We start from the raw sequence: 57,671 nt of genomic DNA on the forward strand, positions 1-57,671 counted from the left end.
CGAGCTTCGTCGTGCGGGACGCCCAGGGCAGGGACAGCGCGGGCGAACGCAACGGCTCCGTCACGGTCGACCTGCACGGCTTCCCCAAGGCCCCGAACTCGGTCACCCAGGCCGACTACAAGGACCGTTCGATCACCCTCGTCGTGTCCCCGGGCGCGGCCGCGGTCGCCTACCCGCCGCTCACGGGCTTCACCATCACGCAGAACGGCCAAACGGTCGGCAGCTGCGACGCCTCCGGGCGCTGTGGCCCGATCGCGACGGCCGCGAACGGCGCGCGGCTCGGTTACGAGGCCCGTTCGGTCAATGCCGAGGGCACGTCGACCGGGAGCGTGTCCGTCACGGCCTGGTCGTACGCGAACCCCGGCCTCGGGGATGTCACGGCCGCAACCGTCTACGACCGGGGGATCACCTCCGACACCGCCGGCGCCGTGAATGTCACGATCGGCAACTCGGACGAGTCGACCAACCGCTACGACGTCAACGGCCACCAGTACCCGCGGGGCGCCGGAGCGACCACCGCCCTGACCCTGACCCTTCCGGTCGGCGATCAGTCGGTCGTGGTGACCCCGTTGAGCGCGTACACGCCGCCGCTGACCAACGGGCCGGCCACGGCAGCCATCTCGACGCCCGTGAGTGTCGCGGGCAAGCCGCTCGTCACGAGCGTCGGCACCGTCACCGCCACCAAGACGACGCTCACGGTCTCCGGCTACGCCGTGGACCCGAACTCGAGCACGAAACCACTGAAGTACCTCTTCCTTCCCTACGACCACGGGCAGCCGCCCGCTTGCCCCGCGGCCGCCGGGGACCTCGGCTACGAGGGTTCGGCAACGATGACCGGGCTGACGGAGAACGCCACGTACGACGTCGAACTCTGCGCCTCCAACGGTTTCGGTGTGGTCTCTGCCATCGTCACAGCCGACAGCGGCCCCGTGCTGACCTGGTCGGAGCCCAAGGCGCCCGGCGACGGCACATACACCTACGCCGTGACGACCGCCAAGGGTGGCGGGAAGTACACGATCACCAGCGAACCCACCTCCGCGGTCGCCCCTCCGGCCAAGTTCGTGCCGGTGTTCTCCCGGATTCCCGACACCTGGGGCGCCGACCCGGTGATCACCGTCAAGTACTGCCTCGAGACCCGCGCGGACCGCTGCGGCCCGGAATCCGCCGTGACCGCGTTCGCCCCCACGCGCGCCTGGCAGGCAAGCATCGAGGACCTCACGGTCGCGAGCTGCACCGCCAACGGCGCCCTCACGCTCACGGTCGCTGGACCGGGCACCGCGACCGCAGTGGGCACGGCGACGGTCTTCTGGTTCTACACCCCGCCGGCGCCGGACCCCGTTCCCGCGACGGGCCCGTCCGCCGCGCTGACGACGCCGAAGGAAGGCACCTGGGCCAAGGCCACCGGCGCCCAGGTCCCTGCGGGCGCGACCAAGGTGCGGAACGTGACCGGGACCGTCACCTGGACCGGTGCCTCGACCTCGGGGCTCGACCCCTTCACTCTCAGCACCGGAACCGACGCACGACCCGGCACCGAGACACCGTGCAACTAGGCACCCTGCAATCAGATCGAGGAAACGAACACCCATGACAGTCACCCCTGAGCAGTCCGCCTGGTTCTCCGGCATGTTCACCGCCATGGTCGACAACGTCGAACAGGTGGTGCTCGGCAAGTGCCACGCCATCGAGCTCGCCTTCACGGCGATGGTCAGCGAGGGCCACCTGCTGCTCGAGGACTTCCCCGGCACCGGCAAGACCTCCCTCGCCCGCGCCATGTCGCAGACCGTGCAGGGCGTGAGCACCCGCATCCAGTTCACCCCGGACCTGCTGCCCGGCGACGTGACCGGCATCACCGTGTACGACCAGAAGTCGGGCACCTTCGAGTTCCACAGCGGGCCGATCTTCGCGAACGTCGTGCTCGCCGACGAGATCAACCGGGCGAGCCCGAAGACCCAGTCGGCGCTGCTCGAGGCCATGGAGGAGGGCAACGTCACGGTCGACGGCGTCACCCGCTCGACCGGGGTGCCCTTCCTCGTGATCGCCACGCAGAACCCCATCGAGCAGGCCGGAACGTACCGTCTGCCCGAGGCCCAGCTCGACCGGTTCATGATGAAGACGTCCCTCGGCTACCCCGACCTCGCCGCGACGATCCGCATCCTCGAGGGCACGAGCGAGGTTCGCCACGAACTCGCGCCCGTGCTCACCCCGCAGGCTCTCGTCGAGATGTCCGCGATCGCGCGGGCCGTGTTCGTCAACCCGCTCGTCTACGACTACGTCGGGCGTCTCGTCGAGGCCACCCGCAGCGCCCGTCAGGTGCGGATGGGCGTGAGCGTGCGCGGCGCCCGCTCCCTGATGAAGGCCGCCAAGACCTGGGCGGCCGCCCACGGCCGGGCATATGTCACCCCCGACGACGTCAAGGCCCTCGCCGAGCAGGTGCTCGCCCACCGGATGGTGCTCGACCCCGAAGCCGAATTCGACGGCGTCACCGCCGGGGCCGTCATCGGCCAGATCCTGCTCGACACGGTACCCCCGAGTCGAAGTGACATGGCGTGACCCCCCGGCCTGAGGCGAAGCTCACGCATACCGGGTCGCGGCTGACCCACACGGACTCCCGGTTCACCCACACGGAGTCCCGTCTGACGCGCACCGGGACGGGTTTCGGGTCCACGACGCACACCCGCTACACCTCCACGCGAGCCGGCGCCCTGATCGACGCCGTCGTCTGGTCCGTGCGCGCCCGCCGCGCCGTCGTCGCCGGCACGACAGCATCCGTGCGCTGGGCATCGGAGACCGTCACGCCCGCCGGCTGGCTCGTCGTGACCTGCGCCCTCGTGCTCCTCCCGCTCGGCCTCCTCCTCGGCTGGGCCGAGCTCATCCTCGCCGGCCTCGTCGGCCTCGTGCTGCTCGTCATCTCGCTGCCCTTCCTTGCCGGCGGTCGCGCGTACAGCGTCGCATTCACCCTGCCCGTCGAGCGGGTCGTCGCCGGCTCCGAGGTGACCGGAACGCTCCGCATCGAGAACGTGTCGAAGCGGCTCGAGTTACCCGGCCGGGTCGACGTGCCGATCGGCGCCGGGCTGACGGATGTCCACGTGCCGCTCCTGCGCCCCGGCCACGTGCACGAGGAGTCGGTTTCGGTGCCCGCGTACCGCCGTGGCGTCATCGACGTCGGCCCGGTCACGACCGTGCGCTCCGACCCGCTCGGCGTCCTGAAGCGGGAGCTCGCCTGGGCCGAGGTGCACCGGCTGTTCGTGCACCCGGTGACCGTGTCGATCCCGAGCACGAGCGCGGGCTTCGTGCGCGACCTCGAGGGCAACCCGACGGCGGATGTCGTCGATTCCGACATCTCCTTCCACGCGATCCGCGCGTACGCACCCGGCGACGGCCAGCGGCACATCCACTGGAAGTCCACCGCCAAGACCGGCCAGTTGATGGTGCGCCAGTTCGAGGAGACCCGCCGGTCCCGGCTGGCGATCCTGCTGAGCCTCAACACCGCCGAATACGGCTCCGACGACGAATTCGAACTCGCCGTGAGCGCTGCCGGCTCGCTCGGGGTCCGCGCCATTCGCGACGGCAGGGACCTCGCCGTCGTCGCGAGCGAGGAGATCCCCGAGATCGCGCGCGCCGCCATCCGCTCGATTCGCGTTCTCAACGTCCTCTCCACCCGCGGCCTGCTCGACGACCTGACCGCGATCGAGTCGAGCCCCCGGGCGATGTCCCTCGAACAGGTCGCCGCGCTCGCCGCCCAGGTGATCCCGGACATGTCGATCGCTTTCGTCGTCTGCGGCTCGGCCGTCACGACCAGGCGGCTGCAGGCCCTCTCCCTCTCGTTCCCACCTGGAGTGTCCGTCGTCGTCGTGCTCTGTGACCCGCTCGGTACGCCGAGCTTCAGGATCCTGGCCGGAACCCCCGTGCTCACCATCGAGATCCTTGACGACTTCCGGTCGCTGCTGAGCAGGCGGGTCGCATGAGCGGCGACGAGGCCAGGGACCGCCCAGGCGACCCGGCCGACCGGCGCGTTCGCGCCCGTGCCCGTGACCGTGACCGCGGCGGGGCAGGCATCCGCCGCTCCGCCCGGCCGCGTTCCGCAGCGCGGTCGCCGCGCCCAGGGCCGGGCACCCCCGTGCTCATCGCCTCCGGGGTGTTCGTGCTCGCCCTGTTCCTGGTCGCCGGGTGGGCGGCCTGGCCGATCTACCAGTCCGGGTCCTACGTCGTGATGCTCGCCGGAGCATTCGGCGCCGCGGCCGCGATCGCCTGGCTCGGCCTGCTCCGGTCCTGGGCCTGGCCGAGGGTGCTCGGGGTCACCGCCTGCGCCTACCTCCTGCTCGGTGTGCCGTTCGCGGTCCCGTCCGCCCTCGCGAGCCTGCCGACGGCGGCCGCCGGCTGGCTCGAACTCGTGACCGCGCCCGTGCTCGGCTGGAAGGAATTGCTCACCATCCGCATCCCGGTCGGCGACTACCAGTCGCTGCTCGCACCGGCCTTCTTCCTCTTCCTCGGCGGCGTCACCGCCGCTCTCTCGCTCGTCTGGCGCGCGAAACGGCTCGACGTGCTGATGCCGCCGATCATGTTCGTGCTGATCGTGTTCGGGATCGTCTTCGGGTCCCGCGACGGCAGCCCGGCCGTTCAGGTCTCCGGCCTGAGCCTGCCCGCGCCACGCGAGGCCCTCGTCGGCCTTGCCGGCTTCCTCGCGGGATTCAGCTTCCTCGTCTGGCGCACCCGCGAGGCCAGGCGAGCGGCCCTCCGCCTCGCGGCGCGGGCGAGCGGCGTGCGCCGGGCATCCGCCGGCCGGCCCCGCCGGGTGCGTCGCGTCGTGCTCGCGGGCACCGTGCTCCTGGTCGCGGTCGCCGTCGCACTGCCCGCACTGTCGACGATCGCCCGGCCGGACGAGCGGAGCGTGCTGCGCGCCGCGATCGACCCCGCCGTGGAACTGCGCGGGTACGTCAGCCCACTCAGCCAGTACCGGAGCTACTTCGCCGCCGACCGGTACGACTCCGAACTGTTCCGGGTGACGACCACCGGACCGGCGCTCTCGCGGGTGCGGCTCGCGGTGCTGAGCTACTACGACGGCCAGGTGTTCCGGGTCATCGACCCCGCGACCGGCTCCGCCAACCAGGACACCGCCTTCGCCCGCCTGCCCCCGACCCCGGCCGCCGACGGGTCCAGCACAGCGACGTTCACCCTCGGCGACTATGCCGCCGCGTGGCTTCCGGGGAGCGGGGCGCTCAGCAGCATCCGCTTCGCGGGGGAGCGCGGCCAGACCCTGACCGCCGGGTACTTCTACAACCGGGCGACCGCCACCGGGGTCGAGCTGGCCCCGCTCGCCGCCGGCGACAGCTACACGGTGGAGACCCGGGCAGACGACGTGGGCACCGCGCTCACCGCGCTCGCGAAGCCGGCGGCCGGCAGCACCCCGGCCGACGAAGCCGTGATCCCGCAGAGCCTCGTCGACTGGGTGCACGCCCAGAAGCTCGGTTCCGATGGGCCGGCTCTCGCCGAACTCGTGACCAGGCTGCGGGCCCGCGGCTACCTCAGCCACGCCCTGCAGGCCCCGGCCGCCGAGCAGGCAGCCTCCTGGACGAGTGACCTGTCCGGCTACGCCTTCGAGCCGAGTCTCGCCGGGCACTCCACCGGGCGGATCGGCGCGCTCTTCACGGCACTGCTCGACAAGCAGAACAGCACCGTGTCGACCGAGAACGCCGACCTCGTCGCGGGCGTCGGCGACGACGAGCAGTTCGCCGTCGCGACCGCGCTCCTCGCCAGGCAACTCGGGTTCGGCTCGCGGATCGTGCTCGGCTTCGCCCTCGACGGCGGTGCCGCGGCCACCACGTCGGGGGATCCCTCGACCGGCCCTGCCTGCCTCGACGGCGTCTGCCTCGGCAAGGACCTCGCCGCCTGGGCCGAGGTGCAGGGCGCGGACGGCGCCTGGGTGACCGTCGACTCGACTCCGCAGTACACGCATCCGCTCGCCAAAACGGATGTGTCGACCCGCGACCCGCAGATCAGCACCGAGGTCATCGAGCAGCATGCCCAGGAGCAATTGCCCGGGAATGCGAACCCGACAACGGGCGATGAGCGCGCCGTCGACGACGCCGCGACCGGGCCGAACCTGGCCTGGCTCTGGGCTGCGCTCAAGGCCGTCGGCCTCGGGCTGCTCGCCGTGATCGTGGTGGCGACTCCGTTCGTCGCCATCCTGGGCGCCAAGGTGCTGCGCCGCCGGGAACGCCGGGGCGCCGCCGACCAGACGGCTCGTTTCGCGGGCGGCTGGGACGAGTACGTCGACACCGCCGTCGACCGGGGGCTGCCCGACCAGGGCGTGCTCACCCGGGTCGAGATCGCCTCGGCGTATGCGAGCGTCAGTCCCGGTTCAGTGACGATCGCCGACCTCGCCGACCGCGCGGTCTTCGGCGAGTTCGCACCGGAGAACCGCGACGGCGACCGGTTCTGGCAGCTCATCGACACCGAACGTGAACTGCTGCGGTCCGGTCAGACCCGGAGGGGCCGCGTGCGCGCAGCACTTTCCCTGAAATCCTTCGCCCGGCTGCTCGGACCGCGGGGAACCCGTTCCCGGCGATTCGAACCGCGGCGAGTCGCCGACACCTACCTGCGCCTCTTCCGGCGCGACGAGAACAGACTGGAGGAGCGTTCGCCGACCCGCGGGCGCACAACTCACAATGGTTGATCACAGCGCGTTTGATGCGTTTGCCTCGCGGGTGCCCACGGCCTCGTCCGCCGCGGATTCCGGTGCCGCCCTCGGTGTGGTGATCGGCCTGCTCATCGTTCTGCTGGTCACCGTCGGCCTGTACGTTCTCGTGTCGATCGCGCTGGGCAAGGTGTTCCGGGGGCTCGGCGAACAGGCCTGGAAGGCCTGGGTCCCGGTCGTCAACGCGATGACGCTGCTCGAGCTCGGCGGCTATTCCGGGCTCTGGGCCTTCGCCGCCTTCGTTCCGGGTCTCAACCTCGTCGCCGCGGTCTTCGAGGTCCTTGCGATCAACAACGTGAACCGACGACTCGGCAAGGGCGGTGGCTACACGCTGCTCGCCGTGCTCCTCTACCCGGTCTGGGCCTGTGTGCTCGGCTTCGGTGCGACCGGGCGGAGTGCCTCGGAAACGACCGGCCTGCCCGCCGTGCTCGCTCCCACCGCCACCGTTCCGGGCGGTCCGCAGCAGGCCGTGTACTCCCCGCAGCAATCGGTGTTCCCCCTGCAGCAGTCCGCGTTCGCGGCCCAGGCGCCGTCGCGCGCGTTGTTCTCCGACCGGTTGACCGCGGCCGGGGCGTCGCAGCAGTCCGTCTTCGCGCCGGCTCCTCCGGTGCCGACGGCCCCTCCGGCACCGTTCACGGAAACGTACGGCGCCCCGCTGATGCCCCCGGCCCAGCAGGCGGCCCCGGCCGAACTGCCGGCTCCGCCGACGGCCCATCGACTCCCGAACCCGCCGGCACCCTTCTGGGAACCGGTACGCCCCGTAGCGGCCCCGCAGCGGCCGGTCGTGACACCCGCTCCGGTTCCGCCCGTCGCGGTGTCCGCCCAGCTCGCGCTGGTCGAGCCGGTCGCGGAGTCTGACCAGCTCCCGCACGTCGAGCCGGTGCACGTGCCCGCCCAGGTCGCGATTGGCGCGGAACCCGGCTCCGACCTGAACCCGCCATCGATTCCCGTGGCTGCAACGTCTGCGACCGCCATCCTCGACCCGTGGGCGCCCCCGCCCGAAGTCCTGCCGGCGAACACCGCGCGGGTTCCGCAGGTTCTGCCGATTCCTCCCGCAACGCCGGCTCCGGCGCCGGCTCCGGCTCCGGTTCAGGTTCCGCAGGACGTCGTGGTATCTCAGGCACCGCAGCCCGCGCACATCCCAGTCGGCCCAGTTGCCCCAACCGAGGCGCCGCTGTCCCGGGCCGACCTCATCGGCGTCTCCGGCCACGCGGGGCTCAGCGACACGCCTGCCGATGACGATGACGCCGACACCGACGTCGACGACGACGGCGTCGGAGCCGTCGTCGACGTCACCGACATGGAGGCCACCCGGATTTCTGCGCGCCGCGCCAGGCCATGGATCCTCGAGACGGGGGACGGCGTGCCGGTGTCGCTCACGAGTCCGGTCGTGTTCCTCGGCCGCAACCCGGCCGGCTCGGGCGAGTACCCGGAAGCCCAGCTGGTCGCCGTCGCCGACACCGGCAAGACCGTATCCAAGTCGCACGCCCGGATCGAACTGTCCAACGGCGTCTGGACGATCACCGACCTGCGCTCGACGAACGGGATCGTGCTGATCGACGGCGCCGGCGACGAGCGCGAACTCGTCGCCGGGGCATCCGCTCTCTTGACCGAGCGGTTCCTCCTGGGCGAGCTCGCCGCCCGGATCTTCCTGGAGTCCTGATGACGAATGCAGGGGAAGCCGTCACCGGCAATGCGGTGCGGGTGCGGTTCGGTTTCCGCACCGACGTCGGGTTGAAGCGACCCATCAATGAGGATTCGGTGCTTGCGGAGTCGCCCGTCTTCCTCGTCGCCGACGGGATGGGCGGCCACGAGGCCGGCGATCAGGCGAGTGCGGCCGTGATCGCCGAGTTCCGGGCGCTGCTCGGCACGAATCCCGGCCCCGACGACGTCGTGCAGGCGGTCGACCGGGCCCACCGTGCCGTGCGCGCGGTCGCAGAGGGCACCACGCGCGGCGCCGGAAGCACCCTCACCGGCGTCGTCCTGGTCACCCATGAAGGCCGCCCGCACTGGCTCCTGGTCAACGTCGGTGATTCCCGGGTCTACCGGTTGCTCGGCGCCGACCTCTCCCAGCTCACGATCGACCACTCGCTCGTCCAGGAACTCCTCGACAACGGAACCCTCGACCGGGCCGGTGCGGCCACCTTCGCCAAGCGCAACGTGATCACCCGGGCGATGGGCGCCGACGACAGCCCGGCCGACTTCTGGTTGCGACCCGTCGTGACGGGGGAACGGCTGCTCGTCTGCTCCGACGGGCTCACCGGGGAGCTCTCGCCGGAGGCCCTGCGTGCCGCGATGACGCTGAACGGCGACACCCAGCAGACAGCGGATGTCCTCCTCGGCCATGCGCTCGGGTCCGGTGGGCGCGACAACATTTCGGTGATCATCGTCGATGTCGTGTCCGGCGGCGATGACCCGCGGGAGAGCTCGACGACGACCGGCTTCGCGGCAACGGGGACCGGGACGGACCTCACGAGCGACCGGGCGAGCGACGACACCGCGGAGCTGCCGGGCCGGGGTGGACGATGACCCGTCCAGAGGACACCGGCGACACCGGCGACACCGAAGACACCCGGATCGTGCGCCGGCACATCGACGGAGGTTCCGACGCGGCAGACGACACCCGGATCGTGCGCCGGCACGTTGGCACCGACCTCGACGCGGAACCGGAGTCGGATGCGGAGCACGACACCCGAATCATGCGCCGGGCCGCCGCGGACCTCGCACAGGACGCGGAGCATGACACCCGAATCGTGCGCCGAAGCACTGCCGGACTCGACGCCGAGTCGAACCCGGAGTCGTACATGGAGCACGACGCTGAGCATGACACCCGAATCGTGCGCCGAAGCGTCGTCCCCTCTGCGGTCCCCGCAGGCGAGGACACCGGTGCGGGGCCCGACGTCGACGACGACCACACCCGCATCTCGATGCGACGCGCGCGCGTCGACGACGACGACCATACCGTCGTGGTCGGCCGCGAAGCCCGGTCGGCCCGCGGCCGGGGAGCCGGGAACCCGGAATCCGCTTCGACAGCAAGCGCCTACCGCCCGCCAGAGGTCGAGAGCGGACACACGAGTGCCTACAGCGTTCGCGGCGTCGAACCCGTGCGGCTCGAGCCGTCCTTCTCCCCGGGCCCCGCGGTCGTGCCGGTCGCCCTGCCCGGCACCGCGGGTGAGATCCGCGCGGCGGCGGCCGCCCGACTGCGCACCCGTCGCCGTACGCTCCTCCTCGTGATGGCCCTGGGCACAACCCTGGTCGTCGCCGTGGCGATCGTCATCGCCGTCGCTGTCCTCGGCCTCTGACCCCGCCTGCGGTCGCGCCCGCGCCGGTTTCGGCAGGCCGCGCCCGCCGTTTCAGGAGCGGTGCCGAAACGGGAGCGGTGGCGCCCGCTTGCGGTGGTGCTCGCGCCGGTTTCGGCAGGCAGCGCCCGCTTGCGGTGGTGCTCGCGCCGGTTTCGGCAGGCAGCGCCCGCCGTTTCGGGAGCGGTGTGCCGAAACGGGAGCGGTGGCGTCCGCGAACGGACGTGGCCCGGCCTGGTCCGAGCGCCGCGGGCCCAACCCAACCTGAGAGCCGCAGAATTCGGTCGCCCGCTCCCGTTGCCCCCGAACGTCGCTTCCGGAGCTGGCGAATATGCCCCTCGCCTGCGTATCCAGAATGCAGTGTGCGACAACAATCCCCGGTCAGGCGCGCACGATGCACAGATGCCCCGGGCGCGAAGCTGGCAATGTCGACCAGTTTCCTAGACTCCGGCGTCCTGTGCACCTACGGTCGGGACTGCACACAATCACCAGCGGAGGTGAACGAGATGGACGAGAGCCAGGCAGTTCACACTCCCCGCGCCCTGTGGCTCGCCCTCGTCGCGATCGCCCTCGGCATCGCCTGGTTCCTTTGCGGCGGCGCGAGTTCAGCGTCGGCGACGAATCTGCTTCCCGACACCCCTCCGGTCGCCGCGGTCGCCGATGCCTCCGTGCCGGTGTCGACGGCTCCCGTGCCGGTTGCGCCCGCGCTCGAGGCGGTCGAGGCGTTGCTCCCGGCCGTACCTGCCGCTGCGGTCCTCCCCGAAATCGCCGCCGTTCCCGAGGCACGCACGCAGTCTCTTCCGGTGCCCATCATCGTCGGTGAGACGGTTTCCATTGCGGCAGAGGTCGTCGTGGCGGGCCTCGATGCTCGTGTTACCGCCGGTGCAACGGCCGGTGCACCGATCGTTGCGACCCTGGTCGCCCTGGCTCCGGCCGTCGCCCTTCCGGCCGTCGCCCTTCCGGCCATGACGATTTCGGCCGTCGCCCTTCCGGCCGTGAGCGTTCCTGCCGCCACCGTGCCGACCGAGTCGCTCGTCTCCGGCCCGCCGACGTCGCCCGCGCGTGCGAACGCGGATGCGACCCCGGTCGACCCGGCCCACGGCGCCCCGTTCGCGACCACCGACTTCGCAAGCCTCACGCCCGCGGATGCCGCGGCATCCGCTGCCGGGACCCCGCTCGGCGTGCCGGGGCAGCCCGTCAACCTGCCGCAACCGACGCCCGTGACCGCCTCGTCCGGCGGCACCGGTGCGGTGTCCGTGCTCCCGCACCACGCGTCGGCCCGCGCCGCGTCCATCGCGGCGGCCCGACTCGCGTCAGAGGACGACGCCCTGCCGTCCTCACCCGCCACAGACCCCGGTTCTTCTCCCGCCTGAGTAGGTCGCTGCCGTGCTCTCCCGACGGCATGCCGACCATCGCCACGCGTCCCTCGCGCGGCCCATACTCACACTTTCAAGGAGAATCATCATGAACATCACTCTGTCCCGGGCGCTCTACGGCACCCTGTTCGTCGGGGCGCTCTCGCTCCTCGGCACGACCGCGGCGCACGCCGCAGACACCAGCGGCGACTCCGGAACCCTCTCGGGATCCCAGGTCGTCACCGACACAGCGGCCCCCGTCCAGGTCTCCGGCAATGCGATCAGCGTGGTCGGCGACTCCAACTCCGCGGACTTCCCGGCTGTTGCTCCTGCACCGGCTCACGAACCGGCTCCCGCTTCCGCCACGACGTCGGGTACCGACGGCACCGGCTCCGGCACCCAGGTCGTCGCCCCGGTCGCGGCCCCGGTGAGCGCGTCCGGCAACGCCGTCTCCGGCGTCGGCGACTCGAACTCGAGCTCCACGGACACCCCGGCGGCAGCGCCCACCGTGCCGGTCGAACCGGCCGTGCACCCAGCCACAACCACCGGCACCGACTCGCTCGTGGGCGGCACACAGGGCCTCACCAGCGTTGACGTGCCGATCACGGCATCCGGCAACGCGGTCTCGGTCGTCGGTGACTCGTCATCGACGGGCTCCCCGTCGAACTCGACGACGGATGCTTCCGCACCCGCTGTCGGCTCGGCTCCGGTGACGTCGGGTGCGAACGGAACGGCGTCGGGCACGCAGGTTGTTCCCGATGTCGTGGCTCCGGTGACTGTCGGCGGTAACGCGGTCTCGGTCGTCGGTGACTCGTCATCGACGGGCTCCCCGTCGAACTCGACGACGGATGCTTCCGCACCCGCTGTCGGCTCGGCTCCGGTGACGTCGGGTGCGAACGGAACGGCGTCGGGCACGCAGGTTGTTCCCGATGTCGTGGCTCCGGTGACTGTCGGCGGTAACGCGGTGTCGGTCGTCGGTGACTCAACCGGCAGCCCGGTCGAGCCTGCAATACCGGTCGGCCCGGCCGAGACGGTCACCGCGATCGCGTCGACCGACTCATCTGACCCGGCCGACTCGCCTGACCAGACCGACGTCGCCGTGTCGCCCGCGTCGCTCAACATCACCCCGACGGCACCTGCGGCAACGGCTGCAACGACTGCAACGGCTGCCACTCCGGTGGGGGGTCAGGCCTCGCAGACGGCCGCCCTGTCCGTCACGTCGCTGCCGGCCACGGGCGCAGGCAACATCGGGTTCGGCGGCCTCGCCGGGATCCTGCTGCTCCTCGCGGGAACCGCCCTGCTGTTCGCTCGACGGACCCTTCTCCCGACGGTGAGCGCCCGAGCGTAAACGCTAGACCCTACGCACGGATGCCGTCGGCTCGACCGGGCCGGCGGCATCCGTTCGCGCCCGCGCCGGTTTCGGCAGGCCGCGCCCGCTTGTGCTGGCGCCCGCGCCGGTTTGCGCAAGCCGCGCCCGCCGTTTCGGGTGCCGCCTGCCGAAACGGTAGCGGCCGCGATCCATGCTCGGCGGCATCGGGCGCAGACGCGACCCGACGCGACCCGACGCGCTCAGCCGACGGGCACCTGCAGGTTGAGCAGTTCGCCGCCGCTGAGGTTCACGAGCGTGCGACCGAGCTGAACCGGGCCCCCGACGGCGCTCCGCGGCAGGCGGATGCCGATCAGTTCACCGTCGCTCGTGGCCTGCGGGCTGAGCAGCGCGCCTCGGCGGCCGCGCTTCATCTCGATCTGCCACCCGGTGATGCCCGACGCGACCTCGCCGATGCCGCCGCCGAGGATGATCGCCTGCCCGCGATCGGCGCACGACTTGACGAACTGCAGGAACCACGATTTCGCGGCGGTGTCGCGGAGGAGCTCTCCGTCGTCGATCACGAGCACCCGGCGGGGCCGGTCGGCGGGCATAAGCCCCTCGAGGGTCTCGGCGCTGACCTCTGCGTCGTTGATCACGGCGAGCACCCCGGGTGTCCCTTCCAGCTCGCGCAGGGGAGAGAGCCGGGGCGTGAGCAGCACGACCTCTGCGCCCTGGGCGAGGAGGGAACGCACCATCGTCACGAGCACCGTGCTCTTGCCCGACTTGGGGGCCCCGGCCACGATGAAGGAGCCCATGCCGTCGTCGAGGGTCGGGCCCACCGCGAGCAGGTCGTCGCCGCCGACGCCGACCATCGCCCACAGCCCGGTCCGCTCCGGCGCGCGCAACGCCCACGCCTCGTCGAAGCTCAGGGTCGTCGGCAGCACGTCGAGGTGGAACGGCCGGCGCGAGCGCGGCACCCAGGCATCCCGCGCAGCGGTCAGCCGGCCGAGCGAGACGAGCGCGGCCGACTGGGCTTGTCCGGTCGCATCCGGGGCGAGCAGCGCGACCTGGGTCTCGATCGCGCTCTCGGCCACGAAGCCGCGGCCTTCTCCGATCACGTCGGGCAGCTTCTTCGCGTTCAGCCCCGCGTAGCTGTAGTCGCCGCGGTCGGAAAGCCGCAGCACGAGCTTGTCCTCGACGAGGGTGCCGATCCGGCTCGAGAGCAGCTGCCGGTCGCCCGCGATGATCACATGGATGCCGAGGCTCGCGCCTTCCCGCAGCAGCATCGTGACCTGGTCGACGAGGGCACCGCCGTCGAGTTCACCGAGACTTCCGAGGAAACCCTCCCACCGGTCGATCATCAGCACGATGTGGGGGAGCCGCTTCGCTGCGTCGACGTTCTGCCGTTGTTCGGTGATGCCCGCAAACCCGTCGCTCGCGAGGATCTCCTGGCGGCGGTGGGTCTCGAGAACGAGCTTGGCGAGGAGGCGCTGGGCGCGCTCGGTCTGGGTGCGCATCACGACGGCGCCGGTGTGCACCATGTCGCCGAGTGGGATCAGGGCGCCGTTGCCGCAGTCGAGGGCGTAGAGGTGCACGTCGGCGGCCGAGGTGTTGCGGGCGATCGCACCGGCGATGGTGCGCAGCACCTGGGAGCGGCCGCTGCGGGGCGCCCCGGCGATGAACAGGTGGCCGGCCGAGTCGAGGTCGAAGAACGCAACGCCCTGCTCCTGCAGGGCGGGCAGGTCCTGCAGCCCATACGGCAACGGGCTGATCGACCAGCCGGTGTCGTGGCTGTCGTCGAGCGCGAAATCGTTGATGTCGTCGAGGTCGATCGACGACGACAGGGCGGGCAACCAGGGCTTGTGCTGCGCCGGGATGCCCATGCTCTCGCTCGCGAGGCAGATCGCCTGCACGAGGGCCTGTAGATCGGTCTCCTTCTCGCTGCCCTGCTCGACCTTCGGCGGCTCGGCCGCGGGGCGACCGAGGCCCTCCCAACGGGTCTCGCTGCTCCAGAGCGCGCGGCTCGGTGCGGCGGCCGCACTGCGCCGCTTGCCCCCGACGCGTCCGGACTGGAACGGCAACAAAGCGGATGCCCCGAGCCGGATATACCCGCGACCCGGGTTGTGCTTCGAGATCTGCGCCGAGTCCGGCGCGTCGATGACATCGGAGCTTTCCGAGGCATCCGTCACCCGCAGCGCGATGCGGAGGTTCGTATTGGCGCGGATCTCGGGGGAGATCACGCCGCTCGGCCGCTGCGTCGCGAGGATCAGGTGGATGCCGAGCGACCGGCCCCGCTGGGCCACGTTCACCAGGCCGGTGACGAAGTCGGGCAGTTCGCGGGCGAGGGACGCGAACTCGTCGATGACGATGAGCAGGCGCGGGAACGAGACGATCGAACTGTCCGCGTCGGAGAGCTCGGTGTAGTCCTCGATGTCCTTCGCCCCGGCGACGGCGAGCAGGTGCTCCCGCCGGCGCAGTTCGGCCCCGAGCGATTCGAGCGCACGTTCGACGAGGTGCGTGTCGAGGTCGGTGACCATGCCGACGGTGTGCGGCAGGTCGACGCAGTCCTTGAATGCCGCGCCGCCCTTGTAGTCGATGAGCACGAAGGTCATCGCATCGGGGCGGTTCGAGACCGCGAGCGAGGCGACGATGGTCTGCAGCAGCTCGGACTTGCCCGAGCCGGTCGTGCCGGCCACCAGACCATGCGGCCCGTCGCGGCGCAGGTCGAAACTGAAGGCGCCGTCGAGGCTCTCGCCCACGACCACCTCGGTGGTACGGCCGCCGGCCCGCCACCTGGCCACGATCGCATTCTCGGTGGGAGGGTCGAGCTGCAGCACATCGAGCAGCCGGCTCGACCCGCCGTTGCCAAGGTCACCTCGAAACTCACGGTGTCAATTTCTCACTCCGCCGGTTACTTTGCAAAGGCTGCCGGAGGCAACTACAGCACGGCCTACCAGGCGACGAAAGCGGCGGCGACCCACGTGGGCCTGATCACCAGAACCTTCGACGCGCTCGTCGGCGGTGGTCTCGGCGAGCTTGCGAGCGTGCGCCTGGCGGGTGCCTCCCAGAAGGCCAACGGCATATTTTTCAGTGGCCTTCTGGCAGGCGCGCACCCTGCGTTGATCGCGAGCGGAGGAACCTACTTTGTGGGCCGTGACGTGTCCGATGACGTGGGCAAGATCGGCGCTGCCGTCGCCGGAAACTATGTGCGCGACCTGACCCGCGTCCATGTCGGCTCACTGTGATCCGACCCGAACGGATGCCGTCGTGACCGCTCTCGAGACCGTCTCCGGATACCGCGTCAACGTTCCGGCGGGCTGGCAGCGGGTCACCACGGGAGACGGCTCGGCCGAGTCCATCGACCGGTTCATCCACTGGCAACTACGGAAGCGCGGAGGCCGTGACCACGTGCTGACCGAGCGGGCGCTGCGCGAGCAGGTGCCGCGGCTGATCAGTGAGGCCGAGGCCGCCGGAGCCCTCGACCTGTACGTGTTCTCCGAGACCATCCACGATGTTCCCGTGACCATGAGTTTCGTCGTGTCGATGACCTACCTTGGTGCGACCGCGGGGGATCTCGACGAGAAGGATCTCGCCGACGTCGCCGGATTCGGAGCCGCCGAAGCGGAATTCGTCGATTTCGGGGCCGGCCGATGGTTCCGCGCCCTGGAACACCGCGCACCCACGGCCGGCCAGTTTCGGGGACTCGTCGAGGCCCAGCTCGGGGCGAGCCTCGACCTGGACTCCGCGGATCCGGTCCCTCCCGACGCGGCCGAGGCGATCGAGTTCATCCGGCACGAGGAGGCGACCGGACGCATACTCCCGGACACCCGTGTGAGCTACCTTCTCGCGTTGCCGGCCTCACCGGGGGCGTTCCTGTTCGCGGTGTTCACCGTCGACGACAGCGCCTTCTCCGAAGCTCAGGTGCTGATGTTCGATGCCATCATGTCGACGCTGGAGTGGGTGTCCTCGTGACCGTCCCCCTGAATTTCCGATTCCCCGACGCCTGGGTCGAGCTCGCGTTCGACGACGTGCACGCCGGCGCAGTGATGGCGGCCCAACTGGTGCTGAGTCGCTTCGACACCCCGGTCGAGCGCGAGCTGGCCGCCGACCTGGAGGCGCGGCTCGAGGCGACAGCGAATCTCCTGATCTCCGCGGACGCCGACGCGGGCTTCGCCCTCGTTCCCGACCCGCCGAACGTTGGCCTGCTCGGAGCGCTGATCGTGCGCTGGCGCCTCGCCGCCGGCGACAACGCCGTCGCCGACGCGATCACCGAGTCGACCACGGTCGCCGAGGGCCAGTTCCTGGTCGACGACCCGGACGTGTCGACGCGGGAGACTCCGCTCGGCCAGGCGACGGTGTGCATCCACCGTTACGCGCGCGAAGCGGTGGCCATCGGGAGCGCCCGGCGTTGGGGCCGCGCCCGCAAGAGTTCGTCGGTGATCACCGAGCACATCTGCTGGTACTGGTTGCTCGAAGACCATGCCGGGCCCGACATGCTGCTCACGGTGACCTCAGTCACGGAGGACCTCACGCTCACTCCCGCTCTCCGCAGGCTCACCGAGGATTTCGCGACGGGAGTCACGCGTGCCGATTGAGACATCCGCTGCTACCGCAACCGTGGTGCTGCGGCCCCGACGCTGGCGATTCTGGTTCGGGACCGGGTTCGCGGTGCTGTGCACGGTGGCGACCCTGGTGTTCGTCGCGGCGAACGCGGCGCACAGCGGCTTCGCCTGGCTCGCGCTGTTCTTCCTCGTGCCCGGGATCGTCGTGATGCTCAAGGGTGGGGTGCGCAGCCGGGCGCTGACGATCGTGCCGGGCAGCCACCTCGAGTACCGGGATCGGCTGTTGCGCCGCCAGCGGGTGGAGTCGGACGCGACGACCGAGATCCTGCAGTTCGCGACGGTGGAGGAGTCGAACTTCGTTCCGATTCGCTCGCTGCGCACGCCGATCGGCGTGATGGACGAGCGTTGGGCGGTGCTGCGCACCGGCAACGCGACCGTGCTGCGGCTGAGCATGTGGGTGTGGACGACGCCGGACCTGCTCGCGATCGCCGAGGCGCTGCCCGCGAAGCTGCGGATCCACAACGAATCGATCGCCCCCTGGACGATCGACCGGGAACACCCCGACTATTACACCTGGCTCGAGAAGCACCCGCGCACTTATCTCGCCGTCTTCTACGGCATCATCCTCGGGGTCGTGCTGTCGGTGCTGGCGGGCCTGGCCGGCCTCATCCTGGTCCGGATGACGCAGTGAGCGAGGCATCCGCCGGTGCCGCCGTCGTGAAGGCACCCCGCGTGAAGGCCGCACGAGCGTCCCGCCGCCGGGTCGTCGACGTCGTTCCCGCGCTGCCGCTCATCACGGCGGTCGAGGTGAGCGCCCGGTTGCAGGCCGGCCAGCTCGGCCGGGTCGAGGTGTACCCGATCCCGGATTCAGTGCTGCCGGGGACCCCGAGCGTGCTGGTACGTCCGGTACGCGCGCCGCTGCCCGTCGCGGCGTCACTGCGACCGCGTGGGGGCGCCCGGTCGGGCACTGCAGCGCCCTACCGCTTCGTCATCGACGGCCACGCAACCCTGGTGCACGCCGCCTTCGGCGTGATCGGGCGCAGCCCTGACCCCACGGTCGATTCCCAGGCCATCGCGGTGACCGACCCGGGGCGTTCGCTGTCGCGCAATCACCTGGGCTTCGAGGTGGATGCCCGCGGCCGGCTTCTCGTCGTCGACCTGCGCTCCGCGAACGGTTCGGAGATCCTTGCGGCCAGCGGCGAACGCACCGAATGCGTGCCCGGCCGCCGCTACGTGGTGGGCAACGGGGACGCACTCCTGCTCGGCAACTTCGACGTCACGGTCGCCCGCGGCTGACCACCCGTGGCGATTGAGACATCCGCTGCCCCCGGGGCCGTTGTCCTGCGGCCCCGGCGCTGGCGCTTCTGGGCGTCTGTCGTGCTCGTCGAGTATCGTGACCTGCTCTTTCGCCGCCGACGGATCGAGTGCGGCAGCACGACGGAGATCCTGTATTTTTCGGATGTTGCGGGATCGGGTCCGATTCCGATTCGACGGATGTCCTCCTCACTTCGGTGAGGGGGCATCCGTCGTTTAATCCCGCGGGCGTGCCTCGGGTATAGGAGCTAACTCAGGAGATGTGCGCTGCTGCGGCGGACCGGCCGCACTGGTCCGGCAGGCTGCAGCGGCCGGCCGCGCGATTCTCCTGAGTTAGCCACCGCCGGGCACGGAGTCAGGGGGTCGGCAGGGTGGGGACGACGCCTGGACATGCGCCCAGATAGGCGGGGCCGTCAAGGTGCACGCTATCCAGGAGCGGGAACGCCGGCTCGTCGACTCCGACGATCAGGTTCGCCTGCGACTGGAGGTCTAGTCGAGTGCCGTGCTTCCAGACCGTGAGGCTGAGCTGTGAAGGCTTCTGCGCAGGCCGCGCCCGCTTGACGTCGCGGCCGCGCCGGTTATGGCAGGCCGAGCCGGTCTGGCATGGCGCCTGCTTCGGTTTGCGCAGGCCGCGCCCGCCGTTTCGGGAGCGGCCTGCGCAAACGGTAGCGGCGGCGGTAGGCCGGGCCGCTTGGTCGGGCCTCAGGAACGGATGCCGTCGGGCCGACCGGTCCGGCGGCATCCGTCGTGCCCGCGCCGGTTTCGGCAGGCCGTGCCCACCTGGTGTCGCACCCGCGCCGGTTTCGGCAGGCCGCGCCCACCGTTTTGGGTGCGGCCTGCCGAAACGGTAGCGGCGGGGAGCGCGGATGGCTCGAAGCAGCCCTGTGCTAGCCGGCCTGTGCCAGCCGCCCGGTGTCTGCCGTCCTGTGTCGGCAGGAGAGGCGTCGGCAGGCAGGCCCCGCGTCAGCCGGCGAGCTGGCCGGCGGCAATGCGCGAGCAGGCCGAGGCGACGTCGGCGGATGCGACCGGTCGCGAGAACAGGAATCCCTGCCCGTATTCGCAGCCGTGCGCCCGCAGCCACTCCGCCTGCACCTCGGTCTCGATGCCCTCGGCGATGACGCTGCTGCCGAGGCCCCGCGCGAGCCCGAGGATCGACTGCACGAGCGGCGCATCCGCTTCGCGCAACCCGATCGCCGAGATGAACCGGCGGTCGATCTTGAGCACGTTCGCGCGCACCTCGCTGAGCCGGGCCAGGTTCGAGAACCCGGTACCGAAGTCGTCGATGGCGATCGGCACCCCGGCCGCCTGCAGCTCGGCCATGTTGTCGTTCACCGCAGCGAACTCGGCGACGTAGTCGCTCTCGGTCAGCTCGATCTTGAGCGCACCGCGCGCGAGCCCCGAGCTGGACTGGATCGCAAGCACCCGGGCGGCGTACTGGGGGTCGCCGAGCTCGATGCCCGAGGCGTTGATGCTGACGAAGAAGGGCGGATGCCCCGGCGGGGCCTGGATCGTCCAGCCGGCGGCCGTCGTCATGGCGGTTTCGAGTACCCAGTCCCCGAGGCGGGGCATCGCGCCGCTCGTCTCGCAGAGCGGAATGAATTCCTCGGGGGAGATTGCGCCCCGCGTCGGGTGCGTCCAGCGCAGCAGCGCCTCGACGCCCGCCGCGCGCATCGTGTCGAGGTCGATGATCGGCTGGTACACGACGGTGAACTCGCCGTTCGCGATCGCCAGTCCCACGGCGGCGGGGGAGGCATACTGCCCGCCGTGCACCCGGGTGGTTCCCCGGCCGGAGCGCTTCGCGGTCGAGAGCGCCTCACTCGCGCGGGTGGTCAGCTGCGACTGCGTCTCGCCCACGTCGCGTACGGCGATCCCGGCGGAGAACCCGTGGACATCCGCCCGCAGCGCTTCGAGCGATAGCTGCACGGCCGTCGCATCGCGGTCGGGCACGAGGAAGGCGAATTCGTCGCCGCCGATGCGCGACAGGCCCACGCAGGCCGGGAACGCCTGGGCGATCCGGTCGGCGAAGTTCACCAGAATCTGGTCGCCGTAGGACCGCTGCCGTGTCTCGTTGGTGAGCGAGAAATGGTCGAGGTCGATCAGCACGACCGTCGTCCCGGTGGAGGGCGTCTGTTCGCGCAGGTGTATCGCGAGCAGGCGGTCGAACGAGAGCCGGTTGCCGAGCCGGGTGAGGTCATCCGTTTCGGAGCGGAGCGCGCTCATCACGAGCCAGTGCAGCCCGAGCATCGCGGCGACCGCCGACGCCAGCACGACGATCGAGTCGCTCGTGAGCATGCCATCGTGCCGGGAGAGCGCGACGCTGATCGACACCGCGAAACCGAGGGAGTAATACACGGAGTGCGTCACAGGCAGGAGAACGTACGTGACGATGAGCGCGAAGATGATCGACGTGCTGAACGAGAGGGCGGCGGCCGGGGTGTCCGCGAATGCGACGCAGAAGGTGATGGTGCCCGCGGCGACGCAGAGCGCGATGCTGCGCACCAGCAGGGTGAAGTACCGGCGGAGCAGCAGACAGGCGGCACCGAACACGAGTGCGCCGATGGCCACGGCCTGGAAGAAGGGCCCGTGCGGCGCCGCCAGCTGGTCCGGCTGGATGGCGTAGAGCCCGACGATCAGACCGGCGAAGAAGATCAGGGCACCGAACGCGGCCCCGGCGGGCCGGGGACTCTCGAACATCCCCGGGTAGAACGCGGCGGTCAGCTCGGCCCGGAGGAAACGCCGCAGCTTGCCCGAGCGCGCGCGTCCGCGGTTGCCGTGGCCGGTGTCGCTACCGATCGGCATGAGAGGACCGCCCCGGGCGCCGCCGTGGTGCTGTCCTGCTGTGAAGTCCGTGCGGCAGCATTTCGCGCCGCCCGGTCGAACGGGCGCCCATTCTGTGAGCCTACCAAGCGCGGGCTGAGCAACCCACCAAGCGCAGCCGAATTGTGTACACCCGGACGGCCACCGTCAGCCCGCGGCGTCAAACGTGACGGATGCCTCGAGCCCGCCCTCCCGACGCCGCTCGAGCCGCACGGCAGCCCGGCTCGCCCGCGCCAGCTGGGCGACGATGGCGAGGCCGAGCCCGTTGCCGGAAGCGGCGCCGGGAGCGTCGGAGTCCGCCCGCCAGAACCGGTCGAACGCCCGCGCACAGTCCTCGTCCGAAAGCCCCGGCCCGTCGTCGAGCACCGAGACCCGCCAGCCAGGGGACAGTGAAGCGACCCGCACGACGATCTCCCGCTCCGGGCCCGCGTCGATGCTCCTGCTCGTACTTGCCGAGAGCGCATTGTCCACATAGTTGTCGATGATCTGCTCCGGGGCGGTCGCGATTGCGCACACGGTGGCGTGATCGGGTCCCTCGTAGCGGATGCCGAGACCGAGCTCCTGGGCGAGCGGCTGCCAGTGCTCCACGCGTTCCCGTGCCACGCGAGCGACATCGCACTCGACCACGGGCGCGGTGGAGGACTCCGTGCGGCTCAGCACGAGCAGCCCCTCGATGATGGAGCCGAGCCGGTCCGCTTCCGCTTCGGCGGCCGCGAGTCGTTCGATGGCAGCAGCCCCGGCAGCCCCGGCAGCCCCAACGGATCCGGGCCCCGGTCCCGTATCGGGCGCAGACCCGACGACCCCCGTTCCCGCGTCGTCCTCGAGCAGCTCCCTGGCCCGTTCGAGCCGCAGCCGCAGGGCCGTGAGGGGCGTGCGCAGCTGGTGCGAGGCATCCGCTGCGAAGGTGCGCTGCTGCTCGATCAGGGTCTCCAGGCGCGTCGCCATCCGGTTGAACGACACCGACAGCGACCGGATCTCCGGCGCCCCGGCCCGCTCGTCGGCCCGGGCGTCGAGGTCGCCGTCGGCGAGACGTTCGGTCGTGAGCTGCAGGAGTTTCAGCCGGCGGGTGACCGTCGCCGAGAAGATGAAGCCGACGATGCCGGCCAGTACCACCGTGGTGAGCGCGACGAGGCCGAGCACGCTGATCTGCCGGGTGACGGCATCCGTCACGACCTGTTCGGGAAAGGTCAGGCGCACGGCGCCGACGATGTCCTGCCCGTTGACGATCGGCACCGTCACGTAGAGCAGGTCGATCTGCAGGGTGTCGGAGTACCGATGCCCCGACGTGATCTGTCCGCCGAGGGCGCCCATGATCTCGGGCCGGGAGGCGTACGAGTCGCCGACGATCGACTGGTCATCGTCGCTCGTGACGACGGCGATGCCGTCCGCGTTCACGATCACGACGCGCGCCCCGCCGGAATCCCGGTATCCGCGTGCCGCCGCGGTGAGGGCCGCGGCCTCCGCGGCCGAACTCGCCGCAGCCGCGCTCGACGCGGGCGTCTCCAGGGTCTCCTCGCTGCGTCCGGCGAGTACGAAGGCATCCCGCTCGAGCGAGGTCACGAGCCGGTCCGTCTCGACCTGGCGCAGGTAGTTGCTGAGCGGAATGTCCTGCACGAGCAGCACGAGCAGCGCGATCCCCATCAGCGCGGCCATGAACTGCCACCTCATTCCGGCACGCCGAACCGGAAGCCCACCCCCCGCACCGATTCGATCCAACCGGGATTGCCGAGTTTCTTGCGGATGGCGGCGACGTGAGCGTCGAGGGTCTTCGTGGTGCCGTGCCAGGTCGTCTCCCAGACGTCGTGCAGAATATCCGCGCGCCGGTGCACCGCGCCCGCGTCGCGCGACAGGTAGACGAGCAGGTCGAATTCGGTCGGGGTGAAATAGACCTCGGTGCCGGCGAGCGACACCCTCTGGGTGCGCGTGTCGATGACCAGGGACCCGAGCACCCGATCGGTCCGACCCGCGGACCCATCCGCTCCACCGACAGCGGCATCGCCTGCGCCCGAACCCGCGGCACTGCCCGCGGACGTACGCCGCGACACCGCACGGATGCGCGCGATCAGCTCGCGCATCCCGAACGGCTTCACCACGTAGTCGTCCGCACCCATCTCGAGCGCGACCACCCGGTCGATCTCCTCGTCGCGCGCGCTCACCACGATGATCGGAGTCTGCGACGACGAACGGATGCTGCGGCACACCTCGCTGCCGTCCATGTCGGGCAGTCCGAGGTCGAGGAGCACGAGGTCGGGCGCGAAGCTGGTCATTGCAGCGAGCGCCGCCCGGCCGGTCTCGACGTGGAGGGACTCGAACGCCGCCATGGTGAGGCCGTCGATGATCCCGGACGCCACGGGACCGTCGTCTTCGACCACCAGAACTCGCATGACACCATTGTGCCGTCGCCGGTGCGCGCTCGTCCCCTTATCCCGGGAGCGGCCGCGGAATCTTTGACAAGTCTTGGATGTTCGGGGGCCCCATCTTTTCTCGCGTGTCCCTAGCGTGGGAGACATGAAATCGCAGGCAATCACGATCCTGTCCATCGTCGGAGTGCTCGGAACGGGCGTCGCCGCCATGGCCGTCAACGCCGATGTGCTGTCCTCCTCCGTCCAGGCGCCGATCGGGCAGTCCTCCGAGGCGTTGCTCGTGACGCCGTCGGCCGCCCCGTCCGAGACCGCACTGCCCGACCCGACCGCGACCGGGGTCGCCGTCCCGACCGACCGTCCTGACGCCGACGGCTCCGACGACGGTGCGGTCGGGCCGGGCAGCATCCAGCCGCCTCCCGCTTCGACCGGTTCGACCGGTTCCGGAACCCGGTCCGAGCCCAGCGCCGAATCCGGTACGGAGAAATCGTCCGGGAGCGACGACGCACCGCGCCCGGTGCCCGTCACGGTCGCCCCCGCACCTGCCCCCGCCCCGGCACCTGCCCCGGCGCCCACGCCGGCGCAGACGAAGGCCCCGCACCTCGAGGACGATGACTCGAAGGCCCCCGGCACCGGAGAGCAGAATGAAAAGGACGACTAAGCGCCGCCACCCGGCCCGTGGCGCGAAGGCGGTCACGGGTGCCGTCTCCGCCCTCGCCCTCGTCGGCATGGTGACCGGCTTCCAGATCTCCGCCCATGCCGAGGAGGCCGCCGCACGCAAGGCGGCCCCTGCGCCGGACCCCACGAGCACGGCCGGCGCGGTCGACCCCTCGGCGGCTCCCGGCCCGTCGGCGACCCCGCCGACCGCGACTGCTGCGCCGACCGCCCCGGGCGCAACGGATGCCGCCGGAACCGTTCCTGCCCCGGCCCCGCCCGCCGGAGCCGCGGCCCCGCCCGCCGGAGCCGCGGCACCGGCCCCGGCTGCGAAGGCCGCTCCGGCCCCCGCTCCGGCCCCCGCACCGGCGGCCGCTCCGGCTCCGGCACCTGCCGCAGCACCGGCACCTGCCCCCGCGCCAGCTCCAGCTCCTGCTCCTGCACCAGCTCCTGCACCTGCACCTGCTCCCGCTCCCGCTCCCGCCCCGGTCGCCGCGACCTCCGCCGGATCCGGAGGCTAAGCGTTGGCGGTCGACCCCATCGCCCGCACCGCCATCCGGGCCGTGTTCACGGAGACCGGAACGCGGCCCGAGGTCGTCACCCGGGCCGTGACGCTCATGGGCGGGCGGGCCTCGTTCGCGCTCGTCGGCGCATCCGCTGGCCTGATGGACGACGTCGTCGATCTCGCGAACCGGCTCGAACGGCTCTGGAGCAGGTTCCTGCCCGACAGCGACGTCTCCCGCCTGAATGTCGCAGAAGGCGCACCCGTCGCGGTCGACCCGCTCACGGTCCGGCTCATCGCCGCCATGCTCGACGGCGCCCGGCTGACCGGGGGCGACTACGACGCGACCCTGTTGCCGGACGTGCTCGCGGCCGGGTACCGGGCATCCGCCCTCGACGCCGGCCGGGTCACCGTGCTCCCGGCGTCCGCGGTCTCGCCCGGCAACCTCTCCGGCCTCACGATCGAGCACGGGGACCCGCACCTCGAACGAACCGTGACGCTGCCCCTCGGCACCACGATCGACCCCGGCGGTGTCGGCAAGGGCCTCGCCGCCGACCTCCTCTGCGCCTTCGCACTCGAAGCCGGGGCCTGGGGCGCCCTCGCGGAAATCGGCGGGGACATCGTCGTCGCCGGCCATGCCCCCGACTCGGTCGCCTGGCGACTCGGCGTCGAGAACCCCTTCGCCCCTGCCGAGCACTCCGCCGTCGTGCGGCTCGCGTCAGGTGCGCTCGTCACCTCGAGCCAGCGCAAGCGGCGCTTCCTGGTCGCCGTGCCCAGGCCGACCGACTCGGCGGCCCCGCCCACCCGCCACCACCTCGTCGACCCCCGCACCCATGCCAGTGCGGCCACCCGGGTGCAGACCGTCTCCGTCATCGCCGCCACCGGGGCCCGCGCCGAGGTACTCACCAAGCCGGGATTCCTCCGCCCGCCCGCAGAATTCCTCGCCTGGCTGCCCACCGTCGGCGCCGCAGGTCTCATCATCGACGACACCGGACTCGTCTCGACCTCCACGAACTGGGAGCAGTACGCATGAACGATCCGCATATCTGGTGGTACATCTCCCGGGCGAGCGCCGTGATCGGCTGGGCGCTCATGACGCTCTCCGTGGTGTGGGGCATCCTGCTCTCCACCCGGGTGATGCGCCAGATCGACAACCCCGCCTGGCTCCAGGACCTGCACCGCTACTTCGGTGGCGCGGCGATCGTGATGGTGGCCGTGCACATGGTCACCCTGATGCTCGACGGGTGGCTGCACCTCACCATCGCCGAGGTGCTGGTGCCGTTCACGAGCCACTTCAAGGCGCTCCCGGTGGCCCTCGGCGTCACCGCGTTCTACCTGCTCATCGCCGTGCAGGGCACCTCGCTGCTGATGCGCTTCCTGCCGCGCCGGTTCTGGAAAGTCGTGCACTACTCGAGCTACGCGACCCTCATCCTCGTCTCCTTCCACGCCGCATTCTCCGGAACCGACGTCGGCACGAGCTGGTACCGCGTCGTCTCGATCGCGCTGATCCTGCTCGCGATGCTCGCCGTCGTGCTGCGCCTCGTCGCGACGAAACGCGGGTCGGGTGCGGTCGCCGGCCGTGCAACGGATGCCGCGCGCGGCATCCGCCCCGCGCCCGCCCTGCCCGAGACGCGCACCATGCGGGTCGCGGCAGTGACCCGCGTCGCCGAAGGAGTCCTCGGCATCCGCCTGGTCCCGGTGCCGCCTGCCGGATCTGCACCCGAGCTGCTGCCGGCCTGGCACCCGGGCGCGCACATCACCCTGCACCTGCCGAACGGCCTCGAGCGGCAGTACTCGCTCTGCGGCGATCCCGCCGAGCGGTCGCACCTCGACATCGCCGTGCTGCAGACCGAAACCTCGCGGGGCGGAAGCGCCTGGATCCACGCGAACGTCGCACCCGGTCTCGTGCTCGAGGTGTCCGGGCCGCTCAACCATTTCGACCTCGAACCCGCCGCGGCGTACCTCTTCATCGCGGGTGGGATCGGGATCACCCCGATCATGGGGATGATCGAGTCCCTGCCCGCTCGCCGCGACTGGAAGCTCGTCTACCTCGGCCGGAGCCGCAGCACGATGGCCTTCCTCGACGCATTGCTCAAACGCTACCCCGACCGGGTCGAGGTCTTCGCCCGCGACGAGCAGCTCGTGCAGCCCGAGGCGAGCGAACTCCTGATCAACGCCTTCGGGGGCCTCGGCGGTCTTGGTATCGTCAGCGGCCTCGACGCCGCCCCTGCGCCGGACACCTTCGCGAGCCGTGCCGACGTGTACTGCTGCGGCCCCGAATCCCTGATGCAGGCCGTCGCGGCGCTCGTGCCCCGGGAGCGGATGCACTTCGAACGCTTCATCGCCGTCGACCGGGAATCCGCCCAGGAACCCCAGGCCGTCACCGTGACCTGCGCCCGCAGCGACGTCACCTTCGCTGTGGCAGCCGGCGAAAGCATCCTCGATGCCCTCGAGAACAATGGGATGCCGATTCTGGGTTCGTGCCGCACGGGCGTCTGCGGTACCTGCGAGGTGCGTGTCGTCACCGGCACCCCCGACCACCTCGACTCGGTGATGGACGACGAGGAAAAGGACTCCCTGCGGGTGATGTACCCCTGCGTGTCCCGGGCGACCTCCGCCGAGCTCGTCCTCGACATCTAGCGGTCTGACCAGCAGGCAACTCCCCCCTGAATGGGTGCCAATAAAGGGGTAACGTAAAGATGCGCCGTGGCCATCAAGAACGTCCGACAGCGTGCGACACCGTCTGGAGGGCCCGATCACAACAGCACCCCCTCCCGACTGGCGCCGCATGTACGCGAGCCGTCTCGCCATCACCGACCTGCTCGTACTGATCTGGGTCGTGTTCGGCGTGCAGATCGCGTGGTTCGGCCTCGACAGCGCCGACGCCACCGTGCGCGCGAGCCGCTCCGACCTCGCCGTGAGCTACACGCTCATCTCGCTGATCATCATCGCCGCATGGATGCTGCTCCTCGCCGTCTACGGCACCCGCGGACCCCGGCTGCTCGGCACGGGGGCCGAGGAGTACAAGATGATTGTCCGCGCCTCGCTGCGGCTCTTCGGCTCGCTCGCGATCGTGGCCTACCTCTTCCAGATCCGGTTCGCCCGCGGGTACTTCCTGATCGCCCTCCCGGCCGGCATCCTCGTGCTCCTCTTCTCCCGCTGGATGTGGCGCCAGTGGCTCGGCGCCAACCGCAGCGCAGGCCAGCACTCGGCGACCGTGCTCCTCGTCGGCACCGCCACGTCCGTCACCCAGATCGGCCTCGAGCTGGCCCGGGTCCCCTCCGCGGGTTACCGCGTGGTTGCGGCGTGCGTGCCCGCCGGGCGAGCGGGCGCGATCCTGCCGGGCACCGGCATCCGCGTGCACGGCCCCCTCGACACGGTCATGGCGGCGCTCGCCGCAACCGGCGCGGACACCGTCGTGCTCACCGGTTCGAGCGGCCTGACGCCGATGCAGATCCGCGAGCTGAGCTGGGGCCTCGAACCGGGCCGGCACCACCTCGTCGTCGCCCCCGGCCTGACCGATCTCGGCGGCCCCCGCATCAACACCCGGCCGGTCGCGGGCCTGCCGCTCATCCACGTTGAGACGCCACGGTTCGAGGGCGGCAAGCGTTTCGCTAAGCGCGCCTTCGACCTGATCATCGGCGGGCTGCTGCTACTCGTGCTGTCGCCCGTGATGGCCGTCACCGCGCTGTCGATCCGCCTGGTCACCGCCGGGCCGGTGCTCACCCGCGAACCGCGGGTCGGCAGCGGTGGCCGCCCGTTTACCCTGCTCGGTTTCCGGTCGGCGGATGCCCGGCGCGCTGGCGCGCGCCGACGCCGCTTCGGTCTTGACGAGTTCCCGCAATTGTTCAGCGTGCTCGCCGGCACGATGTCGCTCGTCGGTCCGCGTGCGCCGCTCGAAGACGAGGTCGCGGGCTTCGCGAGCCTCGAGCACCGCCGGTTCCTGATGAAGCCGGGCATGACCGGCCTCGGCGAGCTCTATGAGCAGTCCGCCCTGCCCTGGGAGGAACGGCTGCGCCTGGACATGTACTACATCGAGAACTGGTCGATCATGGGCGACGTGATCATCCTCTGGCGCACCGCCCGCGCCGCCGGCGGCCGCTCGCGCGGGCGCACGCGCCGCCGCTGAGCCCTGAGGTGTCTTGTCGATATGCGACACCTCACTGGCCCCCGCGGCACTGCTACGGCAGGATTGCGCTGTTCACCGAGTTCTCGCCGCCGAGCACCACGATCTTGCCCGGCCGCAACCGGGTCAGCTCCGCCTGGATCACGGCGGGGATGCTGTCGGCCGCGACGAGCAGGATCGGCACGTCGGTGTCGCCCGCGACCGCGGCCCCGGAGAGGGCATCCGGGAAGTTGGTCCCGTTCGCCAGGTAGACCACCGGCACCCCGGGCGCAAAGCTTGCCGCCGAGATTGCCGCCGACGTCGCAAAGCGATCGGCCCCGGCAATCCGGCTCACATTGCCCGCCGCACCCGCGCCGCCGCCCACTCCGGCGCCCGTGGTAAAGGCCGCCAGCTGCGACGCCACGGGCGTACCGACCGAGGTCTCCCCGCCCAGCACCACGATCCGTCCCGGCTTCAGCCGCGAGAGCTCGCTCGCGATCGCTACCGGGATCCCGTCGGCCGGAACGAGCAGCACCGGAGCGCCCTGGCTGCCCGCGACCGGCGCCGCAGAGAGCGCGTCCGGGAAGTTCGCCCCGTTCGCCACATACACAACCGGGCGTGCGGGCGCGAAGCCGCTCGCCGAGATCGCCGCGGACGTCTCGTAACGGTCGGCACCCGCGACCCGCGAGACCGCGGCCGTGCTCCCGCCCGCGGTGAAGGCCCCGAGCGCTGTGGCGACGGATGCCCCGACCGAGGTCTCCCCGCCGAGCACCACGATCCGTCCCGGCTTCAGCCGCGTCAGCTCGGTTGCGATCGAAGCAGGGATCCCGTCCGCCGTGACGAGCAGTACCGGTGATCCCTGGCTGCCGGCGAGGGCGGCCCCGGAGAGCGCATCCGGAAAATTCAGTCCGTTGGCGACGTACACGATGGCGGCTCCCGGCGCGAACCGCGACGCCGAGATAGCCGCGGACGTCTCGAACCGGTCCGTACCGCTCAATCGCGCCCGGAGGTGGCTCCACCGGCTGTTCCGGTCGAGGGTCCCGGCGTTCGCGATGGCGTCGTCGCCCACGTTGGTCACCGGCTGGATCCCTCCGACCGCGGCCCAGTCCGTCACGGGGCTCGGTGCACCTCCGGTGATCTGGTACACCCGCTGACTCGGTTGCGCCGACACGAACGTGCCGTCAGACGGGTGGAAGCGCAGATGGTTCCACGGGCTCGCTGCATCCGCTGCCCCGGCGTTCTGAATATTGTCGTCACCGATGGATACCGTCGGCTTTCCGCCGCCCACGATCGACCAGTTCGAGATATAGAGCGGAGCGCCTCCGACGATGGTGAACACCTGCTGGCTCGGTTGCGCCGCCACGAGTGTGCCGTCGGCCGGGTAGGTGCGCAGGCCCGCCCACAGCGCGTCGGAGAGTGCGATCGTCGGTTTGGCTCCGCCGAACGTCGCCCAGTTGGACACGTAGATCGGCGCCCCGCCGGCGATGCGGTACACGTCACCCCGGTAGCTCACGAAGTCTCCCGAGTGCACGCCCGAGCCTGAGTCCTTGAAGTGGATGTACCCCGAGGGTGCGCTCACCGAGTAGGTGCTCTCGTGGTACGCGCCGTCATGGGCGCCGGTGGCCGTGCGCCAGTTGTACGCCTCGACCGTGACCGTGCCGCCGGCGTTGACCGACTCGACCCAGGCGAGGTGCCCGTAGGCCCACCAGGCGACCGAGCCGACGGTCGGGTTCATGTCCACGGTGTAGCCGCGGGCGCGGGCGTCGTCGGCCCAGCCGGTCGCGTCGTTGTAGAACGGCATCTCGAACCCGTTCCGGGAGTGCAGCCGCCACGCGACGAACGAGGTGCACTCGCGGTTGTACTCGCGCCAGGTGTCGAACGTCGAGTCGATCGGCACGTTCTTCCACTGGGCCGGGTAGTCGTCGGTGCCCGCGTTCGCGGCAGGGGCGAACACGAGGGCGGATGCCGCGAGCACGACGACCGTGACGAGTCCAGCCAGCCCACGGGTCAGCCCGAGACCCAGCCGATGGACGAGGCGCTCACGACGCCGGATCGCCTTGCGCGTGCGCGTGTCCTGGATCATGGGCCCCCGTCGGATCGCTGTCGCGTCCCGACCTGTCTAACAGATCCGAGTTCCGGAGCCGTCCCCCCATAGTAGGTGCCCCACCCCTCCCGTGAGGTGTCGCATATCGAGGTTCATTGGGCGCGGGAAGGTCGATTCGCGACACTTCACGGAGGCCCCCTAGCCGAGAAGCGCGGGCACCACCACGAGGCCATTGAACACCACGTGCGCGATCATTGCCCCGCCGAGCCGTCCGGTGACTGCGGTGACGGATGCCGCGGCGAGCCCGAACACGAACGTCCCGGCCCCGATCACCCAGAGGGCGGTCGGCGAACCGGCGTCGACCACGTGCAGCAGCGCGAACACGAGCGCGCTCACCACACACGCGAGGCCCAGGGCCACCGGGCGGCGGGCATCCGTTGCCGCGGCGACCGCGCGCAGCAGCAGCCCGCGGAAGAACAGCTCCTCGATCAAGGGGGCGAGAAGCACCGGAGCGACGAGGGACAGCACGATCCACCAGGCGTCGTGCGCCGGGGCGTCGAGCGTGGCGCCCCCGGTGCCCATCTGCCCATAGCCAGCGATCTCGAACAGGCTCGCGACCACCCGGGTCAGCAGCCCGATCGTGAGCCCCCAGAGCAGGTCGAGCGGGTGGAAGCGCAGCCCGAAGTCGCGGGCGAGCGAACGAGAGCCGCGCAGGTAGCACGCCACGAGCACGCTGCCGAGCAGCGGCACCCACACCACCAGATAACTGAGCACCTCGACGAGTCGCGGGTCGGTGAGGTAGCCGCGGCTGAGCGCCCAGTCAGCCGCGAGCACGAGCAGGATCGCCCCGACCGCGCCGACGGCCACGTCGTCGAGGCCCCAGCGCACGCGCCGGGCCGGGGGAGAGGCGGGAGCAGCGGGTGTGGCCTGGGTCATGCACTCAAACTATCGTGTCGCCCGCGCACAACACCCGGCTATTCCGGGTGCAGCGCCGCCGAGCGAGCGCTCAGCCCCGCGCACACCGCGGCAAGGTCGGCGGATGCCACGGGCCGGGAGAATAAGTATCCTTGCGCGAATCGGCACGCGTGTTCTTCGAGCCAGTCGGCCTGCACATCCGTTTCGACGCCCTCGGCGATGACGCTGCTGCCGAGCCCGCGGGCCAGCCCGAGGATCGACTGCACGAGCGGGGCGTCGTCGGTGGAGCAGCCGATGCCCGAGATGAAGCGGCGGTCGATCTTCAGCACGTTCGCCCGCACCTCGCTCAGCCGCTCGAGGTTCGACGAGCCGGTGCCGAAGTCGTCGATCATGATCGGGATGCCCGACGTCTGCAGCTGGGCCATGTTCGCGTGCACCGCGCCGTACTCCACGACGTAGTCGCTCTCGGTGAGCTCGATCTTGAGCGCTCCCGCCGGCAGCGCCGCGGCCGTGCACAGCGCGAGGAGCCGGTCGGCGTAGTGCGGATCGCCGAGCTCGATCCCCGAGGCGTTCACGCTCACGTAGAACGGCGGCGCCCCCGGCTCGACCGGCATCGACCACGCGGACGCGATCGTCACGGCGGTGTCCACGATCCAGGCGCCGAGGCGCGGCATCGCACCGCTCGCCTCGCACAGCGGGATGAATTCGACCGGCGAGATCGCGCCCCGGGTCGGGTGCGTCCAGCGCAGGAGAGCCTCGGCGCCGACCGCTCGTCGGGTACGCAGGTCGACGATTGGCTGGAACACGAGGCTGAACTCCCCGTTCGCGATCGCCTGCCCGACCGCCGTCGCCGTCGCATAGTGACCGCCATGGATGCGCGTGGTCCCGCGCCCTGCCCGCTTGGCACTCGAGAGCGCCTCGGTGACCCGGGTGCGGAGCCCGGAGGCCGTCTCTCCCAGTTCGTGGCCGGCGATGCCCGCGGAGAAGACGTGGACATCCGCGCGCATGGCCTCGACGGCCGTCTCGGCTTCTGCCGTGGTGATGCCCGGCAGTAGGATCGCGAATTCGTCGCCGGCCGTGCGGGCGACGACCGTGCCCGAGTCCGGGCCGTTGAGCCGGGCGCACCGGGCGGCGAAGTCGACGAGGATCGCGTCGCCGTACGCCCGCTGGCGCACCTCGTTGGTGAGCGTGAAGTGGTCGAGGTCCACGAGCACGACCGTCGTCACGTCGCCGGGCGAGGCGCTCCGAACGTGGTCGTTCAGGATGCGCTTGAAGTAGATCCGGTTGCCGAGCCGGGTCAGGTCGTCGGTCTCCGACTTCAGTGCGCTCGTCACGAGCCAGTGCAGGCCGAAATTCGCGATGATCGCCGCGGGGATGATCAGGAGCAGGTCGATGCCGTGCATGCGCGGGTGCACGAACAGCGCTGTCGTGACCAGCACCGTGCCGGCGACCGCGAACGGCAGCGACAGCACAATCGGAAGGAGCATATAGGACAGGGCGAGCGCGACGAGAACCCACGTGCTCATCGCCAGGGCGGATGCCGTCGTGTCGGAGAAGTAGACGCTCGCGGAAATGCCAAGGAGGACAACCGCGAGCATGACTGTGCGCACGGCCTGGGTGAAGTGACGGCGCAACAGCAGGAAGAGAAGGCCGATGGACAGGGCGACGAACGCCATGATCAGGTAGAGTCCCGCCAGCGGTGACGCGCTCTCCTGGAGCGTTCCCACGTAGGCGAACAGCTCGAGTGACCCGATGACTGTCAGGCTGCCGAGCAGCAGGCCGGCTATCCGAGGACTGTCGAAGGTTCCGGGATGGAACGCGACTATCAACTCGCCCCGGAGGAGTCTCCCCATCGTCCCGGTCGGTCGTGTTGGACGATTCCCCCCTGAATCGTCCATCAGCTGGTTGTCTGCGGTGGGGCCAGGGCTGGCCCGTTCCCGCGCTCGGGAGCGAGCTCCCGATGCGCCTCGTTGCATACAAATGTGGTGCCCATGCTGCGAGCCTACCGTCGCACCTCCCGCCCATGCGGATGCCGCCGGCCGAATCGCAGACGATCCCATGGATTACGTACCCCCCATTTGCCCGCCTTCGTGCGCCTATTCGGGCACACCGCCCAGCCACCGACCGAGAGTGCGAACCAGATGTGACACCATGACAGAGGGAACACGATTCGTGCTGCCGTGCGACACGAGTATGTCAACACAGGAAAGGCCGCCTAGTGGAACTTCGCGACTATATTCGCATCCTCCACAAGAGCTGGGTGATGATCCTTGTCTTTGTGCTCGTCGCCGTCGCCGCCGCGGCCACCTACTCGCTGATGCAGACCCCGAAGTTCAGTGCATCCGCTAAGGTCTTCGTGTCGACCCAGTCCACCGGCACCGCTCAGGACCTCGCCCAGGGCAACAGCTTCTCGGTGCAGCGAGTCAAGACCTACTCCGACCTCGTGGCCGCGCCGATTGTGCTCCTTCCGGTGATCGGCACCCTCGGGCTCGGAATCACCGCCGATGACCTCGCCAAGCAGGTCACGGCATCCGCCCCGCTCGACACGTCGATCATCGAGATCGCGGTCAGCGACACCGACCCCGTGCGGGCCGCCGACATCGCGAACGCGATCTCGATCAGCCTCGCCGCCGTCGTGCAGACCATCGAAACCCCCAATATCACTGGCGCCGTCTCCCCGGTCAAGCTCACTCGGGCGCAAGAGGCAACCGTGCCGAGCGTCCCGGTCAGCCCGAACGTACCTCTTAACATCGCACTCGGCCTGCTCGTCGGCCTCGCCCTAGGCGTCGGCGTCGCGGTACTCCGCGAAACCCTCGACACCCGCATCCGCAACGAGCGCGATGTGGAGCAGGTCACCGACATCCCCATCCTTGGCGGGATCGTCTTCGACGCGAAGGCTCAGGATCGCCCCCTGATTGTGCACGTCGACCCGCGCAGCCCGCGCGCCGAAAGCTTCCGCACCCTGCGCACCAACCTGCAGTTCCTCGACGTCGGCCGCACCGACCGGAGCTTCGTGATCACCTCGTCGATCGAAAGCGAGGGCAAGAGCACCACCGGCGCCAACCTCGCCATCGCGCTCGCCGACTCCGGCGCCCGCGTCCTGCTCGTCGACGCCGACCTCCGCCGCCCGAAGATCGCCGACTATATGGGCATCGACGGCACCGTCGGCCTGACCGATCTGCTCGTCGGCCGTGCCGATCTCGCCGACATCATCCAGCCGTGGGGGCGCTCCAAACTGTTCGTGCTGCCGGCCGGCCAGGTGCCGCCGAACCCGAGCGAACTGCTCGGCTCCGCCCGGATGACCTATTTCATCGGCGAATTCAATAAGAACTTCGACATCGTCATCTTCGACGCCCCGCCCCTCCTCCCGGTGACGGATGCCGCCATTCTGGCCAAGAGCGTCGGCGGCGCCCTCGTCGTCGTGGCCGCAGGGCGTGTGCACAAGAACCAGCTCACCGGCGCCATCGCCGCCCTCGGAAACGTCGGGGCGTCGGTGTCTGGCCTGGTCCTGACCATGCTGCCCACCTCGGGGGCGGATGCCTCGGGTTACAGCCGCTACGGCTACGGCTATGGTTACGGCGCCGACGATGCCGATACGCTGGAGGCCACCCCCCGAAATGGGGTCCGAAAGACGAAGGTGCGAAATTGACGATTGACCCAGACCCGACGGCTCGAGCCGTCGAGCCTCCGTTCAGCATTCTGGTCGTCTGCACCGGAAACATCTGCCGCTCGCCGCTCGCCGAACAGCTGCTGACCACCCGACTCACGAACGCGGGTCTCCCCGTCCGAGTGACGAGCGCCGGCACCTATGCCATGGCAGGCAAGGGCATGCCCGATGAGGCCGCTGCCCTGTCCGTTCGATTCGGTGGGGACCCGACCGCGCACGTCTCCCGCCAACTGACCGCACGGCTGGTCGCCGACGCCGACCTGGTCGTCACCGCCGACCGCGAACACCGCGGCGAGGTCGTCTCCCTCTTCCCGCGCGCCGCCCGCTATGCCTTCACCCTCAACCAGCTGGCCCGTCTGGTCGACGGCCTCCGCGACGCCGAATTCGCCGCGGCGGAACACGCCGCCGCCGAGCGCCCGGGCGCCGACAGGGAATCCGTCGCGCACGTCGGCCACCCCGCCACCGGGGGGCCCGCCACCGCCGCCGACGCCCTCCGCGCCTACATCGCCGAGATCGCGGCCAGCCGCGGCCTCACCCCGCCGCCCGCCGACCCGGCCGACGACGACATCGAAGACCCGTACCGGCGCTCCCTCGCCACCTACGACCGCGTCGGCGTCGCAATCGACGCCTCCGTCACGACCATCGCGATGGCTCTCACCGCCGCGCTCACCCGGGTGGCCTGACCGTGGCTCGAAACATCCGCCACGTCCCGAAGGACACCTCCCGCCGTCGCGTCTGGGTCTACGTCGGCGTGGCCGCGTTCATCCTCTTCGACATACTCCTCATTCTCTGGGCCATCAACTCCACCCGGGCCAGCGCGAGCGGCTCGGCCCCGCGCCCCATCCCCACCTTTAGGGCCTCCCCGGCAACGCCGGCGGCCGCCCCGACCACGGCGGCCGCCCCGACCGCGACGCCCACCCCGACGGCCGGCGCTGCGTCCGCGGGCATCGTCGCCGTTCCGGCCACCCGCATCCTCTCGGCCGTCAACGCCACCACCGCCTGGCGCGCCACGACCGGCGCCTGCCCCGCCACCGACGCCAGCCCCGAACTCACCACCGATTCGAGTGCCACGTGGGCGAGCACGGATGCCACCGGCCCCACGAAGGTCACCGCAGTACAGAGCCTGTCCGCCACCTCCGCGACTACCCTCACCTTCATCGGCCTCACCACCGCCGGCTGCACGCCCAACGTCGTCAAGACCTTCGTCTCCGGGGACAACTACAAGGCCTACCCCGAGCAGGCCGCCACCAGCTGGTACGTCAACCCCGTGAACCGTGCTGTCGTGCACGCCCCCGCCGGCGAGCACCGGGCTCCGTGCGACGCCGTCGTGGCGCTCGCCCCGCGGGCCGACTCCGCGGCGGCCGTGCTCTGCGCCGACGGGCGTCTCTTCACCACGACGGATGCCGCCGTCACCTGGTCCGCACCGGCGACCCTTCCCGGCGCGATCGCCCTCGCCCCCGCCACGACGGGCTACCTCGTCGTCTCGGCAGGCCGCCCCGAGTGCGCCGGCGCCCAACTGCTCACAGTGACCGATGCTCTCGTCCCCACCGTGGCGGGCTGTTACACCACGAGCACCCCTGCGACGGCCATGGCCGGAACGGTCGCCGTCTCCGAGGCAGCCGGAACCATCTGGATCTGGGCCGGCGAGCAGGTCGTGCGTTCCACCGACTCCGGAGCGACCTTCAAGTAGCACCCCCTCAATGGGGTACACCGTTCGTTCCTAGACTGGTAGCTGAGCGAGACACCCCGAATGTGTCTGTGCACCCGGATCCTTTCGGGCGCGCACCCGTTCGGAGGAGACATGAGCGCATCCACGGCGTCCCCCGTCGAGAGCACCGCATGCCCTCCGGCCGCGCGCGATTGGCGGCGAATCTACGCCCGACGCCTCATGCTCAGCGATCTCCTGGTGCTCATCTGGGTCGTCTTCGGCGTGCAGATGCTGTGGTTCGGGGTGGATGCCGCCAGCCTGGCCATGAGCCGCAGTCATGCCGACCTCGCCGTGAGTTACAGCGTCGTCTCCGTCGTGCTCATCGCCGCTTGGATGATCATGCTTGCGGCATATGACAGTCGCGGTCTCAGGGTGCTCGGAACCGGCCCCGACGAATACAAGCTCATCGCTAACTCCTCACTCCGCCTCTTCGGCCTACTGGCCCTTGTTGCCTACCTGTTCCACCTCGACGTGGCCCGCGGCTACATTCTCATCGCATTCCCGCTCGGAATCGTGGTGCTCATCTTCTCCCGGTGGATGTGGCGCCAGTGGCTGGTTGTCCAGCGCACCAGCGGCCGGTTCTCGTCCCGTGTCATCCTGGTCGGGTCCGCTGCGTCGACGGCGCGCATCAATCGAGAGCTGTCCCGTCAGCCCGGCGCCGGCTACTGGGTCGTCGGCGCCTGTATCCCGGGCGCCGTGCTGGGCGACGTGCTCCCCGATACTCGAGTGCCAGTCTTCGGATCCCTCGACAGCGTCGACGCCGCCCTCGAGGCGACGGGCGCCGACACTGTCATCGTCACCGGAGCCGACGAGATGTCGGCCCAGCTCATCCGCGAGCTGAGCTGGAGCCTGGAACCCGGGTCGCAGCACCTCGTGGTCGCACCGCGCCTCATCGACGTCGGCGGCCCGCGCATCCACATGCGCCCCGTCGCCGGGCTGCCCCTCATGCACGTGGAAACGCCGAGCTACGAAGGCCGCAAGATCCACACCAAGCGCGCCTTCGACATCGTGGTCTCCGGTCTTCTCCTCGTGGTCCTGTCGCCCGTGTTCGCGCTCGTCGCTCTGGCCATCCGGGCGGGCGACGCCGGCCCGGTGCTCTTCCGCCAGGCCCGGGTGGGATTCCACGGCGACACCTTCCGCATGTTTAAGTTCCGTTCGATGGTCGTCGACGCGGAGAGTCAGCTCGCGGACACCAGCAGGCTCGACCGCGCCGAAGGCAACGTTGTCCTGTTCAAGATGAGAAACGACCCACGCATCACCCCGGTCGGCCGAGTCCTGCGCCGGTGGAGCCTCGACGAACTGCCCCAGCTCGTCAACGTGTTCCTGGGCACCATGTCCCTCGTCGGGCCGCGCCCGCCCCTCGCGGCGGAGGTCGACCAGTACGAAAGTCACGTGCATCGCCGATTCCTGGTCAAGCCGGGGGTCACCGGACTGTGGCAGATCAATGGCCGATCCACGCTCTCCTGGGAAGACAGCGTGCGGCTCGATCTTTACTACGTCGAGAACTGGTCGCTCACGGGCGACTTCACGATCCTGTGGCGCACCGCGAAGATCGTGCTGCAGCGCACGGGCGCCTACTAGACAGCGGCACTGCGCCCCCAGTGCGAGGGTCATTACGGCGGGTCGGCGGTCATAGGGCCATCCGGTCCTGACTTCAGCTGTGAATCTGCCGTATGGTGAAAACGTGCTTCCATGACGTTCGCACGCGTCGGCACAACCAATCACGTTCCAGCAGGGGGATTTACACATGGCAAAAAAGGCTTTCGCAGCGGCAGCGCTGACGATTCTCGCAATCTTCGCGGCACCGGCCGCAGCCAACGCGGCAGGCTACGTACCCCCGGCCAATGACACCGTTACCGGCACCGCGACCGCCGGTGGCACCGTCGCGGTCGACTTCATCGCCGGCTCGTACGCCAACGGCGAGACCGTCAACATTTCCGTAGACGGTTCCGGGACCGCCACCCTGTCGACTGTCAAGGCCAATGTCGCCTCACTGACCAAGTCCGCAACCGCAACCGGCGGCCTGGCCGTCAAGGTCACCCTGCCGACCGACGCAACCGGCTCCTACACGATGACAGCGACCGGCGCGACGTCTGGCCAGATCGGTACCTCGACCATTACGGTCGTCGCTGCGGATGCCGGCACCTCCGCCGGACTCGCGAGCACCGGTTACAACGCCCCGATGCTCCTCATCTGGAGCGCAGCGGGCGCCGTCCTCCTCGGCATTGCACTGGTGCTCGTGCTCGGCTACGTTCGTCGCCAGCGCGCCAACGCGTAACACCTCGCGCTGATCCCGGCGCACAGCATTCCGTGAGGCCCCGAGCACCCGCTCGGGGCCTCACGTTTTTGTCTGGTTTACTAGACGAATGTCGCACTCGCACGCATCCGCACCGGTCCAAGGTCGGCGTCGACGCGGACGACGAATCTGGCTCTGGGTGGGCATTCCCCTTGTCCTGCTGATCGCGGTCGTCGCCTGGGTGGGCGTTCGCGCCTACCTCGCCAAGGGTGAGCTCGAAGCCGCCCTCCCGCTGGCGGCGCAGATCCAGGCCCAGGTGGTGGCCGGGGACGGCGGGACTGCCCAGACGACGGCCCGTGCCCTCTCCGACCGTTCGTCGAGTGCTGCCGCCCTCACGAGTGATCCGGTCTGGCGGGCGTTCGAAGGTATCCCGCTTCTCGGGCCCAACCTCACGGTGGTGCGCCAGCTCGCCGCCGCAACCGACGACATCGCCCAGCGGGCCGTGGTTCCTCTCGCAAAGATCGCCGGGACCATCAGCCTGAGCGATTTCAAGCCGCTCAACGGGGCGATCAATCTGAAGCCGATGACGGATGCCCAACCCCAGATCGATGCGGCCGATGCGACCCTCGCTGATGTGAAACAACGCGTCGACGCCATCGATACCACCGACACACTCTCTGTGGTGACTAGCGCCGCCGCAAAGCTCTCCGCGTCCGTGGACAAGGCGGCTGCGGCCGTGAACACGCTGGACCGTGCCGTGCGTGTGGTCCCCACCATGCTCGGGGCCTCCGGGCCGCGCAACTACATAGTGCTGTTCCAGAATCCCGCGGAGCTCCGCGCCTCCGGTGGCATCCCCGGTGCGCTCGCCCTTATCCACACCGAAAACGGTGCGATCACCCTCGCCCAACAGGCCTCGAGTGCCGACTTCCCGCACTACAAGGAACCGGTACTTCCTCTCCCCACTGAGACTCGAGGGATCTACGGCGACATCGTCGGCGAGTACATCCAGGACGTCACCCTCACCCCGAACTTCCCACTAGCGGCATCGCTCGCGCGCGAAATGTGGAAACGCCAGTTCGGAGTCGAGGCCGACGGCGTTATCTCCATCGACCCGGTGGCGCTCAGCTATCTCCTCAAAGCCACCGGCCCGATCACCCTTGCGACCGGCGACGTCTTGACCGCCGACAATGCGGTCCAGCTGCTCCTCAGCGATGTCTACGCACGTTACAAGAAGCCGGCCGACCAAGACAAGTTCTTTGCGGCGGCCGCGTCTTCTGTGTTCTCGGCGGTGGCCGGCGGGGACGCCGACCCGATGAAGCTCATCGAAGCCCTGGGCCAAGCTGGCGCCGAGCGACGCGTGCTGGTGTGGAGCGCCCACGATGCCGACCAGGCCATCCTCGCCGACACGACACTTGCTGGCGGCCTCCCCGTCAGCGACCCCGACACAACGCGCTTCGGCGTGTATCTGAACGATGCCACCGGCGCAAAGATGGACAGCTACCTCAAGGTTCAGGTGGCTCTGGGCCAGACCGTGTGCCGCCAGGATGCCCGGCCTTACTTCGCCGTGACTTTGACGATGACGAATACGGCGCCTACCGATGCAGCGACATCCCTGCCGGAGTACGTGACCGGTGGTGGCGCCTTTGGTGTGAAGACCGGAAACGTCAAAACCATTGTCTCGGTTTACGGTTCCACCGATATGCAGAACTTGGGGGTGATGCGAAACAATGCCGTCATCGGGTACCACCCGGCGACGGATTCGACCTACCCTGTCAGCGCGTCCAGTGTCGAATTAGCTCCGGGCGAGAGCACGGTTATTACATTCGGATGGCTGGGCGGTACACCTTTTGCGGGCGACGCCGCTGCACAAATCACGCCGGGAACGTCGCAAGTTATCGCAACGAAAGCTCCCTCTAGCTGCGATTCTGTGCTCTGGCCCCAGCCCTGACAACCTCCCGACATCTATATGTCGGGAGTGTTAACGCTGAATTCGACAGATATTCTTTGGCACCTTGCGGGTCACAACTATGGCACCATAATGGGGGGTGTCGGAACTCGGCCTCGAAAGCGTACGTCAAAGAAAGGCCGCTGAGTGGAACTTCGCGACTATATTCGGGTCCTGCGCAAGAGCTGGGTGCTCATCGTGCTCCTACTTCTCGTGGGGCTGGCGGCAGCAGCAATGTACTCCCTGACGACAACCCCTCAGTACAGTGCGTCATCGAAGGTCTTTGTATCCACGCAAGGCGGTGGCACAAGTCAAGAATTGGCTCAAGGGAATACTTTTACAGTCGCACGCGTAAAGACATATGCGGATCTAGTCGCGACGCCTATAGTTCTTCTGCCAGTTATTGGCAGCCTCGGGCTGAACATGACCTCAGTAGATCTAGCGAAACAGGTCACTGCGTCCGCGCCGCTCGACACCTCAATCATTGAGATCATTGTCCTTGACACTGATCCAGTTCGGGCGGCTGACATCGCCAATGCCGCTTCTCAAAGTCTCACGGCGGTGGTTCAGTCTATTGAGACTCCTGATGCCGCTAATGCGGTATCACCCGTGAAACTCACTCGCGCACAGGAAGCAACGGTGCCCGATAAGCCGGTTAGCCCAAATGTGCTGCTCAATATTGCCTTAGGCGGTCTGATTGGCTTGGCCCTCGGGATCGGGCTGGCGGTCTTGCGTGAAACCATGGAGACGAGGATTCGAAATGAGCGCGATGTTGAGCAGGTTACGGATGTGGCCATTTTGGGAGGAATTGTCTTTGATCCAAAGGCAAAAGAACGACCACTGATCGTGCATGTCGATCCCCGGAGTCCGAGAGCAGAATCCTTTAGATCTCTCCGTACGAACCTCCAGTTCCTCGACGTCGGTCGCACTGATCGAAGTTTCGTTATCACGTCGTCTATTGAGAGCGAAGGCAAGAGCACAACTGGTGCCAATCTTGCGATCGCGCTTGCAGATGCTGGTTCTCGAGTGCTACTTATCGACGCCGACCTTCGCCGTCCTAAGATTGCCGACTACATGGGCGTGGAAGGTAGCGTTGGTCTTACTGACGTCTTAATCGGCCGCGCAAACCTCGTCGACGTGCTTCAGCCATGGGGGGAAGGACGACTGTTTGTGCTTCCAGCTGGGAAGATCCCGCCGAACCCGAGTGAGCTACTGGGTTCAGCCCGGATGGCCGACCTCATAGCCGAATTCAATCGAACGTTCGATGTCGTCATCTTCGACACGCCGCCGCTCTTGCCTGTGACTGACGCTGCCATTCTGGCGAAGAACGTCGGCGGGGCGATTATCGTCGTAGCGGCCGGCCGCACGCACAAGAATCAACTGAAGGGCGCGATTGCCGCTCTCGGGAGTGTTGGAGCGCCCATCTCGGGGCTCGTTTTGACCATGCTGCCCACCAAGGGCCCAGATGCCTATGGCTATGGACACTACGGATACGGGTATGGATATGGATACGCCCAGGATGTGGAACCCGTAAAAAGCCGTGGACGGGTACGTACCCCGTCAGAGTAATTCTTTCGAAGCGGTGGGTTAATACCGATGTAACCACGATGGGGTACTTTATTGCCACAGTGGACGCTGTCCACGTGGTTCGGCCGACCAAGTATGAACATGGTGGGGTGTATCGCCATGAGGAGCTATATGAGTAAGCGCGCTGCTGCAAGCGGGGTTTCCCACGATATCGCCCTGCTTGACCGCCGAGACTGGCGCGTGTCATACGCCGCCCGCTTAGTTGCAACCGATGTCCTCGTATTGATCTGGGTAGTTTTTGGAGTGCAAATCGCCTGGTTCGGAATAACAGCGGCTGACGTAGAATTCCGGGGCAGCCTGGAAGACACTGCAATTAGCTACTCGGCTATTTCGGTTGCTCTCATCGTTTGTTGGACAATTGCTCTCGGCATTTACGGCTCTCGCGGCTACCGAGTCTTGGGTACCGGGTGGCAGGAATACCGCTTGGTTGCTGGCAGTACTACCCGTCTCTTCGGCCTAGTCGCAATGGTTGCGTATCTATTCCAGATCGATCTTGCCCGTGGATACATCATCATCGCCTTTCCCCTCGGATTAGCCGTGTTGGCGCTTTCCCGGTGGATGTGGCGTCAGTGGCTTGGAGTGCACCGTATGAACGGGCGGTATTCCTCGCGAGTGCTTCTGGTCGGGTCCGAGGCGTCGGTTGAGCACTTGGCGCGCCAATTATCACGCCAGCCAAAGGCGGGCTATCTTGTCGTAGGCGCTTGTATCCCGAGCGGGCTTGTCGCGGGACACCTGCCCGACACCGAAGTCCCGGTCTTTGGAAACCTAGATAAGCTTCAGGCGGCGATGAGCGCCGTGAGAGCCGACACGGTCGTGATTACGAGTAGCGATGAGCTTCCGCCGGAACGCATTCGAGAATTGAGTTGGAGCCTCGAACCTGGTCGGCAGCACCTTGTCGTTGCTCCAAGCCTCACTGACATTGGTGGGCCCCGCATTCATACGCGACCCGTGGCCGGGCTACCGCTTATTCATGTTGAGACGCCGCGGTTCGAAGGCCGAAACTTCTTCGCGAAGCGTGCCTTTGACACAGTGATCTCAGGCATATTGATCCTGCTTCTCTCGCCACTTCTCTTCCTCAGCGCTGTCGCGATTAGACTCAGTACGCCTGGAGATGTACTGTTTCGCCAACAGCGGGTTGGAATCAATGGTCGGTCCTTCAGGATGCTGAAATTTCGTTCCATGGTTACAGACGCTGAGACTCTTCTGGCGGACTTGCGGGATGAGGCACGCACCGAGGGGAACGCCGTCATGTTCAAAATGAAGGACGACCCAAGGGTTACTCCGATCGGCAAGTTCCTTCGCCGGTATAGTCTCGATGAGTTGCCACAGCTCTTCAACGTCTTCGCCGGGTCAATGTCTCTAGTCGGGCCGAGACCTCCGCTTCAACGTGAAGTCGATGACTATGAAAGTCACGTGCACCGCAGATTTCTCGTCAAGCCGGGCATTACGGGTCTCTGGCAGGTGAGCGGTCGTTCTAATCTCTCGTGGGAGGACACCGTCCGGCTGGACCTCTACTACGTTGAGAACTGGTCCATTACGGGTGATCTGGTGATCTTATGGCAGACTGCACGAGCTGTCGTGGCAAGCGACGGTGCATATTGAAGTCCCAGCGCAAACGCCACGCGGTATCCGTGCAAGAAGGTAGAAGCGGGGTGAGCCCGCTTCGTGCGGTTCTGACCGCATCGTCCGCGAGAGTTGCCGTGATGGCATTGGCTCTGGTGTGTACGGCAATCGCATCTCGTACGGTCTTTTCGAGTTCAGGGGCTGCGTTCTATGGCGCAGTCATGTTGGTCGCAACGATACAGACGATGATTCCCTTCGCTGACCTCGGATTGGGCGCTGTCGTAATGAACGCGGTAGCCCGCAGGCAAGGAAATGGCGCGGCCACGACCAACGATCTTGTTCGAAGAGTCTTCATGCTCCTCTTGTCAGTCGCGTGCGGACTCACTGCACTCGCGGTCTCCGCGTATCTCTCCGGGCTGCTGCGGACCTTCCTGGATTCTTTCGTCTCTACGAGTGCCGAGATGAGCTTGGCCTTCTTGATTGCAATAGTTGCTGTGGCCTGGTCTGTACCGCTTGGACTTGGGTACCGTATTCTGGTGGGCTTGGACAAGACCCATGTCGGAATCGTGATCTCAGGTATCGGACCGTTGATCGTTGTTTCATCGATTCTCTGTCTCGCTGCCGTCGGGAAGATCGACGGTTGGGCGCTTGCAGTTTGGCCGATGTCGACGCTCGTCGTAAATGCGATAACGTTCTTTACGGCGTTCCGATTGATGGGCAGTCGAATTTCACTAGTTCTAGCTGCCCCTTCGCGGGAGACTAAAGGGGCAAGACGATCGATACTGGCAGTCTCGTCCGCGATGCTAGCCATAAATATTGCTATGCCACTCGCTTATCAGTCTCATCGAGTAATACTTAGTCAATTCGGCACCGCCGATGCGCTTGCTCAGTATTCACTGGGTGCACAGATCTATGCGCCTGTTCTCAGCATCGTAACGATTGCGAGTAGCCCACTTTGGCCGCGGTTCGCTGCGCAGTCCGATCAGCCAGTTGCTCTTCGTAAACTTCTTCGGACGTCGACTCTTGCATTTGGTGCGGGAGGGCTTGTCCTGGGTTCGCTTATGGTCGGTGCTATCCCGCTCTATTCGTGGTTCGTTGCAGGAAATCTGACCTTCGTACCGATCCCAGTCGCGGTGTTGTTTGCGTGCCTCCTCCTGTTGAATTCAATCCTCTATCCGACTCTGATGCGCATGAACGATGGTCGCGCGATCCGATATCAAGCGTATGCAGCTGTTGCCGCTGCGTTAGTTGTCGTGCCGATGGCGATTGTCCTCACGCCCTTGCTGGGAGCCTCCGGCCCATTGGCTGCTGGGCTCGCCGCCATAGTTTTTGCTCAACTCGTTCCACTTTGGTGGGTTCTTAGACAAGAAACGCGACGGCTAAACGACGCATCCAAACCCTCAGGAGATACTGACGATGAATCTAAAGAGCACGGTCGCACAGGCGATGAAGCGGTCGTTCCTTCGTAGGTCACGAGTGGAATTTGGAACCGGTGTGCGGTTGAATGGCCTACCGCGGATATCGTCGCACCAAGGCTCTGCGATCTCGCTAGGTGATCGCGTTGTGCTGAATTCCCGCTGGAAGGCGAATGCCATCGGCGTTGCCCAACCTTGTACTCTGGTGACCACGTCGCCAAATTCCCACATCTCAATCGGCGACGACACTGGCATTAGCGGGACATCGATATCTGCCATGGGTTCTATCTTCATAGGCTCTCGAGTTTTGATCGGTGAGGGTTGCGTTGTCACGGACAATGATCACCATCCAGTGGATATATCCCCGCCCAGCGAACGCAGGTACACAAAGCTTTCGGCGGCGAATTCGCGCTCGATCAGAATCGAAGACGACGTTTTTATCGGCGCGAGATGCATCGTCCTTAAGGGAGTGACTATCGGTGCCGGGTCTGTGATCGGTGCAGGGTCGGTGCTGACAAGTTCGGTGCCCGCAGGAGTCATCGCAGCAGGCAACCCGTGTCAAGTCTTGCGCTCGCTGCGAGATCCGGTCTCGGGTGATGGTGAGTCCGGGGAGGCCCCCCTTGGGGATCCCGAGAAGGCTTCTCTCACATTTGTAATCGCCGCCTACAACGCGAGTAAGAGCATCGCAAACGCAATCGCTAGTGCAAATCGAATACCTAGCTCACGCGTAATTGTGGTCGATGATGGGTCCGAGGACGGAACCGCGGATGCGGCACGACTCGTCGGCGCCGAGGTCATTGTGCAGGCGAATGCTGGAGCCGCTGCGGCCCGAAAGACGGGTCTGTCGCACGTGAAATCCGAGTACGTTGTATTTCTTGACAGCGATGACGAAGTGACAGACGGTCTGAACAGTGCGATCGACCTTCTTCGGCTCGATCCCGAAACCGTAGTGGTCGGCGGACGCATCGAGCTAATGAACGCGTCGGGTCCGACAGGGAAGTTCGGCCCTAGACCTTCCGCTGAGTACAGCACCAGAGACTTACTAGCGACGCCGGCAAGCCCATGGCCACCTTGCGCGTCTGTGTGGCGGATGAGCGCACTCCTTGCTTCGGAAAAATCCGAAATTGATCCTCTGAACCCGCGGTATGCAGAAGACTACGAACTACTTTTGAGAGTGTCCATGGTTGGACGCGTGAGGGCAATCCCACTGGTCACAGGACGATATCGCGCGTTCGGAGGAAAGTCTAGTAGCGCTGCTTCGCTAGCTCTCGAGACAGCCGACAATATCCGTCAGTACTATTCACTCGCTATGGGCGACGATGCTCTTCCGATGGGGGCGCGAGAAATACTGCGCCGATCTGAATGGAGGGTCTTTCGAGCTCGTGTTGTCGAATTTGGAACGGTGCGTGCATTCACACTTGGGCTTAAGAGCCCACGCGCTTCGTTTCGGCTCGTGGTGATTGGGTCGGAAAAGCTGGCCAGGCGTGCCATTGGAGGTCGCTTCAAATGAAGATCGCTGTGACTATGACTTGCTTCAACAGGGTCGAGAAGACGATCCGTCTGCTGACAAGTCTCTTCGCCGATTTACCTGCGGATTGCGACCTTCGAGTCTTCATGGTTGACGATGGTTCTTCGGACGACACGGCCGGTGAAGTTGGCAAGCTGAACATGCCGATCGACGTGATCCAGGGAACGGGAAGCCTCTACTGGTCCGGAGGAATGAGGCTAGCCAGCGCATCAGCCTTGGCTTGGGAACCAGATTTCCTGATCTGGATCAACAACGACCTGAATCTATTCGACGGTGTCCTGTCTCGAGTCTGTGAACTGGCGCGGTTGGGTGCATTCGACCGAGAAGTCGGTGTTGGAAATGTTGTGTCGCCCAATGACAGTAGCGTTGTCTACGGCGGAAGATTTCAATCCGGGAGCAATCCAGTGTCATTCACCTTGTGTTCAGAGTCTGACTACGGCACAAGAGTTGAGACCTTCAACGGCAATTTCGTCATATTTGGAGCAGATCTATATCGACAGCTGGGTGGCTTTCCGGACAGATATCGTCACGCCTATTCTGATCTCGTGATGGGGCTCCGTGCATCTCGTGCTGGTTTTGGAGTGCGTACGCTGGCATTTCCTGCGGGTGAAGATGCAGGCAACCCTGGAACTGGAACCATGTTTGATGCACGCACGCCGGCTTTGGTCCGAATTCGCTTCGCACTTTCGGTGTTTGGTCTCCCTCCGGCGGATCATCTTCGATTCTGTGTGGAAGTCTCGGGCCCAATCAGCGGCATGATTGTTTTCATTAGATCGTATATTCGAGTGATATATCCCCGAGTTCTTCTCACGGCGGATCAGAAGTGAAGAAGAGATCGGGCAATGGGGTTCAATAATGGACGCAGTCTTCTCGCAAGTTGCTATTGCGCTCCTCGTATTGAGCATGAGCCTGATTTTTGGCGGTATCTGGGCCCTCAGAAGGCGTGCGAAGCGCGTTGGGGACCATGACTACCTTGGGCCGTCGTCTCCCGCAGCGGTGGGGCGGCACGACCGACGGAACTCTAGAAATGTTGGCGTGCTGATTGTCCTCAGCTGGCTATTTGGCTTCCTTACGAACCTTTTCAAAGTGCTTCAAGACGGGCGAGTCGATCGAATTGTTGTCTCCAATGACGCGGCTGCAACTGGCGTCGTTCGTGTCTTTATTTATTCGTTTCTGATTGCTGTCATCGTCCTAGCCGCGATCATTATTGTGGACAACGTATCGGCGGCGACCCCATCAACCAAGCTTTGGATGCTTGGTGTGGCCCTTCTTCCGTTCGTTGTTATCCTCTTTTCCGATCTTGCCAACGGTGAAAAGCCGGCGTCAGACGTAGCGGTCTATCCTCTCGTGGTCTTTGCGTTGTGGCGTGCTCGTGTTGCGTTCCGAACTCTGCGAGTACTCGGATGGATTACCGTCGTCTCGGCGCTCGTGAGCATCGGAATGGGGTTCGTCTTGCCTTCGATTGGCACGACTCTTCCACCGATCATTGGCGATAAGGTCTACTGGCCAACATTGCTGGCCGGGCCGTATAGTCATCCAAATGTGCTCGGATTGGCGCTGTCGATGGGTTTGCCGTTTGTGTTTCTCATACACAATCGATTTGCTCTGATCGTCGGAATCTTGAGCACGCTCTTCGCTGTCGGCTGGAGCGGAAATAGGTGTTCGATGCTGGCCGCCGCCATTGCAATCCTGGTATTCATGCTAGTTCGATGGCGACCGGAAACACGCCTCCGTCCGCTGGCAATCCTGGCCGTTGGGGCGTATTTGACCTGCGTGATTCCGGTGATGACCACCGACACAGCCGACTACAGCCTTCGAGGACAGATCTGGATTGAGAGCCTTAAGTCATGGCGAGACTCTCCGGTTTTCGGCCATGGCAGTGGTTTCTACTTCATGATTGGTCAGTATTCAAACAGCTTTGGTCCGACTGCATTCAACGGTCACAATGCATTTGTTCACCTACTAGCCACGGGCGGATTACTTCTGCTTGCTGCTGTTGTGCTCTTTATGGTCACCGTCTATCGAAGCGGGCGGAACCTGCCGGTAATGTATCGAGCCGTAACGATGTCATTTTCGATCATGTTGGTGTACAACGCTTGGTTGCAGAACACCATCACGTTTACTGGTCTTTCGGAGATTGGCTACATCGGATGGCTGCCAATGGCCCTAATCTTGTTCGCATCAGCGAAGCCATCAGCGCTGGCTCGAGAGGCCTTGGTTGACACAGAGGTGGGCGAAGCCGAGGAAATCCCCACCAAGCGGCCATTTCTCCCTGTCGTCGGGCGCTCCGAAATTGAGTCTGTCGTTTGATTTAGATCGTTTGATCTGGGGACCAGCGACACTAGGCGGAAGTCGTAAGCTCGTACGTACGGGATGCCGCCGGTCGCCTGTTAACGCCAGCTGAAAACAGGGCCAGAAACGCCAACTGAAAATTGGGCCACCAACCATTATGGAAGGTGATCAAATTGGATGATTGGGCAGAGATTCGCCACCTGCATTCGACGGGGAAGCATTCGAAGCGGGAGATAGCTCGGCTGATCGGAGTGTCCCGGGGAACGGTGGATCGGGCGCTGGCGGAGGATCGGTCGCCGACGTATCAGCGTGAGCCGACGGGGTCGAGTTTCGACGCGTTCGCCGGCCAGGTGCGGGTGTTGCTCGCGGCGACGCCCACGATGCCGGCCGCGACCGCCGCTGAGCGGGTGGGCTGGTCGGGGTCTCCGTCGCTGTTCCGGGCCAAGATCGCCGAGCTCCGGCCGGAGTATGCGGTGCCTGATCCCGAGGATCGGCTCGTGCACCCGCCTGGGTTCCAGGTCCAGTGTGATCTCTGGTTCCCGCACGAAGACCTACCGCTGGGCCATGACCAGGCTGCTGCACCGCCAGTATTGGTGATGACGTCGACGTTCTCCGGATTCATCCAGGCGCGCATGTTGCCCTCTCGGACGACGCCGGATCTGCTCGGCGGGATGTGGTCGTTGCTGCAGGAGGCCGAGGCCGTTCCGGCCCGGCTGACCTGGGACAACGAGATCGGCATCGGGCGCGGGAAACTCACCGAGCCGGCCGCTGAGTTCGCCGGTACTCTCGGCACCCAGATCAAGCTGCTCAAGGCCCGCGATCCTGAGTCCAAGGGCATGGTCGAGCGGATGAGTCGCTTCTTCCGGAGCCGCTTCATGTCGGGGCGCGCTTTCACCTCTCCCGACGACTTCAATCAGCAGTTGGCCGGGTGGCTGCCCCTCGCGAACAACCGTCTCTCCCGGTCGCGGCGAGGGCGACCGGGCGATCTGGTCCGCATCGACCGGGCGGCGATGCGCGGACTGCCGCCGATGGCGCCGGAGGTGATGTTCCGTAACAGCGTCCGGCTCCCACGGGATTACTACGTTCGCGCTTTCAGCAACGACTACTCCGTCGACCCGACCATGATCGGCCGGGTTGTTGACGTTGCAGCGAGCCTCGAGCGCGTGACCGTACACCACGACGGGGTCCTCATCGCCAGCCACCGCCGGAAATGGGCCCGGCAACTGACCGTCACCGACCCGACGCATGTCCTCCGCGCGGCCGAGCTGCGCGCCCAGTTCCAAGCCCAACGCACGCGCCGGCCCACGGTCACTGCCGTCGTCGAGATGGCCTCGCTGGCCCGCTACGACGAGCTCTTCAGTGTTGACATCGACGCCGCGCCGACCGTGTTGGCGGTCGCGTCATGACCGGGTCGGAAGCGGCGTCGCAGATCGAGTACTACGCTCGCGCGTTGCGGGCGCCACGGATCAGTGAAGCCTTCCGGCGCCTAGGCGACCACGCCCGCGACGCGGGCTGGCCCCATGAGGAATACCTCGCCGCAGTTCTCTCCAAAGAGGTCTCCGAACGCGAGGCCTCCGGGGCGGCGCTCCGCATCAAGGCCGCCCGGTTCCCCGGTCACAAGACCCTCGAGGACTTCAACTTCGACCACCAACCCTCCGCAGACCGGAACCTGATCGCGTACCTGGGCACGAGCGTGTTCCTCACCGAAGCGAAGAACATCGTCCTCCTCGGACCTCCCGGGACCGGGAAGACGCACCTCGCCGTCGGGATCGGGATCAAGGCCGCCAAAGCCGGCCACCGGGTCCTCTTCGACACTGCGACGGGCTGGGTGACTCGACTCCAAGAAGCCCACTCACGGGGCAAACTCGCCTCCGAACTCATCAGGCTGCGCCGTTACAGCCTGCTCATCGTCGACGAGGTCGGTTACATCCCCTTCGACCAGGACGCCGCGAACCTGTTCTTCCAGCTCGTGTCTTCCCGCTACGAACACGCCTCACTGATCATGACGAGCAACCTGCCCTTCACCCGATGGGGCGACGTGTTCGGCGACCTCACCATCGCCTCCGCGATGATCGACCGCATCGTTCACCACGCCGACGTGATCAGTCTCAAAGGCAACAGTTACCGGCTCAAGCAACACCAACCCGCCGCGACTACGGCACACTAGAACCACACGAGAGTGGCCCTGTTTTCAGTTGGCAGAAGTGGCCCTGTTTTCAGTCGGCGTTAACATCGCCTTACCTTTGCGGGTTGTAGAGCGCTTCGAGTTGGTCGACGACAGCGCTGATGCTGAAATACTCGTCTACGGCACGACGACCATTCGCAATCAAGTCTCGCGCCAGTTCCCCCTCAGAGAGAATCTTCGAAACGGCTTCGGAAAGCTCTTTGGGTGATCCGTCTGTGACCAGAGCGGCGCCTCGAGATTGGAGTTCTGGTGCGATACCGCAATCGTTGCCGATGACAACGGGTGTACCTACGGAAAGTGCCTCGAGCACAGTCATCGGAAAGACTTCTCCTCTGCTCGGTAGCACGTAGACGCTCGATTGGCCCAGTCGTGCTGCACCTGCTCCAGGGGGGATGGCTCCTTCGTAACTCAACCTACTGTCCAGTTTGTGCTCGGCAATGAACTTCGACAGTTCGGCGAGATCGCCCTCGTCTGGTCCGACTATGGAAAAGTGCGCGCTGGAGCCAAGGCCAATCATCAACCTTGCCATTTCTGCGAAAGCCATCACGCGCTTGCGAGGGTGCAGCCTCGCAAGGAAGAGGACGTCGTTCGACAAATTCGAGATTGGCGATGGCGTATTGGGTCCCAAGGCGGCGATCCCGTTCGTGATGCCCGCCAGCTTCGCTTGTCCCCCCGATACAGTAAACACACCCTGTTGTTCGCGTTGTGTGAGGTACAGGACGGCAGAAGCACGGTGCAGCACTCTGCGAATCGCGACCGCATCAAGGACCCGTGCTTGCAGGCGCGAGTCGGGCATCACCATGCCGTGAGTCTGCAGGATGACTCTTCTGGATCTTCTGAGTGCCGCCAAGGCTACGGGGACTGTGATGAGATCGCGCGAGAGATGTATATGAACGACATCGTAGGTAGTCAATGACCTTCGCACGTGTGATTGAAGTGCTGGGGAGACCAAGCCGCTGAATCCCGAGGGAAGTACCCGCCGTGTTGGAAAAAGGCGGACCGTTACTCCGGGAATGGCCAATTCCGCGATGCCGTCCCAGCCAGCGATTATGTCTACGCTATGTCCGCGACGGGCTAGTTCCTTAGCCTGTCCAATCGCAACCGTAAGTGGCCCGCCGAAGGCTCCATCATCGGAAACGTATGTGACTATATGGGCAATCTTCACGATGCTTTTAATCCTTGACTGAGGGAAATGGAAACCGAATGCCGACGACACTTCCAGATGGGCCGCTCACGATTGCATTGGGTGGGACGGAGCCGGATACGACGGACTGCGGCTTGACCAAGGCCGATCGGCCGATATGAGCGCCGCCAAGAATGATGCATCGAGATGTTACCCAAACGCCTGGTTCAATGTGGATCGGTCTAGTGATTAGTGACATGTCTTGTCGGTGGGCGTGGCTGCCTGTAGTCAAAAACGTCTCTTGAGATATCGATACATCATTGCCAATGAAGATCTGGTCCTGATTGTGAAACCAGACGCCTTCGCCGATCCAAGAATCTGCTCCGATATGCAAGTTCCAAGGGAACTTCACTCGTGTTCTGGGCCTGAAGATGACTCCAGGACCGATTTCGGCGCCAAAGGCTCGCAGGATCCGAGTGCGAAGACCGGAACTGATCTGCCACGGATTTGTGACAAAGAGCAACTCGGTGGCGGCCCATAGGTAGATGACAAGCTTGGGTCGGTTCCAGGCTTCTCTCTCCCCTGGAGCTGCAGCGAGACTAATTACAGGAATTTCAGCCGGATTCATATCGTCGGACGGACTATTGGGCATCTTGTCCTCGTTGTGCTTCGCGGATGGTGATCCCTCCGCGTGGCTTTAGGGTTTGGGTCAACACCGCAATCATAGAGCTCGCATTTGTGCGCAATGATCCTTGGAATAAACGCCGGTGGTGCGATCTGTGGAAGCTCCTGTCGTCGACGTAATCGCGTCACGAGAATGAAATCATGCTGTAACCCGAGAGGGGGGTGTTCCGAAATGACGCGGCACTATGGTGATTATGGGGTTCCGGAGTAACGCTTCCGGCACGGCGGATGAAGTTCTATCGGACTGTTCGTCTCCTCTTGCGCAGATATCCGAAAGTAGAAAGAAGATCTTCGTTGACCAAGCAGTCTCCATTGAATGTGCTCGTCATCGGTCTGAACTTTTTTCCTGAAGTCACCGGGATCGCACCCTATACAAGCGGGCTTGTCCGAGGGCTTGTTGACCGTGGTTTCAATGTCGATGTTCTGACGGCGCACCCCCACTATCCGGAATGGAAAGTTCATGCCGGCTATGGGGGACGTAAGAGAATCGATTTCCAAGACGGAATCCAGATCACCCGGTTGCCGCATTACGTCCCCGCCAAGCCCGAGGGCTTCAGACGTTTGGCTTCTGAATTGTCGTTTGGATCGCGAGTACTGCTTGCGCACTGGGGAAGGCCAGATGTGATCGTGATGGTTTCGCCGGCGCTCTTTTCGACCGCCATGGCGATGTTCAGGGCGCGGATGAGCCGTCGCAAACCCCCCATTAGCCTCTGGATCCAGGACCTCTACAGCTTGGGAATGACGGAAACAGGGACTGGCTCTGGTGCAGTTGCTCGTCTTGTTACCTGGGTTGAAAAGGTGACGATAGGAGCAGCATCGGGTGTCGTAGTAATCCATTCCAGATTCGCTCACTACTTGACTGAGAAGTTCGGTATTGATCCTCAGCAGATAGAGGTAATCGGCAACTGGACCCATCTCAAGCAGACCCCGCCCTTCGACGTCGCCGCAATTCGGGCTAGGCACGGCTGGGAGCCCGACGAGACCATCGTCCTTCACGCTGGAAACATGGGCGTTAAGCAAGCTCTTGGAAATGTTGTGAAAGCTGCACGACTGGCTGAAGAACAAGAACTCCCGGTTCGATTCGTCCTATTGGGGAATGGTAGCCAGCGTGAGTCGCTGGTTGCTGAAGGGCAAGGAATTTCACGACTGCAATTCATTGATTCTCTCGACGACTCAGGTTTCCAGGCGGCACTCGCCTCCGCAGATGTTCTGCTAGTCAACGAGAAGCTCGGCGTTTCCGAGATGGCTGTGCCGAGCAAACTCACTTCCTATTTCAATGCCGTTCGGCCCGTGATCGCCGCGACCGACGGCCAAGGCGTGACTGCTGGTGAGATCGGGGCATCGGGAGGCGGGGTCGTTGTCGACGCCGAGGACCCACAGGCCCTGGTTAACGCCTCAATCGCGTTTCGAGACGACCCGGTCTGGGCTGCTTCGCTTGCCGCAAGCGGGATGCGCTACCGCACAGATGTACTGGGACAAGAAGTTGCCATTGATCGATTTGCTCAATGGCTCAGGGGCCTGGCGTTGGAGCCTGACCGTATAAATGGTCTGACGCATTCGCAAGGCAAAGATGGAGGAAATTCATGACAAAGCGCGCTCTCATCACTGGAATTACCGGTCAGGATGGTTCGTACCTTGCCGAGCTCTTGCTCTCGAAGGGCTACGAGGTGCACGGGCTAATTCGACGTGCTTCGACGTTCAATACGGCCCGAATTGATCACCTGTATGTTGACCCGCACGACCCCGAGGCCAAGTTGTTTCTTCACTATGGCGATCTCAGTGACGGCAGCCGCCTTGTAACTCTGCTCGCCGAGATTCAGCCGCACGAGGTCTACAACCTTGCTGCGCAATCGCATGTTCGCGTGTCCTTCGACGAGCCCGAGCACACCGGTGACACGACGGGTATGGGCACCATTCGCCTGCTCGAGGCCGTACGCATGTCTGGTATTGAGACACGCTTCTACCAGGCGTCAAGCTCGGAGATGTTTGGGGCTACTCCGCCACCTCAGAATGAGGAGACCCCGTTCTACCCCCGCTCGCCGTACGGCGCAGCCAAGGTTTACAGCTACTGGATCACTAAGAATTACCGCGAGGCATACGACATGTTTGCCGTGAATGGAATTCTCTTTAACCACGAATCTCCGCGCCGTGGCGAGACTTTTGTTACTCGAAAGATCACACGCGCCGTCGCAGCCATCAAGGCGGGCAGACAGGATCATGTCTACCTCGGCAACCTCGATTCGATCCGTGACTGGGGCTACGCCGCAGAATATGTAGAGGGCATGTGGCGCATGCTGCAGGTTGACCAGCCCGATGACTTCGTCCTTGCCACCGGCGGAAACTTCACGGTGCGGGACTTCGTGGAGACCTCGTTTAGTCACGCCGGCCTCAAATGGGAAGATCACGTGCGCTTCGACGAGCGATACTTGCGCCCCACCGAGGTGGACGCTCTCGTTGGCGACGCCTCCAAGGCTGAGGCCAAGCTTGGCTGGAAGGCCACGGTCGACACCGCCGAACTCGCCCGCATCATGGTGGACGCCGACATCGTCGCGCTCGAGCATGAGGGTGGCCACTGGATCGATGAGGTCAAACTCGCGAGTTGGGGTACGAAGTAGTCATGGCGGACGACCGCGACCACGTCAAATTCGTGCCTGGAGTCCTGGACCGCTCAAGTCGGTTTTACGTCGCAGGTCATCGCGGCTTGGTCGGATCCGCGATCTGGCGCCGACTAGAGTCGGAGGGATTCACCGATCTGATCGGTCGGACCTCTGCTGAGCTGGATCTCAAGGACCGAGATGCCGTCTTCGCATTCTTTGAGGAAGCGAAGCCGCGTTACGTAGTATTGGCGGCCGCGAAGGTGGGCGGGATCCTGGCGAACAGCACGTTCCCGGTCGACTTCTTGAGCGACAACTTGCGGATACAGGTGAACGTGCTCGACGCAGCCCTAAAGTGTGGCGTCGAACGCCTCTTGTTTCTGGGATCGTCCTGCATCTATCCACGGCTCGCCCCGCAACCAATACGAGAGGACACCCTTCTCACGGGGCACCTCGAACCGACAAACGACGCCTATGCGATCGCAAAAATCGCAGGGATCCTGCAGATTCAGGCCGTTCGGCGCCAATACGGGTTGTCGTGGATCTCCGCGATGCCGACAAACCTGTATGGTCCCGGCGACAACTTCTCGCCGAAGGGGTCGCACGTCCTTCCGGCGCTCATACGCCGATACGACGAGGCGGCGCAGTCTGGCGCCGCCACCGTTACTAACTGGGGGACGGGCACTCCACGCCGCGAGTTCCTGCACGTCGACGACATGGCTGCAGCGTGTTTGCACCTGATGGAGCACTACGACGGTCCCGAGCAGGTCAACGTAGGCACCGGGTCTGACGTGACCATTCGTGAAATTGCGGAGACAATCGCGCGGGTCGTGGGATTCACCGGAGAGACTCTCTGGGACTCAGAGAAGCCCGACGGCACGCCCCAGAAACTCCTCGACGTCTCCAAGCTCGCAGACGCAGGCTGGACAGCCCAAATTGGGCTGGAAGAAGGACTGGTGTCAACGGTGCAATGGTATCGGGACCATGTCTCCTCTATTCGGCAGTAGGGGCGCTGAGGGAAAAAGGTGCGCACGCCCGCGAGGCGTGCGCTCGTTTTTGAGCCGCTCAGGTGTATGCAATGGAACGAAATGTTCACCGAATAGAAACACACGAACTGGAAACGGGCTGTGAATGTCCCCTAAAGTAGGGGGTAGCCTCACTCGAGGTCAGCCAGTGTCGGCGAAAAAATCACTTGAGCCACAGCAGGGATAACA

The 57,671-nt window shown here is 66.5% G+C and carries 44 protein-coding genes (1 of these 44 only partly in view); 36 read left to right on the forward strand and 8 right to left on the reverse strand.

Going from position 1 to position 57,671, the window contains the following annotated elements:
- The 9 genes from MQH31_RS10320 to MQH31_RS10365 all read left to right on the forward strand — a co-directional run.
- Nucleotides 1-1,550, forward strand: partial view of an Ig-like domain-containing protein gene (locus MQH31_RS10320; RefSeq protein ID WP_243011960.1) — the 3' end only. It extends 4,477 nt beyond the left edge of the window; 1,550 of the gene's 6,027 nt are visible here — the last part of the coding sequence; its start codon lies off the left edge, out of view; the stop codon is at nucleotides 1,548-1,550.
- 34 nt (nucleotides 1,551-1,584) lie between these two features.
- Entirely contained in the window at nucleotides 1,585-2,550 is a 966-nt protein-coding gene (locus tag MQH31_RS10325; protein WP_243011961.1) for an AAA family ATPase, read from the forward strand.
- Nucleotides 2,547-3,965 carry a DUF58 domain-containing protein gene (locus MQH31_RS10330; protein ID WP_243011962.1) on the forward strand — a complete coding sequence of 473 codons (1,419 nt, stop codon included), beginning with the start codon at nucleotides 2,547-2,549 and terminating at the stop codon, nucleotides 3,963-3,965. Before MQH31_RS10325 ends, MQH31_RS10330 begins: the two co-directional genes overlap by 4 nt.
- Nucleotides 3,962-6,673, forward strand: coding sequence for a transglutaminase domain-containing protein (locus MQH31_RS10335; RefSeq protein WP_243011963.1), 2,712 nt, complete (start codon nucleotides 3,962-3,964; stop codon nucleotides 6,671-6,673). Before MQH31_RS10330 ends, MQH31_RS10335 begins: the two co-directional genes overlap by 4 nt.
- Nucleotides 6,666-8,357 carry a DUF5684 domain-containing protein gene (locus MQH31_RS20660; RefSeq protein ID WP_279238596.1) on the forward strand — a complete coding sequence of 564 codons (1,692 nt, stop codon included), beginning with the start codon at nucleotides 6,666-6,668 and terminating at the stop codon, nucleotides 8,355-8,357. Before MQH31_RS10335 ends, MQH31_RS20660 begins: the two co-directional genes overlap by 8 nt.
- Complete coding sequence (locus MQH31_RS10350) at nucleotides 8,357-9,223, forward strand: PP2C family protein-serine/threonine phosphatase (protein WP_243011964.1); 867 nt, start codon at nucleotides 8,357-8,359, stop codon at nucleotides 9,221-9,223. The genes MQH31_RS20660 and MQH31_RS10350 overlap by 1 nt, the downstream gene beginning before the upstream one ends.
- Nucleotides 9,220-9,996: a hypothetical protein gene (locus MQH31_RS10355; RefSeq protein WP_243011965.1), complete on the forward strand. Its 777-nt coding sequence runs from the start codon at nucleotides 9,220-9,222 to the stop codon at nucleotides 9,994-9,996. Before MQH31_RS10350 ends, MQH31_RS10355 begins: the two co-directional genes overlap by 4 nt.
- Nucleotides 9,997-10,499: 503 nt before the next feature.
- Nucleotides 10,500-11,366, forward strand: coding sequence for a hypothetical protein (locus MQH31_RS10360; RefSeq protein ID WP_243011966.1), 867 nt, complete (start codon nucleotides 10,500-10,502; stop codon nucleotides 11,364-11,366).
- A gap of 91 nt (nucleotides 11,367-11,457) precedes the next feature.
- Nucleotides 11,458-12,696 carry a ribonuclease E domain-containing protein gene (locus MQH31_RS10365; protein WP_243011967.1) on the forward strand — a complete coding sequence of 413 codons (1,239 nt, stop codon included), beginning with the start codon at nucleotides 11,458-11,460 and terminating at the stop codon, nucleotides 12,694-12,696.
- A 221-nt stretch (nucleotides 12,697-12,917) separates the two neighbouring features.
- On the opposite strand, the gene MQH31_RS10370 is transcribed toward MQH31_RS10365, so the two are convergent.
- Nucleotides 12,918-15,458 carry an FtsK/SpoIIIE domain-containing protein gene (locus MQH31_RS10370; protein ID WP_243011968.1) on the reverse strand — a complete coding sequence of 847 codons (2,541 nt, stop codon included), beginning with the start codon at nucleotides 15,456-15,458 and terminating at the stop codon, nucleotides 12,918-12,920.
- Between the two features lie 180 nt (nucleotides 15,459-15,638).
- Between MQH31_RS10370 and MQH31_RS10375 the strand changes: the two genes are divergently transcribed.
- From MQH31_RS10375 to MQH31_RS10395, 5 genes are read left to right on the forward strand one after another with little or no spacing between them, the layout of a single operon-like run.
- Nucleotides 15,639-15,902: a hypothetical protein gene (locus MQH31_RS10375; RefSeq protein ID WP_243011969.1), complete on the forward strand. Its 264-nt coding sequence runs from the start codon at nucleotides 15,639-15,641 to the stop codon at nucleotides 15,900-15,902.
- A gap of 22 nt (nucleotides 15,903-15,924) precedes the next feature.
- Nucleotides 15,925-16,629: a hypothetical protein gene (locus MQH31_RS10380; RefSeq protein ID WP_243011970.1), complete on the forward strand. Its 705-nt coding sequence runs from the start codon at nucleotides 15,925-15,927 to the stop codon at nucleotides 16,627-16,629.
- Nucleotides 16,626-17,252: a hypothetical protein gene (locus MQH31_RS10385; RefSeq protein WP_243011971.1), complete on the forward strand. Its 627-nt coding sequence runs from the start codon at nucleotides 16,626-16,628 to the stop codon at nucleotides 17,250-17,252. The genes MQH31_RS10380 and MQH31_RS10385 overlap by 4 nt, the downstream gene beginning before the upstream one ends.
- Nucleotides 17,242-17,910, forward strand: coding sequence for a hypothetical protein (locus MQH31_RS10390; protein WP_243011972.1), 669 nt, complete (start codon nucleotides 17,242-17,244; stop codon nucleotides 17,908-17,910). The genes MQH31_RS10385 and MQH31_RS10390 overlap by 11 nt, the downstream gene beginning before the upstream one ends.
- Complete coding sequence (locus MQH31_RS10395) at nucleotides 17,907-18,515, forward strand: FHA domain-containing protein (RefSeq protein WP_243011973.1); 609 nt, start codon at nucleotides 17,907-17,909, stop codon at nucleotides 18,513-18,515. Before MQH31_RS10390 ends, MQH31_RS10395 begins: the two co-directional genes overlap by 4 nt.
- A 981-nt stretch (nucleotides 18,516-19,496) precedes the next feature.
- Here MQH31_RS10395 and MQH31_RS10400 read toward each other — a convergent pair.
- The 3 genes from MQH31_RS10400 to MQH31_RS10410 all read right to left on the reverse strand — a co-directional run bounded on the left by MQH31_RS10400 (nucleotide 19,497) and on the right by MQH31_RS10410 (nucleotide 23,734).
- Nucleotides 19,497-21,332, reverse strand: a complete 1,836-nt coding sequence (locus MQH31_RS10400) for a putative bifunctional diguanylate cyclase/phosphodiesterase (RefSeq protein ID WP_243011974.1) — start codon at nucleotides 21,330-21,332, stop codon at nucleotides 19,497-19,499.
- A 165-nt stretch (nucleotides 21,333-21,497) separates the two neighbouring features.
- A complete protein-coding gene (locus tag MQH31_RS10405) occupies nucleotides 21,498-23,003 on the reverse strand; it encodes a sensor histidine kinase (RefSeq protein WP_243011975.1) in 1,506 nt (501 codons plus the stop codon).
- An 11-nt stretch (nucleotides 23,004-23,014) separates the two neighbouring features.
- Nucleotides 23,015-23,734 (reverse strand): response regulator transcription factor, encoded by a 720-nt coding sequence (locus MQH31_RS10410; RefSeq protein WP_243011976.1) that lies wholly within the window; start codon nucleotides 23,732-23,734, stop codon nucleotides 23,015-23,017.
- A 124-nt stretch (nucleotides 23,735-23,858) separates the two neighbouring features.
- Here MQH31_RS10410 and MQH31_RS10415 point away from each other — a divergent pair, with 124 nt between their 5' ends.
- From MQH31_RS10415 to MQH31_RS10435, 5 genes are all read left to right on the forward strand, one after another.
- The gene (locus MQH31_RS10415) at nucleotides 23,859-24,371 is read left to right on the forward strand and encodes a hypothetical protein (RefSeq protein ID WP_243011977.1); all 513 of its coding nucleotides are present in this window, start codon (nucleotides 23,859-23,861) and stop codon (nucleotides 24,369-24,371) included.
- Nucleotides 24,355-24,885: a hypothetical protein gene (locus MQH31_RS10420; protein WP_243012180.1), complete on the forward strand. Its 531-nt coding sequence runs from the start codon at nucleotides 24,355-24,357 to the stop codon at nucleotides 24,883-24,885. Before MQH31_RS10415 ends, MQH31_RS10420 begins: the two co-directional genes overlap by 17 nt.
- A gap of 3 nt (nucleotides 24,886-24,888) precedes the next feature.
- Entirely contained in the window at nucleotides 24,889-25,899 is a 1,011-nt protein-coding gene (locus tag MQH31_RS10425) for an FAD:protein FMN transferase (RefSeq protein WP_243011978.1), read from the forward strand.
- Nucleotides 25,896-27,506, forward strand: a complete 1,611-nt coding sequence (locus tag MQH31_RS10430; protein ID WP_243011979.1) for a 2Fe-2S iron-sulfur cluster-binding protein — start codon at nucleotides 25,896-25,898, stop codon at nucleotides 27,504-27,506. Before MQH31_RS10425 ends, MQH31_RS10430 begins: the two co-directional genes overlap by 4 nt.
- A 148-nt stretch (nucleotides 27,507-27,654) precedes the next feature.
- Nucleotides 27,655-28,995 (forward strand): sugar transferase, encoded by a 1,341-nt coding sequence (locus MQH31_RS10435; RefSeq protein WP_243011980.1) that lies wholly within the window; start codon nucleotides 27,655-27,657, stop codon nucleotides 28,993-28,995.
- A gap of 52 nt (nucleotides 28,996-29,047) precedes the next feature.
- Here MQH31_RS10435 and MQH31_RS10440 read toward each other — a convergent pair whose 3' ends face one another.
- From MQH31_RS10440 to MQH31_RS10450, 3 genes are all read right to left on the reverse strand, one after another.
- On the reverse strand, nucleotides 29,048-31,054 hold the full coding sequence (locus MQH31_RS10440) for a cell wall-binding repeat-containing protein (RefSeq protein WP_243011981.1): 2,007 nt from the start codon (nucleotides 31,052-31,054) through the stop codon (nucleotides 29,048-29,050).
- A gap of 159 nt (nucleotides 31,055-31,213) precedes the next feature.
- A complete protein-coding gene (locus MQH31_RS10445; protein WP_243011982.1) occupies nucleotides 31,214-31,951 on the reverse strand; it encodes a CPBP family intramembrane glutamic endopeptidase in 738 nt (245 codons plus the stop codon).
- Between the two features lie 38 nt (nucleotides 31,952-31,989).
- Nucleotides 31,990-33,759 (reverse strand): putative bifunctional diguanylate cyclase/phosphodiesterase, encoded by a 1,770-nt coding sequence (locus tag MQH31_RS10450; RefSeq protein WP_243011983.1) that lies wholly within the window; start codon nucleotides 33,757-33,759, stop codon nucleotides 31,990-31,992.
- Between the two features lie 389 nt (nucleotides 33,760-34,148).
- Here MQH31_RS10450 and MQH31_RS20875 point away from each other — a divergent pair, with 389 nt between their 5' ends.
- The 14 genes from MQH31_RS20875 (at nucleotide 34,149) to istB (ending at nucleotide 52,038) form a co-directional block, all read left to right on the forward strand.
- The gene (locus tag MQH31_RS20875; RefSeq protein ID WP_243011984.1) at nucleotides 34,149-35,579 is read left to right on the forward strand and encodes a tyrosine-protein kinase domain-containing protein; all 1,431 of its coding nucleotides are present in this window, start codon (nucleotides 34,149-34,151) and stop codon (nucleotides 35,577-35,579) included.
- Nucleotides 35,576-36,280: an arsenate reductase/protein-tyrosine-phosphatase family protein gene (locus MQH31_RS10460; protein ID WP_243011985.1), complete on the forward strand. Its 705-nt coding sequence runs from the start codon at nucleotides 35,576-35,578 to the stop codon at nucleotides 36,278-36,280. The genes MQH31_RS20875 and MQH31_RS10460 overlap by 4 nt, the downstream gene beginning before the upstream one ends.
- Nucleotides 36,281-36,282: 2 nt before the next feature.
- Complete coding sequence (locus MQH31_RS10465) at nucleotides 36,283-37,287, forward strand: hypothetical protein (protein ID WP_243011986.1); 1,005 nt, start codon at nucleotides 36,283-36,285, stop codon at nucleotides 37,285-37,287.
- A gap of 111 nt (nucleotides 37,288-37,398) precedes the next feature.
- The gene (locus tag MQH31_RS10470; RefSeq protein ID WP_243011987.1) at nucleotides 37,399-38,886 is read left to right on the forward strand and encodes a sugar transferase; all 1,488 of its coding nucleotides are present in this window, start codon (nucleotides 37,399-37,401) and stop codon (nucleotides 38,884-38,886) included.
- A gap of 166 nt (nucleotides 38,887-39,052) precedes the next feature.
- Nucleotides 39,053-39,583 carry a hypothetical protein gene (locus MQH31_RS10475; RefSeq protein WP_243011988.1) on the forward strand — a complete coding sequence of 177 codons (531 nt, stop codon included), beginning with the start codon at nucleotides 39,053-39,055 and terminating at the stop codon, nucleotides 39,581-39,583.
- A 157-nt stretch (nucleotides 39,584-39,740) separates the two neighbouring features.
- Complete coding sequence (locus tag MQH31_RS10480; protein WP_243011989.1) at nucleotides 39,741-41,489, forward strand: DUF4012 domain-containing protein; 1,749 nt, start codon at nucleotides 39,741-39,743, stop codon at nucleotides 41,487-41,489.
- A 144-nt stretch (nucleotides 41,490-41,633) separates the two neighbouring features.
- Nucleotides 41,634-43,055, forward strand: coding sequence for a tyrosine-protein kinase domain-containing protein (locus tag MQH31_RS10485; RefSeq protein WP_243011990.1), 1,422 nt, complete (start codon nucleotides 41,634-41,636; stop codon nucleotides 43,053-43,055).
- A gap of 129 nt (nucleotides 43,056-43,184) precedes the next feature.
- Complete coding sequence (locus tag MQH31_RS10490; RefSeq protein ID WP_243011991.1) at nucleotides 43,185-44,675, forward strand: sugar transferase; 1,491 nt, start codon at nucleotides 43,185-43,187, stop codon at nucleotides 44,673-44,675.
- Between the two features lie 101 nt (nucleotides 44,676-44,776).
- Nucleotides 44,777-46,105 carry a lipopolysaccharide biosynthesis protein gene (locus tag MQH31_RS10495; protein WP_243011992.1) on the forward strand — a complete coding sequence of 443 codons (1,329 nt, stop codon included), beginning with the start codon at nucleotides 44,777-44,779 and terminating at the stop codon, nucleotides 46,103-46,105.
- A 151-nt stretch (nucleotides 46,106-46,256) separates the two neighbouring features.
- Nucleotides 46,257-47,561 (forward strand): glycosyltransferase, encoded by a 1,305-nt coding sequence (locus tag MQH31_RS10500; RefSeq protein ID WP_243011993.1) that lies wholly within the window; start codon nucleotides 46,257-46,259, stop codon nucleotides 47,559-47,561.
- On the forward strand, nucleotides 47,558-48,406 hold the full coding sequence (locus MQH31_RS10505; protein WP_243011994.1) for a glycosyltransferase family 2 protein: 849 nt from the start codon (nucleotides 47,558-47,560) through the stop codon (nucleotides 48,404-48,406). The genes MQH31_RS10500 and MQH31_RS10505 overlap by 4 nt, the downstream gene beginning before the upstream one ends.
- Nucleotides 48,407-48,614: 208 nt before the next feature.
- Nucleotides 48,615-49,889, forward strand: coding sequence for an O-antigen ligase family protein (locus MQH31_RS10510; protein WP_243011995.1), 1,275 nt, complete (start codon nucleotides 48,615-48,617; stop codon nucleotides 49,887-49,889).
- Between the two features lie 122 nt (nucleotides 49,890-50,011).
- The gene (locus tag MQH31_RS10515) at nucleotides 50,012-51,277 is read left to right on the forward strand and encodes a Mu transposase domain-containing protein (protein WP_243011996.1); all 1,266 of its coding nucleotides are present in this window, start codon (nucleotides 50,012-50,014) and stop codon (nucleotides 51,275-51,277) included.
- Nucleotides 51,274-52,038, forward strand: a complete 765-nt coding sequence (gene istB / locus MQH31_RS10520; protein WP_243011997.1) for an IS21-like element helper ATPase IstB — start codon at nucleotides 51,274-51,276, stop codon at nucleotides 52,036-52,038. Before MQH31_RS10515 ends, istB begins: the two co-directional genes overlap by 4 nt.
- A gap of 70 nt (nucleotides 52,039-52,108) precedes the next feature.
- Here istB and MQH31_RS10525 read toward each other — a convergent pair whose 3' ends face one another.
- Entirely contained in the window at nucleotides 52,109-53,272 is a 1,164-nt protein-coding gene (locus MQH31_RS10525; protein WP_308196443.1) for a glycosyltransferase, read from the reverse strand.
- An 885-nt stretch (nucleotides 53,273-54,157) separates the two neighbouring features.
- Between MQH31_RS10525 and MQH31_RS10530 the strand changes: the two genes are divergently transcribed.
- The 3 genes from MQH31_RS10530 to MQH31_RS10540 are packed head-to-tail and all read left to right on the forward strand — an operon-like array spanning nucleotide 54,158 to nucleotide 57,464.
- Nucleotides 54,158-55,450 (forward strand): glycosyltransferase, encoded by a 1,293-nt coding sequence (locus MQH31_RS10530; protein ID WP_243011999.1) that lies wholly within the window; start codon nucleotides 54,158-54,160, stop codon nucleotides 55,448-55,450.
- Complete coding sequence (gene gmd / locus MQH31_RS10535) at nucleotides 55,447-56,478, forward strand: GDP-mannose 4,6-dehydratase (RefSeq protein WP_243012000.1); 1,032 nt, start codon at nucleotides 55,447-55,449, stop codon at nucleotides 56,476-56,478. The genes MQH31_RS10530 and gmd overlap by 4 nt, the downstream gene beginning before the upstream one ends.
- A 2-nt stretch (nucleotides 56,479-56,480) precedes the next feature.
- On the forward strand, nucleotides 56,481-57,464 hold the full coding sequence (locus tag MQH31_RS10540) for a GDP-L-fucose synthase family protein (RefSeq protein WP_243012001.1): 984 nt from the start codon (nucleotides 56,481-56,483) through the stop codon (nucleotides 57,462-57,464).
- Nucleotides 57,465-57,671: the final 207 nt, after the last annotated feature.

The organism is Cryobacterium zhongshanensis, from assembly GCF_022760445.1.
Taxonomy (GTDB): Bacteria; Actinomycetota; Actinomycetes; order Actinomycetales; family Microbacteriaceae; genus Cryobacterium; species Cryobacterium algoricola.

Coding starts and splice junctions, on each gene's coding strand:
- MQH31_RS10420 (WP_243012180.1), top strand. CDS start 24,355: ATGAAAAGGACGACTAAGCGCCGCCACCCGGCCCGTGGCGCGAAGGCG.
- MQH31_RS10540 (WP_243012001.1), top strand. CDS start 56,481: ATGGCGGACGACCGCGACCACGTCAAATTCGTGCCTGGAGTCCTGGAC.
- MQH31_RS10505 (WP_243011994.1), top strand. CDS start 47,558: ATGAAGATCGCTGTGACTATGACTTGCTTCAACAGGGTCGAGAAGACG.
- MQH31_RS10470 (WP_243011987.1), top strand. CDS start 37,399: ATGAGCGCATCCACGGCGTCCCCCGTCGAGAGCACCGCATGCCCTCCG.
- MQH31_RS10440 (WP_243011981.1), bottom strand. CDS start 31,054: ATGATCCAGGACACGCGCACGCGCAAGGCGATCCGGCGTCGTGAGCGC.
- MQH31_RS10365 (WP_243011967.1), top strand. CDS start 11,458: ATGAACATCACTCTGTCCCGGGCGCTCTACGGCACCCTGTTCGTCGGG.
- MQH31_RS10325 (WP_243011961.1), top strand. CDS start 1,585: ATGACAGTCACCCCTGAGCAGTCCGCCTGGTTCTCCGGCATGTTCACC.
- MQH31_RS20660 (WP_279238596.1), top strand. CDS start 6,666: ATGGTTGATCACAGCGCGTTTGATGCGTTTGCCTCGCGGGTGCCCACG.
- MQH31_RS10355 (WP_243011965.1), top strand. CDS start 9,220: ATGACCCGTCCAGAGGACACCGGCGACACCGGCGACACCGAAGACACC.
- MQH31_RS10475 (WP_243011988.1), top strand. CDS start 39,053: ATGGCAAAAAAGGCTTTCGCAGCGGCAGCGCTGACGATTCTCGCAATC.
- MQH31_RS10350 (WP_243011964.1), top strand. CDS start 8,357: ATGACGAATGCAGGGGAAGCCGTCACCGGCAATGCGGTGCGGGTGCGG.
- MQH31_RS10335 (WP_243011963.1), top strand. CDS start 3,962: ATGAGCGGCGACGAGGCCAGGGACCGCCCAGGCGACCCGGCCGACCGG.
- MQH31_RS10495 (WP_243011992.1), top strand. CDS start 44,777: ATGGCATTGGCTCTGGTGTGTACGGCAATCGCATCTCGTACGGTCTTT.
- MQH31_RS10490 (WP_243011991.1), top strand. CDS start 43,185: ATGAGTAAGCGCGCTGCTGCAAGCGGGGTTTCCCACGATATCGCCCTG.
- gmd (WP_243012000.1), top strand. CDS start 55,447: ATGACAAAGCGCGCTCTCATCACTGGAATTACCGGTCAGGATGGTTCG.
- MQH31_RS10405 (WP_243011975.1), bottom strand. CDS start 23,003: ATGGCCGCGCTGATGGGGATCGCGCTGCTCGTGCTGCTCGTGCAGGAC.
- MQH31_RS10445 (WP_243011982.1), bottom strand. CDS start 31,951: ATGACCCAGGCCACACCCGCTGCTCCCGCCTCTCCCCCGGCCCGGCGC.
- istB (WP_243011997.1), top strand. CDS start 51,274: ATGACCGGGTCGGAAGCGGCGTCGCAGATCGAGTACTACGCTCGCGCG.
- MQH31_RS10410 (WP_243011976.1), bottom strand. CDS start 23,734: ATGCGAGTTCTGGTGGTCGAAGACGACGGTCCCGTGGCGTCCGGGATC.
- MQH31_RS10435 (WP_243011980.1), top strand. CDS start 27,655: ATGTACGCGAGCCGTCTCGCCATCACCGACCTGCTCGTACTGATCTGG.
- MQH31_RS10415 (WP_243011977.1), top strand. CDS start 23,859: ATGAAATCGCAGGCAATCACGATCCTGTCCATCGTCGGAGTGCTCGGA.
- MQH31_RS10400 (WP_243011974.1), bottom strand. CDS start 21,332: ATGCCGATCGGTAGCGACACCGGCCACGGCAACCGCGGACGCGCGCGC.
- MQH31_RS10430 (WP_243011979.1), top strand. CDS start 25,896: ATGAACGATCCGCATATCTGGTGGTACATCTCCCGGGCGAGCGCCGTG.
- MQH31_RS10360 (WP_243011966.1), top strand. CDS start 10,500: ATGGACGAGAGCCAGGCAGTTCACACTCCCCGCGCCCTGTGGCTCGCC.